Here is a 56950-nt window from a genome sequence, read left to right on the forward strand (position 1 = left end):
GCCGACCTCGAAGGCGACGGGCAGAGCGGGCATATGTGTGGGTTACCTTTCAGGCGGAAAGCCGTTTTCCGCCGCCCAGCAGCATATACCCGTCTGCCCGCGCCCCGGTGCCGGAGCCCGAAGGATCAGGACTGTTCAGGACCTGCCGAACTCGATGATGCCCCGGATGTTGGTTCCCGCCCGCATATCCGCGTAGGCCTCGTTAATCTCATCCAGGGTGTAGCGCCTGGTGATCAATTCCTCGAGCTTCAGCCTGCCGGCCTGGTAGAGGCGCAGCAGCATCGGCATGGCTTCGCGGGGGGAGGCCATGCCGTACAGCGCGCCCTGGATCCGCTTCTGGTACATGGCGAGGGTGAAGGCGTTCACACCCGGTATGCCGTCGTCGGTGTCCTTGCCGACGCCGGTCACGACGACGGTGCCGCCTTTACGGATGGCGCCGTAGGCCCGGCCGATGTCTTCTCCTCCCACGATGCCCATGCAGAGGATGGCTGAGTCGGCGCCCTGACCGTTGGTGATTTCCTTGACGAAGGCATCAGCCTCGTCGAAATCGGCGAAAACCTCGGTGGCGCCGAAAGCCGGGGCGAGCTCCTTCTTGCGGGGCGAGGGGTCCACCACCACCACATGGGCTGCCCCGGAGACCGCAGCCCCCTGCACCGCATTCATCCCCACACCCCCGGCACCGATCACCATGACGACATCGGCCGGACGCACCTGGGCGGCGTTCGTGGCGGATCCGAAGCCGGTGGCCACCCCGCACGCAACCAGGCAGGCGACGTCGAGGGGGACTTCCGGATCTATCCGGACCACGGACACCTGGTCGAAGACCTGCCACTGGGAGAAGGTGCCCAGCGTACTGGCCGTACCCACGTCGGTTCCGTCAGCGTGCATCCGGAAGCCTCCGGACGGCTGCACCCCTTCCAGGATGATCGCCCCGTAATCGCAGAGGTTCTGCATTCCCACTGCACACCACCGGCATTTGCCGCATCCGGGGATAAAGGAAGTGACAATGTGGTCGCCTTCCTGCAGGTCATGCACCTCGGCGCCCACGCGGCGCACGATCCCTGCACCCTCGTGGCCGCCGACCATCGGTGTCATGCCGATCTGGATGTCGCCGGTCACGAAGTGGTCGTCGGAGTGGCACAGGCCGGTGGCGATCATCTCCACCAGGACCTCGGTGGGGCCCGGCTCGTCGAGCTCAAGCTCCTGCACGGTCCATTTCCCGGGAGCGTCCCACAGTACTGCTGCACGTGTCTTCATTGCTGTCCTCCACACGTCGTTGTGTGCAGCCGCAGGGTCTCCGGTTCAGGGCCGGACAGCAGCCGCACCCGGAGGCTACCCAACCGTCCCGTGAAGCGCAGCGGGTGGTTTTGCGCGCCGGACAGGTGGTGGGAGGACAGGAGCAGGAAGGACTCCGGTGCGGGAACCCGTCAGGCGTGCCCGGCGGACTGCATCTGCCGCAGTTCCTTCTTCAGCTCCCCCACCTCGTCACGGATTCGGGCGGCAACCTCGAACTGCAGCTCGGCGGCCGCGGCGTGCATCTGCTCGGTCATCTGCGCAATCAGCGCGGTCAGGTCCTCCGCCGGCGCCGCGGCCAGCCCGTCCTTCCGGACACCCTTTCCCTTGCCCTTGGCGCCCTTGCCCTTCTTCGCGGCTTCCTCGAGCAGCGCCTTGGTGTCGGCGTCCTCGCGGGCCAGCTGGTCGGTGATGTCGGCGATCTTCTTCCGCAGCGGCTGCGGATCGACCCCGTGTTCCTTGTTGTAGGCCACTTGGATTTCCCGACGGCGGTTCGTCTCGTCGATGGCGTGCGCCATCGAGTCGGTGATCCGGTCGGCGTACATGTGCACCTGGCCGGAGACGTTGCGCGCCGCGCGGCCGATGGTCTGGATCAGGGAGGTCGAGGAGCGCAGGAAGCCCTCCTTGTCAGCGTCGAGGATGCTCACCAGCGACACCTCGGGCAGGTCCAGGCCCTCGCGGAGCAGGTTGATGCCCACCAGCACGTCGAACGTGCCCATGCGCAGCTCGCGCAGCAGTTCCACGCGGCGCAGGGTGTCGACGTCGGAGTGCAGGTACTCGACCTTCACCCCGTGCTCCAGGAGGTAGCCCGTCAGGTCCTCCGCCATCCGCTTGGTCAGGGTGGTGACCAGTACCCGTTCGTCCCGCTCGACGCGGGTGCGGATCTCGCCCAGCAGGTCGTCGATCTGGCCCTTGCTGGGCTTGACGACGACCTCCGGGTCCACCAGCCCGGTGGGCCGGATGATCTGCTGAACCACGCCGTCGGACTTGCTCAGCTCGTACTTGCCCGGGGTGGCGGAGAGGTACACGGTCTGGCCGATGCGCTCCAGGAACTCGTCCCACTTCAGCGGCCGGTTGTCCATCGCCGACGGCAGGCGGAAGCCATGCTCCACCAGGGTGCGCTTGCGGGACATGTCACCTTCGTACATCGCGCCGATCTGCGGGATGGTCACGTGTGACTCGTCGACCACCAGCAGGAAGTCGTCCGGGAAGTAATCGAGGAGGCAGTGCGGGGCGGTGCCCGGGCCGCGGCCGTCAATGAAGCGCGAGTAGTTCTCGATGCCGTTGCAGAAGCCCATCTGCTGCATCATCTCGAGGTCGTAGGTGGTGCGCATCCGCAGCCGCTGCGCCTCGACCAGCTTGTTCTGCGACTCCAGCTCGGCGAGCCGCTGCTGCAGCTCGTCCTCGATGGCACGGATGGCGCGGTTCATCCGCTCCGGGCCCGCGACGTAGTGTGAGGCGGGGAAGACGTACATCTCCTCTTCCTCGCGGATGATCTCGCCGGTCAGCGGGTGCAGGGTGTGGATCGACTCGATCTCGTCACCAAAGAACTCCACCCGGATAGCGAGCTCCTCGTACATCGGGATGATCTCCACGGTGTCGCCGCGGACCCGGAAGGTCCCGCGGTGGAAGTCCATGTCGTTCCGGGTGTACTGCATGGCCACGAACTGGCGCAGCAGGTCGTCGCGGTTCATTTCCTGGCCGCGGCGCAGGGTCACCATCGCCTTAATGTATTCCTCGGGGGTGCCGAGGCCGTAGATGCAGGAGACGGTGGCGACGACGAGCACGTCGCGGCGGGTGAGCAGGGCGTTGGTCGCGGAGTGGCGCAGCCGCTCCACCTCCTCGTTGATGGAGGAGTCCTTCTCGATGTAGGTGTCCGTCTGCGGGACGTACGCTTCGGGCTGGTAGTAGTCGTAGTAGGAGACGAAGTACTCGACGGCGTTGTTGGGCAGCAGCTCGCGGAACTCGTTGGCCAGCTGCGCGGCGAGGGTCTTGTTCTGCACGAGCACCAGGGTGGGCCGCTGCACCTGTTCCACCAGCCAGGCCGTCGTCGCCGACTTGCCGGTACCGGTGGCACCCATCAGCACGACGTCCTTCTCCCCCGCCTGGATCCGTTCACTCAGCTCACGGATCGCCGTCGGCTGGTCGCCGGCGGGGCTGTACTCACTGATCACCTCGAAGGGCGCCACAACACGGTTGATGTCCTGCGCAAGACTCATGGTTCAACGCTACTCCGGGATGCGGACGCCCACTGTCCGTATTGCTCACGGCGGAACTGTGCGGCCCGGCGCTGCCTGGCGGTGCGGGAAGGCGCCGGACGGACCCGCTCGCGCGTTTCAGGCGCCGGAGCGCATCCGTTCCTCGTTCAGCGGCACCAGGCGCGTGTGCCACAGCTCGCGGACGGCGGCCACCAGTTCATCCGGGGTGCCGGTGTTCTCCAGCACGACGTCGGCCACCTCCGCCCGTTGCTCGGCTGTTGCCTGGGCGGCGATCCGGGCGCGCGCGGCGTCCAAGTCCATGCCCCGGTCATGGACCATGCGCATCAGCCGGACCGCCTCGGGAGCCTCGATCACCAGCACGAAGTCGAAGCTGCCCGCCTGCCCGGTCTCCACCAGCAGCGGAATGTCCTGCACGAGGATCCCGTCCGCGGGAACCTGGGCGGCGAGCTCCGCGGCGCGGGCCCGAACCAGCGGATGGATGATGCCGTTCAGCACCCCGCGGCGCTCATCGCTGCCGAAGACGACGGCGGCCAGGGCGGGCCGGTCCAGGCTGCCGTCTTTGGCCAGCACCTCCGGGCCGAACGCGTCAACGACGGCGGCGAGGCCCTCGGTGCCGGGGGCCACCACCTCCCGGGCCAGGGCGTCGGCGTCGATCAACACCGCCCCGCAGTCGACGAGGGTCCGGGCAACCAGGGATTTGCCGGCCGCGATGCCGCCGGTGAGACCTACCTTCAACATGGGCACCAGCCTACGTGTAAGGCGTCCGTGAGTCGTTTGGTGAGTCGTCCGTGAGTCGTCCGTGAGTCGTCCGTGAGTCGTCCGTGAGTCGTCCGTGAGTCGTCCGTGAGTCGTTGGGCTGCCCCCGGCAACTAGACTGGCAGGGTGAGTGACATCGACGCGGCGGCGGGGCGCTACAGCACCGTTGCCGGCGAACACCGCAGCGAACTCGAGATCAAGCGCTCACGCTTCATCACCGTCCTGCGCCGCACCGAAAACGAAGAGGACGCGCGCGCCCTGGTCGCGGAGCTGCGCCGGGAGTTCCACGATGCCCGCCACCACTGCAGTGCGTTCGTCCTGGGGCCCGACCGCGGCGTTCAGCGTTCCAACGACGACGGCGAGCCGTCCGGAACCGCAGGCGTGCCGATGCTCGAGGCCCTCATCAAACGCGAGACCTTCGACGGCGCCGCCGACCTCAGCGACGTCACCGCCGTCACGGTGCGGTACTTCGGCGGCATCCTGCTCGGCGCCGGCGGGCTGGTCCGCGCCTACTCGGAATCCGTCTTCTCGGCCCTGGAGAGTGCACCCCTGATCCGGCGGCAGCGCATGCGGCTGTTCGCCGTCCCGGCGGAACACGCCGCTGCCGGCCGGCTGGAGAACGATCTGCGGGCCGCCGGTTATGCGGTTCCCCGCACCGAGTACGGGTCGGCCGGGGCGACCATCGTCGTCGCGCTGCCGGACGTACCGGGAGCCGCCGGCTCCTTCCAGGACCGGCTCGCCGCCCTGACCGCCGGCGGAGCCGAAGCCGAACCGCTGACCATCGAATGGATCGACCTGTGAGCTCTGCGCCCTCCTTCCCCTTCGAGTCGCTGCGCCGGGCCCCTGACGTGGAGGCGGAGAACCTGCAGGCCTTCGACGCCGCCGACCGGCTGCTCCTGGACACCGCCGCAGACCGGCTGTCCCGCCGCGCCACGGCGGCGGAGGCGGACGGCGGCAGCGGCGTCGTCGTCATCGGCGACGGCTACGGAGCGCTCACCCTCGGTGCCGCCACCCACGGGCTGCGCGGACTGCGGGTGCACCAGGATCCGCTGTCCGGCGCACTCGCCCTGGACCGCAACGCCGCAGCCCTGCAGCTGGCGGACACCTATGCCCACCACACGCTTGGCCCGGACCTGGTGTCGGGCGCCCGGCTGGTGCTGCTGCGGCTGCCCCGTTCCCTGGACGCGCTCGAGGAAATCGCCGAGCTGGTTGCCGCCCACGCCGCCCCCGACGTCACGATCTACGCCGGCGGCCGCCTCAAGCACATGACCACCGCAATGAACTCCGTGCTGCTACGCCACTTCGGGACTGTTTCCGCCGGCCTGGCCCGCCAGAAGTCGAGGGTCCTCACCGTCAGCGGTCCGCTGCCGGGCGACCGGCGCCCCGCCACCCGCTTTCCCCTCGCGGAGGCGCACGACGTCGGCCTCGCGGCGCCGCTGCAGCTGCGTGCCCGCGGTGCGGCGTTCGGCGGTGCGGGCCTGGACATCGGCACCCGCTTCCTGCTGCCCTTCCTGCTCCAGGCACGCTCCGCGGACCAGGCGGTGGACCTCGGCTGCGGCAACGGCGCGATCGCCGCGTACCTCGCCCTGACGCGCCCCGGGATACGGGTCCTTGCCTCGGACCAGTCGGAGGCCGCGGTGTCCTCGACGCAGCTGACGCTTCAGGCCAACGGGGTCGCTGACCGGGCCGTGGTCCGCCGCGCGGACGCGCTCGCCTGGCTGCCCGACGCCTCGCAGGACCTGGTGGTCCTCAACCCGCCGTTCCACATCGGGGCCAGCGTCCACGCGGGAATCGCCCTGAAGCTGTTCGCCGACGTCGGGCGCGTGCTGCGGCCCGGCGGCGAACTCTGGGCGGTATGGAACAGCCACCTGGCCTACAAGCCGGCCCTGAACCGGCTGGTCGGGCCCACCCGCCAGGAGGCACGCAACCCCAAGTTCACGGTCACGGTCAGCACCCGACGGTAGACGCGACGGACTCCACCCGCGACGTCCGGCCAGGGCCTAACGGCTTCCCAGGCCGGGCCGCGCGACGGCACGAGATCCGAATCGGCACACGAGAGAGCGCTCTCTTGACAGTGAGCAGTGTCACACCTAGGCTCTCTGCAAGATCAGAGAGCGCTCTCTCGCCCCTGCGGTTCCTTTGTACGGGCTGGCTCCCTGTCGACACCAACAGCTCCAGTCCCTTCCAGGACCGGCCAGGCACGCGCCCGGCCCGGCCGGCGTCGGGAAACCCCTCGGCTAGACCCACACACAAAGGAGTGACCGTGAAGAAGTTCCGAAACCCGGCAGCGGCAGTGGCAGGCGCCGCCGCCATTGCCCTGCTCGCCGTCGGCTGCGGCGGCGGCGACAGCGAAGCCGGCACCGCCGACAACCCCATTGAACTGACCGTGACGACCTTCGGCACGTTCGGCTACGACGAGCTCTACGACGAGTACGAAGAGGCCAACCCCGGCATCACGATCAAGGACAGCAACATCGACACCGGCGGCAACGCACGGACCGACCTGTTCACGAAACTGGCCGCAGGCTCCGGTGTCAGCGACGTCGTCGCCATCGAAGAAGGCTGGCTGGGAGCCATCATGGAGGTCTCGGACAAGTTCGTTGACCTGAACGACTACGGTGCCGCCGATCTCAAGGACAACTGGCTCGAGTGGAAGTTCGACCAGGGCACCGACCCCGAGGGCCGCGTCATCGGCTACGGCACCGACATCGGCCCGCAGGGCCTGTGCTTCAACGGAAAGCTCTTCGAAGCCGCCGGGCTGCCCAGCGACCGCGAAGCCGTAGCCGAGCTGTTCGGCGGCGACGACGCCACCTGGGAGCGTTACTTCGAGGTGGGCAACCAGTACCGCGAAGCCACCGGGAAGCCGTTCTTCGACCAGGCGGGCTTCGTCTGGAACTCCATGGTGAACCAGATGGATGAGGGCTACTACACCAAGGACGGCGAGCTCAACATCGAGGGCAACGAAGACATGACTGCCCGCTTCGAGCAGCTTGCCGGCGCCATCGACGACGGCCTGTCCTCGAACCAGAAGGAATGGGACTGGGCCAACGGCCAGGCCTTCCTGGACGGCTCCTTCGCCACCATGGTCTGCCCCGGCTGGATGCTGGGCAACATTCAGGGCAAGGTGGAGTCCGCCGGCGGCGGCACCGACAGCGGCTGGGACTTCGCCGACGTCTTCCCGGGCGGAGCCTCCAACTGGGGCGGAGCCTTCCTGTCCGTCCCCGAAACCTCCGAGCACAAGGAGGAAGCCGCGAAACTGGCAGCCTGGCTGACCGCCCCCGAGCAGCAGATCAAGCAGTCGGCCGCGGCAGGCAACTTCCCCAGCACCCTCGAGGCGCAGGAACAGCTCGCCAGCGAAGCGACGCCCAACGAATGGTTCAACGGGGCCCCCAGCGGAGCAATCCTCGCCACCCGGGCCGAGGGCGTCGAGGCCCAGTTCAAGGGCCCGGAAGACTCGGTGATCCAGGAGGATGTCTTCGGCCCGGCCATTGACGACCTCGAGACCGGCTCGGCTGACGCAGACCAGGCCTGGTCCAAGGCCCTCAAGCTCCTCGACGACCTGGTGATCAACAACTAACGGCACCGGCTGCGGGGGCCTTCGGCCACGGCTGAAGGCCCCCGCGCGGAGCAGAAGAGTCTGCCATGACCACAACACTGAACCGAACCGTTCCACGGCCGCCGGTCAAGCAGGTGCCGACCTTCCGGCAGCGGCTGTCCCGGTGGGACATGAAAGCGTCTCCCTACCTCTACATCTCCCCCTTCTTCCTGCTGTTTGCGGTGACGGGACTGTTTCCGCTCCTCTACACCTTCTGGGTGTCGCTGCACGACTGGCACCTGCTCAAGGGACAGGGCGAGTTCGTCGGCCTCCGGAACTTCACCGAGGTCCTGGCCGATAGCTACTTCTGGAACTCCCTGTTCAACACCTTTTCGATCTTCCTGCTCTCAGCCATTCCCCAGCTGATCGTCGCCGTTTTCCTCGCCGCGATCCTGGACCAGCACCTGCGGGCCAAGACGTTCTGGCGGATGTCGGTGCTGCTGCCCTACGTGGTGACGCCGGTGGCCGTAGCCCTGATCTTCACGAACATGTTCAACGAGCAGAACGGGCTGATCAACAATCTCCTGGACAACTTCGGCATGGAGCCCGTCCGCTGGCTGAACGACACCTTTGCCAGCCACTTCGCCATTGCCACCATGGTCAACTGGCGCTGGACCGGCTACAACGCCCTGATCCTGCTCGCGGCGATGCAGGCCGTGCCCCGTGACCTGTACGAGTCCGCGGCCCTCGACGGGGCCGGCTCCTTCCGGCGCTTCTTCAGCATCACGCTGCCCAGCATTCGGCCCACGATGATCTTCGTGGTCATCACGTCCACCATCGGCGGGCTGCAGATCTTCGCCGAGCCGCGCCTGTTCGACCCCGCCAACGCAGGCGGCACGCAGGGCCAGTTCATGACCACCGTCCTCTTCCTCTGGGAGATGGGCTTCCAGCGGTCGAACTTCGGCAAGGCTTCCGCGGTGGCATGGCTGCTGTTCCTGATCATCATCCTGGTGGGGATCGTGAACTTCCTGATTTCCAAGAAGATCGCCACCTCCGATTCCAGGAAACCCCGTCCCGCAAGGAGCCCACGATGACTGTCCTGCAAAAGGCCCGGGCCGTCCCCGGCACCGGAGTCGGCTCAGGATCGGGCAAGCCGGCCCGCGAGCGGCGCAGGAGCCGTTCGTTCGGGTCCGCCCGCCGGCCGGGCTTCCTGACCTACGGGATCCTGCTGGCCTTCCTGTTCGGTTCGGCATATCCCCTGTGGTGGTCCACCGTCATCGCCAGCCGTTCCAACGCCGCGCTGGGCTCCGACTGGCCGCCCCTGTGGCCCGGCGGCAACTTCTGGAACAACGCCGCCGAGGTCTTCGACTCGGTGCCGTTCTGGAAGGCGCTGGCCAACAGCCTGATCATCTCCGGCACCGTCACGCTCTCCGTGGTCATCTTCTCCACGCTGGCCGGCTACGCCTTCGCGAAGCTGCGCTTCAAGGGCAACGGCGTGCTGATGGTCGCGGTGATCGCCACCATGGCCATCCCCACCCAGCTGGGCATCATCCCGCTGTTCATGGTCATGCAGAAACTCGGCTGGACCGGCGAGCTCGGCGCGGTTATCGTGCCCGGCCTTGTCACGGCCTTCGGGGTCTTCTTCATGCGGCAGTACCTGGTGGACGTCATTCCCGATGAGCTGATCGAATCCGCCCGAATGGACGGCGCCACCATGTTCGGCACCTTCCGCCACGTCGCGCTGCCCGCGGCCCGGCCGGCCATGGCCATCCTGGGCCTGTTCACGTTCATGACCGCGTGGACGGACTTCATGTGGCCGCTGCTGGTCCTGCCGAACAACCCGACCCTCCAGGTGGCGCTCAGCCAGCTGCAGTCATCGCACTATGTGGACTTCTCCATCGTGCTGGCCGGCGCGGTGCTGGCCACCATCCCCCTGCTCGTGCTCTTCGTGCTGGCAGGCAAACAACTTATATCCGGAATCATGCAGGGAGCAGTGAAGGGCTAATGACGAACAACACCCCCGAGACCAGGAACTTCCCGGCAGGCTTCATCTGGGGATCCGCCACCGCGGCCGCCCAGGTCGAAGGCGCCGCCTGGGAGGACGGCAAGGAGGACTCCGTCTGGGACGCCTTCGCCCGCACTCCCGGCAACATCATGAACGGCGATACCCTGGCGACCGCGGCGGACCACTACCACCGCATGCCCCAGGACGTGGCCCTCATGAAGGAACTGGGCCTTGACTCCTACCGCTTCTCCACCAGCTGGGCCCGCGTCCGCCCCGGCGGCGGCCCGGTCAACCGCAAGGGGCTGGACTTCTACTCCCGGCTCGTCGACGAACTGCTCGACGCCGGGATCCTCCCCTGGCTGACCCTGTACCACTGGGACCTGCCCCAGGCCGTGGAGGAAGCCGGCGGCTGGGCCAGCCGCGACACCGCGTACCGGTACGTCGAATACGCCCAGGACGTCCACGCCGTGCTGGGCGACCGGGTCCGGCACTGGACCACCTTCAACGAGCCGTTCTGCTCGTCGCTGCTGGGCTACGGTTCAGGCGTCCACGCCCCGGGACGGCAGGAGCCCCGCGCAGCCATCGCCGCCGTGCACCACCAGCACCTGGCCCACGGCATGGCAGTCACCGAACTGCGCGCCCTCGGCGCCGAGCAGCTCGGCATCACCCTGAACCTGAGCAACTCCATTCCGCGCGATCCCGAGGATCCGGTGGATCTGGAGGCGGCCCGCCTCTTCGACTCGCTGCAGAACCGGATCTTCCTCGATCCGATCCTGCGCGGCGCCTACCCGGAGGACACCCTGCGCGATCTTGAACCATTCGGCCTGCACGAGGTCATCCAGCCGGGCGACATGCAGCTCATCGGCGCGCCCATCGACTTCCTGGGCGTCAACCACTACCACGACGACCAGATCAGCGGCCATCCGGACACCAGCGGCGCCGATGGGCACGGCGGCGGCTCCGGCCGTCCGACGGCGTCGCCCTGGATCGGCGCCGAGCACATCACCTTCCCGAGCCGCGGCCTGCCCAGGACGGCAATGGACTGGGAAGTGAACCCGGACGGGCTGCGCAGACTCCTGGTCCGGCTCGGCGAGGAGTACCCGTCGCTGCCCCCGCTGTACGTGACGGAAAACGGGGCGGCCTATGAGGACGCGGTGAGCGAAGACGGGGCGGTGCATGATCCGGAACGCACCGCCTACATCCTCGACCATATCGATGCGGTGGGACGGGCCATTGAGGCAGGAGCCGACGTCCGCGGCTACTTCGTCTGGTCCCTGCTGGACAACTTCGAATGGTCCTGGGGCTACAGCCGGCGGTTCGGCGTCGTGCACGTGGACTATGAGACGCAGGTCCGCACCGTCAAGGACAGCGGGCTGGCCTACAGCCGGCTCGCTGCCGCCGTCCGCAGCGGCACCGCCGGGGACACCGACAGCGAGGGGCGCGAAGCCGCCCCCGCGCCGGTCGGCTGAGTGAAACTACACTGGATGCCGGGATACCCCGTGGGCCGGCACCGACACCCAACGCGACATGGAGGCCACAATGGCTGCTGACACCGGCCAGGCGCGGCCGGCCCCCACACTGGAGATGGTGGCCGCCCTGGCCGGCGTGTCACGGGCCACCGTCTCCCGCGTGGTCAACGGCTCCCCATCCGTGGCGCCGGAGCTTGTCCGTACGGTCCAGCAGGCGGTCAAGACGCTGAACTATGTGCCGAACCGGGCGGCGCGGACGCTCGCCAGCCGCCGGACCTATACGGTGACGCTGCTGGTGCCGGAGTCCACGTCGAAGGTCTTCGCCGACCCCTTCTTCGCCACTGTGGTGGAAGGGGTCGCGAAGTACCTCAACACCACCGACTACATGCTGAACATGGTCACCTCCTCGGAGGCGAACCCGGAGAAGACCCGGCGCTACCTGATGGGCGGCAACGTCGACGGGGTGCTGGTGGTCTCCCACCACAGCGGGGACCATTCGTGGGAGCACCTGAACGACTCGCTGCCGATCGTCTTTGCCGGACGCCCGCTCGTCAACCACCGGGACAGCTGCTACGTGGAGGTCGACAACGAGGAGGGTGCACAGGCCGCCACCCGGCGGCTGGTCGAAACGGGACGGCAGGCCGTTGCCACGATCGCCGGGCCGCAGGACATGCCGCCCGGCGTCGACCGGCTGGCCGGGTGGCAGACGGTCCTGCGGGATGCGGGGCTCGACGACGCCCTGGTCGAGTACGGCGACTTCACCGTGGCCTCAGGGGCGGCTGCGATGCGCCGGCTGCTGGCCCGCGGGAAACCGCTGGACGGCCTGTTCGCCGCGAATGATCAGATGGCCGCCGGAGCGCTGGAGGTCATCCAGGAACACGGGCTGCGCGTTCCCGAGGACATCGCGGTGGTCGGGTTCGACGACGACTACTTCGCCACGAGCGTGACGCCGGCCCTGACCACCGTCCACCACCCGATCTCCACCCTGGGCGAGAAAATGGCGGAGGTCCTGGTCGACCTCATCGAGGGCCGGCCGGCCCAGCGCATCACCCGGCTGCCGATCTCCCTCGTCGTGCGGGAATCCGCCTAGCCCGAGGGCCCAAGCCGCGTGGGACGTCCCGGAACACCGGGGCGTCCCACGCTCCACTTAACGGTCAGGCGGTCCTGGGCGGCTGGCCGCAGGCAGCTTCAGGAAGCCGCCTGCGAAACAGTCACAACAGCATCAACGCGCGGACGCTGACGCCCAGCCAGAGCACCGTCCAGCCGTACACGAGGACGCACAGGGCCCAGACCGCCGGGCGGGCCCGCCGCAGTGCAAGTGCAGGCCCCGCGACCATCCAGCCCGCCGCCAGGGCCGCCAGGGGGCCCGCGAAGGAAAATCGGACATAGTCCATGACGGCGGAGTAGTCCTCATTGGGGTTGCTCAGCGCCGCGCTGAAGCCCAGGTAGGCCGCGCAGCCCCAGTTCAGGGACAGCACCGCGAACCACACGAGGTGCGCTGCGACCAGGTTCCACAGCAGGGCGCCGCGCAGGCGGCGGGGCTCCCTGCCCGGACGCTGCTGGCCGGGTGGCGGGGCGGCCCAGGCCCAGGGGCCCCCGGGCGGCACGGGGTAGGGGCGGAAAGGAGGGCCCGGGTATGCAGCGGGGCCGCCGGCCGGCGGGACGGAGTAAGGCCCGGCCGAGGGCCCCGGAGAAGCTGCGCCGCCGAACCCGGTCCGCTGCGCCGATGCCTGCTGCCCCGGTTCCCTTGGGTACTGCGGCTCCCCCACTGTGTCCCCCTGACCCTGGTTGTACGTTCCCCGGGAGTCTACCGGCGGCAAAGGCACCCGGGGCCCCGGTTACGCGGGACATGACAAAGGCGGGCCCCCACCGAAGTGGGGACCCGCCTTGGCTTCCGGCCGGGGCCGGAGAAGGAAACCTAGTTTCCGGTCAGCTTCTCGCGCAGAGCAGCCAGGGCCTCGTCGGAGGCCAGGGTGCCGGCGTTCGACTCGGAGACGGGCTCGGAGGAGTAGCTGGTGCCACCCTCGACAGCGTCAGCAGCGCCGCCCATGTCCTCGGACGCGTGCTGTGCGACCTGCTTCTTGTGAGCCTCCCAGCGGGCCTGGGCGTCAGCGTACTGCTGCTCCCAAGCGGCACGCTGTGCCTCGTAGCCTTCGAGCCACTCGTTGGACTCCGGATCGAAGCCCTCCGGGTACTTGTAGTTGCCGGCCTCGTCGTACTCCGCGGCCATGCCGTACAGAGCCGGATCGAACTCGGTGCCCTCGGGATCGACGCCCTCGTTCGCCTGCTTCAGCGACAGGGAGATCCGGCGACGCTCGAGGTCGATGTCGATGACCTTGACGAACAGCTCGTCGCCCACGGAGACAACCTGCTCGGCCAGCTCCACGTGGCGGACGGCCAGCTCGGAGATGTGCACCAGGCCCTCGATGCCGTCTTCGACGCGCACGAACGCACCGAACGGAACGAGCTTGGTGACCTTGCCCGGAACAACCTGGCCCAGGGCGTGGGTGCGGGCGAAGGTCTGCCAGGGATCTTCCTGGGTGGCCTTCAGGGACAGGGAGACACGCTCGCGGTCCAGGTCGACTTCCAGGACCTCGACGGTGACTTCCTGGCCAACCTCGACGACCTCGGAGGGGTGGTCGATGTGCTTCCAGGACAGCTCGGAGACGTGCACGAGGCCGTCGACGCCGCCCAGGTCCACGAAGGCACCGAAGTTGACGATCGAGGAGACGACGCCCGGACGGACCTGGCCCTTCTCGAGCTTGTTGAGGAACGTGGAGCGGACCTCGGACTGGGTCTGCTCGAGCCAGGCACGGCGGGACAGCACAACGTTGTTGCGGTTCTTGTCCAGCTCGATGATCTTGGCTTCGATCTGCTGGCCGATGTACGGAGCCAGGTCACGCACACGACGCATCTCCACCAGGGATGCCGGCAGGAAGCCGCGCAGCCCGATGTCGAGGATGAGGCCACCCTTGACAACCTCGATGACGGTGCCGGTGACGACGCCGTCCTCTTCCTTGATCTTCTCGATGTCGCCCCAGGCACGCTCGTACTGCGCGCGCTTCTTGGAGAGGATCAGGCGGCCTTCCTTGTCCTCCTTGGTGAGCACCAGGGCCTCGACCTGATCGCCGACGGAAACAACTTCGCCGGGATCAACGTCGTGCTTGATGGAAAGCTCGCGGGAGGGGATGACACCTTCGGTCTTGTAACCGATGTCGAGCAGGACTTCGTCGCGGTCAACCTTGACGACAGTACCCTCGACGAGATCGCCGTCGTTGAAGTACTTGATGGTCGCGTCAATGGCGGCGAGGAAGTCTTCGGCAGATCCGATGTCGTTGATGGCGACCTGCGGGGTGCCGGACTTCTCGGTGGTGGTGATGGTCATGTAGTTGGGACTCCGATGTGGAAGTTATGAATATTTTCCGGATGAACATCCACCGCCGCCGCACGGCAGCGGACTGCCTTTGAAGCGCCAGGACGATGTGTGCTTGTCCGGAAGATGGACAGGATTGGAACTGACATGCGCCTAATAAAGCGCCCGTTCAGTCTAGCCGCAGCCTCCAACTCAGGTCAAAGGCGGCGGGCAAAGGACTACCCGGGCACCGGGACTGCGCCCCGATACGCTCCCGCTCCGACTAGAAGTGCGTGCTGCAGTACGGCGCCGGGCCGGCACTGAACAGGGTGTCCAGCATGTCCAGGGCGTCCGCCCCGGCCCGGATGCCGCCGGCGCAGGCCAGGGTGCGGGCACTGACCGCACCGAGGTACAGGGAGCCGAGCGCCGAAACGTCCAGCGCGGCCCGCGGAACGTCAGCCCGGTCCCCGTCGGCGACCGGGCTGACGGCTGCGGTGCCGCCGCGCACCTCGAGGAGCCAGCTGCCGGCGGCGTGGTCCAGGGGATCGGAGACGTCCAGGACCACCGCGCCGTCACCGAAATACCCCCGGGCCTGAAGCGCGCTCCGGGCATCCAGCACACGCAGCCAGAGCACATCGTCGACGCCCGTCACCCGGTAGCGGCGCCGGTTCGTGAGCATCCACGGCAGCGGGTCCTCCACCGGCGCCACGCCGAACGTCACCCGCTCGACGAGGTCCACGGCGCCGAGGTAGCGCCACAGCTCCCGGTAGGCCTCGTCGCCGGCCGCCACCAGGTCGATCACCTTCACGGTGTGCGGCTCGGTCTGCCAGCCGAGCGACTTGTAGGCGGCGTACCCGTCGGGAACACCGTCACTGTCGTAGCGGATCACGCCGCGCACGCCCTTGTCCGGCTCGGTGCTTTCCTGGCCCCAGGCACCGGAGGCGCGCAGCGCGTAGCTGTGCTGCCGGCCCAGGGCACCGAAGGTCCGCTGCAGGTGGGCCCGGAAGATCCCGGGCGCCAGGGCCTGCAGCTTGCCGGCGTCGGCCACCGCCACGGTGCCCGCCGCGGGGGCCCCGAAGTCCAGGCCCCCGCGGGTGTCGACCTGGATCTCCGCCGTGGAGGTCGCCGCCCCGAAGCCGAAGCGGCCGTAGATGGTGGCTTCCGACGCGGTCAGCGCGGCCAGAGGCAGGCCCGCGGCCTTGGCCGCTGCCAGGTCCGTGGTGATCATCCGGCGCAGGATGCCGCGGCGGCGATGGGTGGGCCGCACGGTCACCGCCGTCACCAGATGCGCGGGCAGCAGCGTTCCGCCGACGTTCAGGTCATTCACCATCGAGGCATAGGTGCCCACCGGAACGGCCGGATCCCACGCGTGCTCGGGAGCGGCGTCGTCGTAGACCGCAGTCAGGGTCCGCCCGTCGCGCTGATAGGCCCGGATCAGCTCCGGCAGCCGTGACTCTTCGGTGCGCTCCTCATGGAAGCCGAAGTCGACGGCGTCGAACCAGTTCCGGGTACGCTCATCGGCCGCCTGCCCGGCGTCGTCCAGGCCAGGCGCGAACGAAACGAGCCGCAGTGCGCCGCCCCCGCCGTCCGGATCCGTGGTGCTCTCCCCCATGTTCCGCTTCCTCTCGGTTCAGGCGCCGATCCGGTTAGTGCCCGGCCTCGTGCCAGCTGATGCCCGCGCCGACCGAGACGTCCAGCGGCACGGACAGGTCGGCCGCTCCGGCCATCTGTTCGCGCACCAGGGCTTCAACAGTCTCGCGCTCACCGGCCGCCACTTCGAGCACCAGTTCATCGTGCACCTGGAGCAGCATGCGGGACTTCAGGCCCTGCGCGCGCAGCTCGGTGTCCACGCCCAGCATGGCACGCTTGATGATGTCCGCGGCGGAACCCTGGATGGGCGCGTTCAGCGCGGCGCGTTCAGCCATCTCCCGCAGCTGCCGGTTGTCGCTGGACAGGTCCGGCAGGTAGCGGCGGCGTCCTTCGATGGTGGAGGTGAAACCGTCCTTGCGGGCCTGCTCGACGACGCCGCGCAGGTAGTCCCGCACCGCGCCGAAGCGGGTGAAGTAGTCCCGCATGAGGGTCCGGGCCTCGTCCACCGGGATGCCCAGCTGCTTCGACAGGCCGAAGGAGCTCAGCCCGTAGACCAGGCCGTAGGACATCGCCTTGACCTTGGACCGCATGGCGCTGGTGACTTCCTCCGGCGCCACGTTGAAGATGTGCGAGCCCACGAAGCGGTGCAGGTCCTCGCCGTTGCGGAACGCCTCGATCAGGCCCTCATCCCCGGAGAGGTGGGCCATGATCCGCATTTCGATCTGCGAGTAATCCGCGGTGAGCAGCTGCTCGTAGCCCTCGCCGACGACGAAGACCTCGCGGATCCGCCGGCCTTCCTCGGAGCGGATGGGAATGTTCTGCAGGTTGGGGTTCACGGAGGACAGCCGGCCGGTGGCGGCGATGGTCTGCGTGTACGTGGTGTGGATCCGCCCGTCGTCGGCGACCGACTTGTGCAGGCCCTCCACCGTGGAGCGCAGCTTCGAGGCGTCGCGGAAAGCCAGCAGCTGCTCCAGGAACGGGTGGCCCGTCTTGACGATCAGGTCCGCCAGGGCGTCGGCGTCGGTGGAGTAGCCGGTCTTGATCTTCTTGGTCTTGGGCAGGCCCAGCTCGTCGAACAGGACGGCCTGCAGCTGCTTGGGCGAGCCGAGGTTGATCTCCTTGCCGATGATCCGGAACGCCTCGGAGCTGGCATTGCTGATCGTCGCGCTGAAGTCATCGAGCAGCCGCTCCAGCTTGTCGCGGGAGACGGCGATGCCGGCCATCTCCATGTCACCGAGCACCCGGGCCAGCGGCAGCTCGAGGCCGCCCAGCAGCTGGTTGGCGCCACGCTGGAGCAGCTGGCCGCCGAAGTGGTCGCTGAGCTGGAGGGCGGCATAGCCGTTCAGGACGGCCGCCGAGGCTGCCGCCTCATCCTCTGCTTCATCTCCGAGGGGAAGCGCGAGCTGGTTGTCCGCCTCGGGAGCCGCACCCAGGGCCACCTTCAGGTGGTGCTGGGCCAGGCCGGCCAGGTCGTAGCTGCGCCGGTCGGGCTGGATGAGGTAGCCGGAGATCATGGTGTCGTCGACCACGCCGGCCAGCCGCAGGCCTCGGGCCGCCAGCGCCTTGTAGGCGGCCTTGAAGTCGTGCACGACCTTCGGCGCGTCAAGGTCCTCAAGCCACGCGGCGAGGACCTTCTCGGCGTCGGCGTCGAGACGGGTCAACGGCACGAGGGCCGAAGCCTCGTCGGTCACCAGGGCCAACGCCACGGTGTCGGCCGCGGCGCCGGTTCCCTCGACGATCAGCTGGAGGGCCGTCTTGGCCTGGTTTGTGGAGTTGATCCAGGCGGTGAGCTCGGCAGCCCCGGTGATCACCTGGTGGGCCGGCGGTTCGAAGCCCGGCTGCTGCGCCTGCTCCTCCTCGCCGTACATGTCGAAAAGGCGCTTGCGGAGCGCGTTGAACTGCAGTGCGTCGAAAAGCTCCTCGACGGCGTCGCGGTCGGGGCGGCGTGCGGTCATGGCATCGAGGTCGACCGGAAGGTCGACGTCGCGCAGCAGGTGGTTAAGCCGCCGGTTGCGCTTGACGCCCTCGATATTGGCCCGCAGCGAGTCGCCGACCTTGCCCTTGATGCTGTCGAGGTTCTCGATGATGCCTTCGAGCCCGCCGTAGATCTTGATCCATTTGGCGGCGGTCTTGGGCCCGACGCCGGGAACGCCGGGCAGGTTGTCGGCCGTCTCGCCGACGAGCGCAGCCAGGTCCGAATACTGGTGCGGCGGCACCAGGTACTTGGCCTCAACGGCGGCGGCGTCCATCCGGGGCAGGTCGGAGACGCCCTTCTTCGGGTAGAAGACGGTCACCCGGTCATTGACCAGCTGGAAGGCGTCGCGGTCTCCGGACACCACCATGACGTCCCAGTCCTTGGCTGCGGCCTGCTCGGCGAGGGTCGCCAGGATGTCGTCGGCCTCGAAGCCGTCGACGGTGAGCGTGGGAATGTTCATGGCTTCGAGGACCTTGATGATCAGGTCCACCTGACCGTGGAACTCCTCAGGCGTCTTGTTCCGGCCGGCCTTGTACTCGGTGTATTCCTCGGAGCGGAACGTGGGGGTGTCCAGGTCGAACGCCACGGCGAGGTGGGTGGGCTGCTCCTGCTTGACCAGGTTGATCAGCATGGACGTGAAGCCGTAGACGGCGTTGGTGTGCTGGCCGGTGTCGGTGGAGAAGTTCTCGGCGGGAAGGGCGTAGAAGGCCCGGAACGCCATGGAATGCCCGTCGATGACGAGCAGGCGGTTCCGTCCGCCGTCGGACACCGTCCCCAGGGCCTGGGCGGACTTGATGCTGCTGTCCGGAACGGTTTCTGCGGCCGGTTTGGTTGTTTCACTCACAACTGCAAGCCTAGTGGCCATGAAGGACATTTTCACGCCGGCCGATGAGGCCTCCGGCACGCCCGAGAACCCGTATGTGAGCCAGCTGACGGAGGCAGGGGTTCCCCCCGAGCTGCACGCCGGGCTGGCGGCCCACGGCGTGGGCAACCTGGTGGAGCGGATGGGCATCCGCTTCCTGGAGATGTCGCCGCAGCGGCTCGTGGCCACCATGCCGGTGGAGGGCAACGAGCAGGTTGCCGGCATCCTGCACGGCGGCGCGCACCTGGTGCTCGCCGAGACCCTGGGGTCCTTCGGCGCCGGCCTGCACGCCGGCCCGGGCCGCCACGCCGTCGGAATCGAGATCAGCGCCACCCACCACCGCTCGGTGTCCTCAGGGCTGGTGACGGGAACGGCGACGGCGCTGCACCTGGGCCGCACGCTGACCACCCACGAGGTGGTCATGACCGATGAGCAGGGCCGGCGGCTGTCCACCGCCCGGATCACCAACATGCTGCGCGAAAACCGGTAGGGCCCGGGGCGCAAACCGCACCGGAATAGACCGGGGCCCCTGCGTGGTTGCGGCTTTCGTACCCACGACGGCCGCGCACATCGGCGTGCCGTCTGAAAGGAAGGCCCTGCATGAACCTGTTCTCCCCCCTCACCGTCGGCTCCGTGGAGCTGTCCAACCGGCTGGTAATGGCCCCGCTGACCCGGATGCGCAGCGGCCGCGACGGCGTCCCCGGGCCCATGGTGGCCGAGCACTACCGCCAGCGCGCATCCCTCGGCCTGATCATCAGCGAGGGAACGTACCCGAGCTTCGCCGGCCAGGCCTTCACCGGCCAGCCCGGCCTGGTGACGGAAGAGCAGGTGGCCGGCTGGCGGAACGTCACGGACGCCGTGCACGCAGCCGGCGGGCGGATCTACGCCCAGGTGATGCACTCCGGCCGGGTCACGCACCCGGGCATCAACGGGGGGCGCGAAGTGCTGGCGCCCAGCGCCGTCGCCATCAACGGCCTGACCCACACCTATGAGGGCAAGCAGCCCTATCCGGTGCCGCGGGCCCTGGCCGCCGACGAAATCCCGCAGATTATCACGGAGTTCGTGGCCGCCTGCCGCAATGCGGTGGAGGCCGGGTTCGACGGCGTCGAGCTGCACGGTGCCAACGGCTACCTGCTGCACGAATTCCTCTCCCCCGCCGCCAACCTGCGCACGGACGGCTACGGAGGCTCGCCGGAGAACCGGGCGCGCTTCGTGATCGAGCTCTACCGGGCCGTCGCGGAGGAGATCGGCGCTGAGCGGACAGGCCTGCGCATCTCCCCCGAGCACAATGTCCAGGACGCCCTGGAAACCGATCCGGAGGACCTGCTGGCCACCTACGGCACCCTGGTGGACGCCATCACGCCGCTGAAGCCCGCCTACCTGAGCATCCTGCACAGCGACCCCGCCGGGCCCCTGGTCCAGGAACTGCGCCGCCGCTTTGACGGCCCGGTCCTGCTGAACTCGGGCTTCGGCGTCGAGACCACCCGGGACGAGGCCCTCGGGATGATGGACCAGGGCCTGTGCGACGCGGTCGTCGTCGGCCGGCCGGCGCTCGCGAACCCCGACCTGGTGCGACGCTGGCGCGATGACCTGCCGCTGAACGCCCCGGACCGGAGCACCTTCTATGCCTTCGGCCCGGAGGGCTACACCGACTACCCCGAGTACGCCGCCGGGCGGAACTGACACCGCCGGACGCACCGGGAACCTGTGACAGAAGGCGGGGGACCTGCTCCATGACGGAGAAGGTCCCCTGCCTTTTGTCCTGCCCCCGCCTGCCGGGCCTCAGCCGTGCAGCGCGGGAACGATGAGGTAGATCCCGGCCAGCACCGCCGCCCCCGACACGGCGAAGCAGGCGTAGGAGCCGGCCCGGGCCAGGGCGAGGGTGCGCTGCGGCGTCGCCGGGTCTTCGGGATCAGTGGCCACCGCGCTCAGCCGTACCCCCAGGGAAAACAGGCCGACGACGGTCAGCGAGGCCAGCAGCGTCGCGACGGCGACGATCAGGAAAGACAGCCAGTCGATGTTCACTTTTCGTCAGCCTCCGTGGTTGCCCGGGCGCTGCCCGAAGCCCGTCCTGCGCCGTCGGCGGCCGGCACGGCTCCAACGGCCTGATCTGTTTCCGCGGCCGCTGCGGCGTGTGCCCTGGCGGCCTTGCTGCGCCCGCGGCGCCGGCGCTTGATCTTCACGACGTCCCCGGCGGCGTCGATGTCGCTGATCGCGTTATCGGAGCCGACGCGGCTGCGGCGGGAGTACAGGAAGATGCCGAGCATGATTCCGCCGCCGACAACTGCGTCAATGGCAACGCCGACCACCCCCAGCGAAGCGGCAACCGCCGCCGCCGCGGCACCGATCGCCGCAGCTGCCGGAAGCGTCAGCAGCCAGCCGCCGGCGATCCTGCGGGCGGTGCCCCACCGCACCGTTGCTCCCTTGCGGCCGAGGCCCGAGCCGATCACCGAGCCGCTGGCCACCTGCGTGGTGGACAGCGCGAAGCCCAGGTGGGACGAGGCCAGGATGGCGGCCGCGGTGCTGGTTTCGGCGGAGAAGCCCTGCGCCGGCTTCACCTCGGTCAGGCCGGAGCCCATGGTGCGGATGATGCGCCAGCCCCCGGCGTAGGTTCCCGCGGCGATGGCGATCGCGCAGGCCGCGACGACCCAGGTGACAGGCCCGCTGCCGGACGCCTGGAACCCGCCGGCGATCAGTACCAGGGTGATGACGCCCATGGTCTTCTGCGCGTCGTTGGTGCCGTGCGCCAGGGCCACCAGCGAGGAGGAGAAGACCTGCGCGTGCCGGAAGCCGCCGCGGCGGCGGGGCAGCTTCGCGCCGTCCGGATCCGACCGCCGGGTGACGGCGTAGGCCAGCTTGGTACACAGATACGCTGCGGTTCCGGCGATCACCGGGGCGAGCAGGGCGGGCAGGATCACCTTGGACATCAGCACCGAATAGTCCACGGCCCCGAACCCGGCGCCCACCACGGCCGCGCCGATCAGGCCGCCGAACAGGGCATGGGAGGAGCTGCTGGGCAGGCCCAGCAGCCAGGTCAGCAGATTCCAGATGATCGCCCCGAGCAGCCCGGCGAAGATCATCACCGGCGTGATCTGGATGCCTCCTTCGCCTTCCCGGATCAGACCGCCGGAGATCGTCTTGGCCACTTCCGTGGACAGGAAGGCGCCCACCAGGTTGAGCACCGCCGCGAGGGCGACGGCGGTCTTCGGCTTGATCGCACCCGTGGCGATCGGAGTGGCCATGGCATTGGCGGTGTCGTGGAAGCCGTTGGTGAAGTCAAAGAGCAGCGCCAACGCGATCACGAGCGCGACCATGAGGGTGAGGTCCACCGGTTACCTAACTCAAGAAGGATACGATTCCGCGGGCATGGGCCGGCCCAGGCGCTCTGGAGGGCTCATGCGCCGCCGCGCTCCGGGGCCGGGCCCCGGCGGGCGGGACAGGGCGGCGGAAGAGACCTGGCAGCGGGGCTGCAGGCGGCTCGGCGCAGTCGAAATCCTATGCCCTGGGCCTTCATCGGCCAAAGCGGGGACCGCCCGCCCCGCCCCGGGAAGACCTAGATCTGCAGCCCCGTCTGCGGTGTTTCGGCTCCGAACTCCACGTCGATCACGGGATCGGATGTGGGCAAGACCACCCGCCGGGTGTGCGTGGTCGCTCCGTCCGGCTCCACCACAGCCAGGATGTAGGTTCCGGGACGGGGCAGCGGCAGTTCGTAGCGGCCCGCTCGGTCCGAGCGGGCCGCGGCGGTGACGGCCTCGGTGGGGCGGCCGAGCACCACCAGGCAGTCCGCCAGCGGCCGGCCGGCGTGGGCCACCGTTCCGCTGAGCATCAGCCGCCGCTGGAAACGGATGTCGCGTTCCGTATCGCTGCCGGGAACCGTGACGACCTCGGACACGGGCCGCCAGCCGTGCTGGCCGGCCACGAACAGGTAACGCCCCTCCCCCGGCAGGACGACGGCATACCGCCCGCCGTCGTCGGCGCGGTCCCAGTCCACCTGCGTACCGTCCATGGACAGGACGGAGACGGTGCCGCCGGAAACGGAGGTTCCATCGGACGCGCGCAGGACGCCGGTGACCATGACCTCCTGTTTTCCGGCTGCCGGGGCGGCGGGCACAGCGTGCAGCTCCGGGTGGGTTGCCTCCCGCCGGGCCGGCGCGGGCACCAGGCAGGAGATCCCGGTGGCCGCCAGCGCGGCCGCCCCGGCCAGGAGGAAGATCAGCCGGAAGGCGTCGACGCCGGGGAAAACGTCGCCGTCGATTCGTACCGTGAGCGCCGCCAGCACGGTGGCGACGGTGGCGCTGCAGGTGGAGGTGCCGACCGACCGCAAAAGCGTGTTCACGCCGTTGGCGGCCGCCGTATCGGTCAGGGGCACGTTGGACATGATCAGCGTCGGCATGGCGGACATCGCGATGGCCGTGCCGACGGAGACGACGACGGCGCCGGTGATGATGCCCGGCACGGAGTGCAGCAGCACAACCCGGGAGAGATAGCCCGCGGCCATCACCGCGCAGCCCACCACCAGCGTCAGGCGCGCCCCGTGCCGGTTGGTGATCCGTGCCGACAGCGGGGCGGCGGCGACCATCGCCAGGCCCGATGGGATCATCGTCAGCCCCGCCGCCAGCACGCTCAGCCCGAACCCGTACCCCGTCTCCGGCGACAGCTGCAGCTGCTGGGTGGTCACCAGCATGTTCGCGTACATGGAGAATCCGACGAGGATCGTGGCGGCATTGGTGAGCAGCACCGGCCGCCGGGCCGAGGTCCGCAGATCCACCAGGGGCTCGCCGATGCGCAGCTCCAGCGGAAACCACAGCGCCAGCAGGACGGCCGCCGCGGTGAACAGCCCCAGGATCGGCCCGCTCCCCCATCCCCAGACCCCGCCCTTCGTGATGGCCAGCAACAGGGCCGTCATGGCAGCTGACAGCAGCACCGCTCCGGTCCAGTCGAACCGTCCCGGGGTGCGGACCCGGGACTCCGGCACACAGAAGAAGACCGCAGCCACCAGCACCGCGGCGATGGTCGCCACGACCCAGAACGTGGCCTCCCAGCCCAGCCGCTCATAGATGAGCCCGGCCATCGGCAGCCCCAGGGCGCTGCCGATGCCGAAGCTCGCGCTCATCAGGGAGACGGCGGCGGCAATCCGGCGCTGCGGCAGGGCGTCGCGCAGGATGCTGATGCCCACCGGGATCACCGCTCCGGCGAAGCCCTGCAGGGTCCTCCCGGCGAGCACCCATTCGAAGGTGCCTCCGAGCGCTGCGGCGTATCCTCCGGCCACCATCGCCGCCATGCTGATGAGCAGCATGCGCTTCTTGCCGAACATGTCGGCCAGCTTGGACACGATCGGTGTGGCCACCGCGGCGCTGAGCAGCGTCAGGGTCACCAGCCAGGACACGTCATCGCTGCTGACGCCGAAGACCCGCGGGTACTCCGGCAGCAGCGGCACCACGGCCGTCTTTTCCAGCGACACCACGATGCCGCCGCAGGCGAGGACCGCGGTCACCAGCCAGGCGGGACTGCCGGCCCCGCGCCCCGGAGAGCCCGATCGGCCCGTTCCGCCGTCCCGGCCGACGCCCGACGGCGGGCTGCCGCCTCGGGCGCTCCCGGACCCGGTGCCCTGCGTCATGCGCGCCTCCCGGCGTCGAAGGTCAGCTCCTGGTGATCGGCACCTTCCGCCCGGTGTCCCCGGTCGGGGGCAGCGGTACCCGGACCTCCAGGACACCGTCGCGGTAGGAGGCGGCGACGTCGTCCGCTGACGCGCCCTGCGGCAGCCGGATCTCGCGGGTCATGGAGCCGTACCGGAATTCGGACCGGTAGCCCTCCCTGCCCCGGCGGCTGCTCTCCTCCCGGCGCTCGGCATGGATGCGCAGCACGCCGTCCGCCACGGTGACGTCCAGATCCGTTTCCGGATCAATGTCCGGCAGGTCGGCCCGGACAACGAGCGCCTGTCCGTCCCTGTACTCCTCGATGGGAAAGGCGGAAGCGACGTCCCAGTCCCCCTCGAAGAAGCGCCGCACGGGCTCCGGAAGCTCGAAGCGGTCGCGCCGTGAAAGTCCAGCCATGGGTTCCTCCTGGGTATGCGGAAGCGGTGCCTTTGCCGGCGGGGCCGGAGCCGGTATTGCCGTTCAGGCTACGCCCGCGCGCGGGCGGACCTCAACGGGTCCGGCACCGGCGGCGCCCACGTCCCCCGCAGGTTGCCGGGGTGGGACGGAGGCCGCCCGTACCGTCTCACGGCGCCCGCCTCCGGAACCGTTGCGTTGTCTGGTATTGGCCTTTCGGCCGCGCGTATAGTCGGCACTGCGCGCTGCCCTTGGGGAATCTAGGACCGCCGCCGCGCACCGCGGCGAGGTGTCAGTTGGGGACACTGAACTGGAGGTCAAAGACCATGCCGCAAGCCGGAGAATCCCAGAACGGCCAGAGGGACTTCCTCACCGTCAACCCCGTCTTCGCCCGTCCGGGCGAGGAAACCGTCGCACCGAAGTTTTCACTGCGGGACGGGCAGATGCTGCCCGAAACCGCCTATCAGATCGTCCATGACGAGACCATGCTGGACGGCAACGCCCGGCTGAACCTCGCCACGTTCGTCAGCACCTGGATGGACGACCACGCCGACCGGCTGTACTCCGAAACCTACGACAAGAACATGATCGACAAGGATGAGTACCCGCAGACCGCCGCCATTGAGCAGTACTGCTGGAAGATCCTCGCCGATCTCTGGCACTCCCCTGACCCGCAGGGCACGATCGGCACCTCGACGGTCGGCTCCTCCGAGGCCTGCATGCTGGGCGGCCTGGCCTTCAAGCGGCTCTGGCAGCACAAGCGCCGTTCCGAAGGGAAGTCCACCGAGAAGCCGAACCTCGTCATGAGTTCGGCGGTGCAGGTGTGCTGGGAGAAGTTCTGCAACTACTTCGACATCGAGCCCCGGCTGGTGCCCATCAGCGAGGAGCACAAGTGCCTCGACGGGCACGGGCTGGAGAACTACGTCGACGAGAACACCATCGGCGTCGTCGCGATCATGGGCGTGACCTACACCGGCATGTATGAGCCCGTGCAGCAGATCGCCGCGAAGCTCGACGAGATCCAGGCCTCGACGGGGCTGGACATTCCCATCCACGTGGACGGCGCTTCCGGAGGGATGATCGCGCCGTTCCTGCAGCCGGACCTCACCTGGGACTTCCAGCTCGAACGGGTGCACTCAATCAGCACCTCGGGGCACAAATACGGGCTCGTCTATCCGGGCCTCGGCTGGGTGGTTTGGCGGGAGCGGCAGTGGCTGCCCGAGGACCTGATCTTCTACGTCAGCTACCTCGGCGGCGACATGCCGACCTTCGCCCTCAACTTCTCCCGGCCCGGCGCCCAGGTGGTGCTGCAGTTCTACCTGTTCCTGCGGCTGGGCCGTGACGGCTACCGCCAGGTGCAGCAGACCTCACAGGACGTGGCGCTGTTCCTCTCGCACGGAATCGCGGAGATCGGTCCCTTCGAACTGTGGAACGACGGCTCCGACATTCCCGTCTTCGCCTGGCGGCTGAAGCAGGGCCACACCGACAAGTGGACGCTCTACGACCTCGCGGAACGGCTGCGGTCCAAGGGCTGGCTCGTGCCCGCCTATCCGATGCCGGATGACCTCTCCAACCTCACGGTCGAGCGGATCGTGGTGCGCAATGGACTCAGCATGGACCTGGCCTCCAGCCTGCTGGAGGACATCCGCACCGAAACCGCATACCTGGAGAACCTCTCGGCGCCCATGCCCACGGAAGCGGCCCACCCCGGCTTCCACCACTAAACCCTGGAGGTGAGTGGAATGAGCGATTCCACTGCATCGACTGACCGGCAGGCACGGGCCAAACGAACGGCGACCATCTCGATCGGCGCGCTCGCCGTGATGAACATCGTCGCCATCGTCTCCCTGCGCGGCCTGCCGGCAGAAGCCGAATACGGGCTGAGTTCCATCTTCTACTACGTCCTGGCCGCGGTCGTGTTCCTGATTCCGGTGTCCATCGTCGCGGCGGAGCTGGCGACGGGATGGCCCGAAACGGGCGGCGTGTTCCGATGGGTCGGTGAGGCGTTCGGCGCCCGCTGGGCGTTCCTCGCCATGTTCATGCTCTTCATCGAGGTGTCCATCTGGTTTCCGACCGTGCTGACCTTCGGCGCAGTGTCACTTGCCTATACCGGAACGAACCAAAACCTCGATGCGCAGCTCTCCGGCAACAAGGCCTTCGTCCTGGCCGTGGTCCTGGTGGTCTACTGGTTGGCCACCTTCATTGCCTTCCGCGGCGCGGGCGCCTTTTCCCGGGTCGCCAAGTGGGGCGGCATCGTGGGCACGCTGATTCCGGCCGCGATCCTGATCGTGCTCGGCTTCGCCTATCTGTTCTCCGGAAACCGGCTGCAGATCCAGACCGGATGGAACGAGCTGATACCGGACTTCAGCAATTTCTCCAACGTGGTGCTGGCAGCCAGCATCTTCCTGTTCTACGCAGGCATGGAAATGAACGCCATCCATGTGAAGGACGTGAAGAACCCCACCCGCAGCTACCCGCTGGCGGTGCTCATCGCCGCCGCTGGAACGGTCGTGATCTTCGTCCTCGGCACGCTGGCCATCGCCTTCGTGGTGCCGCAGGCCGACATTAACCTCACGCAGAGCCTCCTGACGAGCTACAACGACATGTTCGAGTGGGCGGGCATCGGCTGGGCCGGGCCCATCATCGCCGCGATGCTCCTGCTCGGCGTGCTGGCCGGCGTGGTGACCTGGGTGGCCGGTCCGTCCAGCGGCCTTCTCGCCGTCGCCAAGGCGGGGTATCTGCCCCGGTTCTGGCAACACACCAACCAGCACGGCATGGGCACGCACATCCTGCTCTTCCAGGCACTGCTCGTGACCGCCTTGGGCGTGGTGTACGTGGTGCTGCCCTCGGTCCAGGCGGCCTATCAGATCCTCAGCCAGCTGACCGTCATCCTCTACCTGATCATGTATCTGCTGATGTTCGCCGCGGCGATCTATCTCCGGTACAGCCAGCCGCACCGGCCCCGGCCCTACAAGGTGCCGGGCGGCGACGTCGGCATGTGGATCGTGGGCGGCGTCGGTTTCCTGGGTTCGCTGATGGCCTTCGCCTTCAGCTTCATACCGCCGGACCAGATCGCGGTCGGCTCCCCGGAGCTGTACGTCGGCATCCTGGTCGGCGCCGCCGTGGTCATGGTGGCCCTGGCCTTCGTGATCTATGCCTTCCGCAAGCCGCACTGGCGGGACCCGGACAGCGAGTTCGTGCCGTTCACCTGGCAGCTGGAGGGCAAGCACCCGGGCACCGTGAACGACTCCTCGGTGCCCACCAGCACCCTCTCCGATGAGTTCCTCAGCGGAGAACGATCCCGTACCGGCGCGAAGGCCCCGTCCGGCACCGACGACGCGCCCCGGCCGGTATCCGACAGCGGCGGACGGACCCCGGAGGCGTCGGGCGGGCGGCAGCGGCCGCGGCTGCGGCGCCGGCCCGGGCCGGCGGCAGGCGGGAGTTCAGCGACATGAAGCCATCCAGAGAGGCCATCGAAAATGCCGTCCGGACGGCCCATGCGGACCACGTGAACGACACCGCCGGAGCCAACGCCAGCTACATTCCGTATCTGGCCTCCGTTGACCCTGCATTGTTCGGGGTGGCGGTGGTGACGGTCGACGGCGATGTGTACGAGGCCGGAGACACCCGGTTCGAGTTCGCGCTGGAGTCCATTTCCAAGGTGTTTTCCATGGCGCGCTGCATGGAGGACGTGGGGCTGCAGTCCTTCCACGACAAGATCGGCGCCGACCCGACCGGCGAGCCGTTCAACTCGGTCATCGCGCTGACGCTGCATGAAGGCAAACCGCAGTCGCCGCTGGTCAACGCCGGCGCGATGGCGACGGTGTCACTGATCCAGGCGGATTCCCCCGGCGACCGCTGGCAGAAGATCCTGCAGACCCAGAGCGACTTCGCGGGCCGGCAGATCTCGCTGAGCGACGCCGTGAACGACTCGGAACAGTCGACCAACTTCCACAACCGCGCGATCGCCTGGCTCATGTACTCGGCCGGAACGATGTACTCAGATCCGATGGAGGCCTGCGAGGTGTACACGCGGCAGTGCTCCACGCTGGTCACGGCCGTGGACCTGGCGACCATGGGGGCGACCATCGCGGCACGGGGAACCAACCCGGTGACCGGAAAGAAGGTCATCTCGGATCCGTCGTTCGTGCCGCCCATGCTCGCCGAAATGACGATGGAGGGCCTGTACACCGCCTCGGGCGACTGGGCCTACAAAGTGGGCCTGCCGGGCAAGTCCGGCGTGGGCGGCGGCGTGCTCGCCGTCATGCCGGGAGTCCTCGCCATAGCAGGCTTCTCCCCTCCGCTGGATCCGGCAGGCAACAGCGTGCGGGGCCGGCACGCCGTCGCCCAGGTGGCGGCCGCGTTGAAGCTGAACCTGTACAACGCCAGCGACTACGCGTCCTGATCCTGAGGGGTGGATGCGGACGGGTGCCCTGCGGGGCGGGGGCGTCCCCGCGCCGCAGGGCCTTCCCCTGTCCGGCGCCGGTTCGCCCGGCTGCGCAAAATAGTCCAGGCTGCGCTGGTCAGCCAGGCTGCGCAGCGGGGGGCCGGATGCCGTAGTCGGCGCTGATCTTTGCGGCCGCCTCACGCAGCCGGGGCAGCACCACGGTCTCGACGGCCTCGGTGCCCCGGTGCCGGTGGAGGGAGACATTTGCGGCAGCCACCACCCGGCTGCCGAGCCGCACCGGAACGGCGACGCCGCTCAGGCCCTCCTCCAGTTCCGCCCGGACCACGGACCAGCCCTGCCTGCGGACGACGTCGAGCTCGCTGCGCAGCTGCTCCGCCGACGCCACGGTGCGGGCGGTGTACGGGCGGATGTCGCTGCGGGCGAGCCGGTCCTGCAGGTCCGCGGGCTCAAGGCCGGCCAGCAGCACCCGCCCCATGGACGTGGCCCAGGCCGGGAAGGAGGTGCCGACATTCACCGAGACATTCACCAGCCGCGGTGAAATCACCCGGGCGACGTACACGATCCGGGTGTCGTCGAGGACGCACAGGGACGTCGTTTCCATCAGGTCCGAGGCCAGGGCACGCAGGTGCGGTTCGGCCACCGCCGGCAGGGTCAGGCCGGAGAGGAAGGACGAACCGATGCTCAGCGAGCGGGGAGCCAGTTCGTACCGGCCCTCATGCAGGCGCACGTAGCCCAGCTCCGCCAGCGTCATCAGGAACCGGCGTGCCGCGGCCCGGCTGAGGTCCGCGGCCGCAGCAACATCGCTGACGCTCAGCCGCGGGGACTCGGCAGTGAAGGCGTCCAGCACGGCGAACGTCTTTTCGACGCTCTTGACGTACCAGCTCCGTTGGTCCCCGGCCATGCACTCCCCCTGCTGCTTCCCGGAACCGGCGCGGCCCCCTCGAAGGCGATGTTACCGAACCGGGCCTGCAGCGGCCTGCCGGACACCCGAGCGCCGGTACTGGGAGGCCAGCCGAACGGCCGCGTTGGGCGCGCCGTACCCCTCGTAGGAGGGGCGGCGTTCGACCACCTCGAAGAAGAGGTTCCCCACGGTCGAGGTGTAAAAGTGCAGGAACTCGCCCTCGGCGTCGCGGTCGTACAGCAGGTTGAGTTCCTGCAGGGTCCGCAGCAGCGCGGGATCGAGGTCGAACCGGGCGGCGAGGTCTTCGTAGTAGTTCGCCGGAATGGGCAGGAACTCCAGGCCGCGCTCGACGGCGGTGCGGGCCACCGCCACGATGTCGGTGCAGCCGAAGGCGACATGCTGCGGGTATCCGGAGCCGTCGCCGGCGCCGTCGAAGACCGGCGGGGCGATGTTCAGGGCCAGGCGGACTGCTCCGCTGCGGCTGCGCATCACCTGGCTGCGCACCAGCCCCATGGGGCTGGGCACCTCCTCGCTGGGGCGCGGGGCCAGCGACAGGGTGGACTCATAGAACAGGACGGCCTCGTCGAAGTGCTGCCAGGGCTGCGAAAGGTTCACGTGGTCGATGCCGGTGATCGTCCCCGGCGCCGTCTCCGGGGCGGAGGGGCCGAACTCCCGGGCCCAGGCCGGCTCGCCCGCCGTTGCCGGGCACAGGAAGATCTCGGTTCCGTCCGGCGCGGAAAAGGCCTGCAGCACCTGCTCGCCGGCCTGGCTGCGGCGCGGAACGGGAGTCGCCTGCAGCTGCAGCGCCCGGGAGGCCGCCGCCACGGCGTCGGCAACGTCCAGCCCGAGTGCCGAGAGCCCGGCCTCGCGGTCCGGCTGCCGTCCGGTGCTGATCACCACGCGGGCCTGGTTCTGGGTCATCAGCTCCGCCGGCTTGCTGCGGTGGCGGCCCCGGGAGGTGAAGCCCAGCTGGTACAGCAGGGTGCGGATGGGCTCCGGGTCACCGGAAGTGACCTCGGCGAAGCTCACGGCGTGCGGTTCCTCGACGCCCGGCAGCGTGGCCAGGCTCATCCGGCCCGCGCCGGCACCGCCGTCGCTGCCGGCGAGGTGCAGGGAGGTCCGTTCCGAAAGCCAGATCAGCGAACGCATCGCGTCGACCGCGGTGCGGTCGACGGCGGCCTGCCGGAAGACGTCGTTGAACACCTCCAGGGAGACCGGCCCGTCATAGCCGCTGCGGACCAGGTGGCCCATGAACCCGGCCAGGTCGAAGGCCCCTTCACCCGGGAAGACACGGTAATGCCGGCTCCAGGAGAGCACGTCCAGGGACAGCTCCGGGGCATCGGCCAGCTGGACGAAGAAGATCTTCGCGGCGGGAATCCGCTCGATTGCCGCCGGGTCCCAGCCGCGGGACAGGATGTGGAAGCTGTCCAGGCAGGTGCCCACATTGGGGTGGTCCGCGAGCTCGACGATGCGCCAGGCATGCTCGAAGTCGTCGACGAAACGCCCCCAGGCCAGCGCCTCGTAGGCCAGACGGATCCCGTATCCGGCTGCCAGCTCACCGAGGCGGCGCAGCTGGGCGGCGGCCACGGCGTCGTCGTCAATGGTTGCCGTGGCCACGTTGCTGCACACCAGCAGGGTGTCGATGCCCAGCCGGTTCATGAGCGCGAACTTGGCTTCCGCACGGCGCAGGTTGCCCGCGAGGAGCTGCTCGTCCACGCCCTCGAAGTCCCGGAAGGGCTGGTACAGGTCCAGGCTCAGGCCAAGCCCGGCGGCCAGGTCCCGGATCTCCTCCGGGCTGAGGGGGCAAACCAGCAGGTCCTGCTCGAAGATCTCCACTCCGTCAAAGCCCGCGGCGGCGCAGGCGTGCAGCTTCTCTTCGAGGGTGCCGCTGAGGCAGACCGTGGCAATGGAGGTGCGCATCGTTTCGCTTTCCGTTCCGGGCCTAGAGCCCGCGGTCAATCATGTCGAGGAAGTGGGCGCGCATCCGGGCGGCGTCGGGGCGGATGCCGGTGATGAGCTCGAAGGCGTCCACTGCCTGGCCCACCGCCATGTGGCCGCCGTCGAGGACGCGGCAGCCGAGGGCATCGGCCGCCTCGATCAGCTGGGTACGGACCGGGCGGTAGATCACGTCAGCCACCCAGAGCTCCGGGCGCAGCAGGGCGGGATCCACCGGCATTCCCGGATGCGAATGCATTCCCACCGGCGTCGCCTGGACGAAACCGTCGGCGGAGGCCAGGGCCGCGGGGAGGTCCTCGGGCCGCACCGCCCGGACCACTGCGTCGGGGAACAGCCCGGCCAGCGCGGCGGCACGTTCCCGGACCCGGTCGTAGTCGAGGTCCGTCAGGGACAGCGTGCCCGCACCGGCCTTGAGCAGCGCGTAGGCCACCGCGGCGCCGGCCCCGCCGGCCCCGAGCTGGACCACCTGGTCCAGGGGCGCGCCCGGAAGGCCGGTGGACAGGGCCGTTCCGAACCCGGAGTGGTCGGTGTTGTGCCCGACAAAGCGGCCGTCGCGGATCAGGACCGTGTTGACGGCACCCAGGGCCGCGGCGTCGTCGGAGACCTCGTCCAGGTGCTCCAGGACCAGCTGCTTGCACGGATGGGTCACGTTGAAGGCATTGAAGCCCAGGTCCCGCCCGCAGCGCAGCAGGTCGCCGACGTCGATGCCGGCCCGGCCCGACACCGTGAGGTCCACGGGCCGGTACAGATAGTGCAGGCCCTGCTCGGCGGCCTCGCGCTCGTGCATGGGCGGGGTGAGCGAGGCGGTGATTCCCTCGCCGATCAGTCCGACGAGCCAGGACTCGGTGGTGGTGCTCACGGTTCTCCTTCCAGGCCCGGTGGCGGGCACCGCCCACGCTACCGGGTGTTCACAAACTGCACAATTGTGCGCTTTACGCACACCGCTGTTGCGGGCGTCACATGGCGCGGGATACATTGTGTCCTGTTCGCATGAAGCACTTCTGTGCGTATTTCGCACAGAACCCCTACTGGAGGCCCCCATGAGCGCACCGGCACACGCCGGCTCGGCCACCGCCAAGACCCCCAAGAAGGCCGCTGCGGCGAGCTTCATGGGCAGCGCGGTCGAGTACTACGACTTCTTTATCTTCGGCACCGCCGCGGCGCTGATCTTCCCGCGCGTCTTCTTCCCCGACGCCGACGCCCAGGCCAGCATCATGTCGTTGGCCACCTTCGGGTTTGCCTACATCGCCCGGCCCGTGGGCGCCGTCATCCTCGGCCACTTCGGGGACCGGGTGGGCCGGCAGAAGATCCTCATGTTCACCCTCATCCTGATGGGTGCCTCCACCTTCCTGATCGGCTGCCTGCCGACCTTCGACACCATCGGCTGGTGGGCTCCCGCCCTGCTGGTGCTCTGCCGCCTGGCCCAGGGCCTTTCCGCCGCCGGCGAGCAGGCCGGTGCCAGCTCCATGACGCTGGAGCACGCTCCGGACGGCCGCCGCGCCTTCTTCACGTCCTGGACCCTGACCGGCACCCAGGGCGGCCAAATCCTCGCCGCACTCATCTTCATCCCCGTCATGGCCCTGCCGGACGAGATCAAGTACGGCATCGGCTGGCGGATTCCGTTCTGGCTGAGCGCCGTCGTCGTCGTCGTCACGTTCTTCATCCGCCGCACCCTGGAGGAGACCCCCACCTTCCAGGAGGCCAAGGCGAAGAACGAGATCGCCAAGCTGCCGGTGGGCGTCCTGCTCAAGCACCACTGGCGCGACGTGCTGCGCGTGATCTGCTGCGCGTTCATTGCGGCGGTCTCCACCGTGTACGGCACCCTGGCCATCAAGTACGGCGAATCCGTCGGCGGCGTGGACGCCGCCATCACGCTCTGGCTGGTGGTCGCCGGCAACATCGCGGCGCTGTTCACCCAGCCGCTGTTCGGCCTTGCCGCGGACCGGTTCGGCCGCAAGCCGGTGTTCATCTACGGCGCCGTCGCCAGCGCCGTCGTGATGCCCTTCTACCTGCGGTCCATGGAATCGGGGAACTCCCTGCTGCAGTTCACCCTCTCCGTGGTGGTCTTCGGCTGCGGGTACGCCGCCGCCAACGCCGTCTGGCCCTCCTTCTACGCGGAGATGTTCAGCGCGAAGGTCCGCTTCTCCGGCCTGGCCATCGGCACCCAGCTCGGCTTCCTCATGGCAGGGTTCGCCCCGTCGATCGTCGCGGCCCTCGGCGGCCTGGAGCCCGGCGGCTGGGTCACCATCAGCTGGTTCACGGCCACCATCTGCCTGATCGCCTCGGTCTCGGCCCTCACTGCCCGGGAAAGCTTCCGCACGCCCACGGCGGAACTCGGCCTGCGCTGATCCGGTCCACCGACAGCGGGCCCGGCCGGCAGCGATGCCGACCGGGCCCGCTCTGTCTGCGGGTCAGCCGCGCCCGCGCGCGGCCCGGCGCGTGCTCCAGGCCAGGTAACCGCCCAGCGCGCCGGTCGACGCCAGGCCCGCGGTCATCAGCGGCGCCTGCCAGCTCTTCCAGCGGTCGACGTCGCCCAGCGTGAGCTCGCCGATGCCGCGGATGAACGCGGCCGCAAAAATGGCCGCCACCATCCGGTTTCCCACCTTTTCCAGCCGTTCCACGAGCGGAGCCAGTTCTGAGGCCCGCAGATGCACCTCGAGGCCTTCAATGTCGAGGGTGTTGACCAGCCGGCGGATCTGGTCCGGCAGCTCGGTGCCCAGCTCCAGGGCTTCCATGCCCGCCCGGGCAAGGCGCTTGGCGTATCCGGCGGGAAACAGGTGGCCGGCGGCCATCCGGCGGGCATAGGGCGCCAGCGTCTGTCCCAGGCTGAAACCCGGATCGAGCACCTCCCCCATTCCCTCGGTCATTACCAACATCTTCAGCAGCAGCGCCATTTCCCGCGGCAGCTGGAGGTGGTGGCGGCGCAGGATGCCCAGTGCCTGGGTGATCAACCTGCCGATCTGGACATGTGCGAGGTCCCGGCCCTGATACAGGCGGATGAAGGGGCCCAGGTCGGTGACCAGCCGGGCGCGGTCCACCCTCGTGGGTGAGACCGACACCCGCATCAGGGCCGTGGCCATGCGTTCCGGGTCCCGGCGGATGACCGCAACGAACAGAGCAGACAGCTGTTCGCGCAGCCGTTCGTCGACCTTGCCCACCATTCCGAAGTCGATCAGGCCGATCGTGCCGTCCGGCTCGATGAAGAGGTTGCCCGGGTGCGGATCCGCGTGGAAGAACCCATCCTCGAACACCATTTTGACCTCCGCACCGGCGGCGCGCTCTGCCAGCGCCCGGCGGTCGACACCTGCGGCGTCGAGCGCGGCCGTATCCGTGACCTTCAGCCCGCCCAGGCGCTGCAGGGTCAGGACCCGGGAGGTGGTGGCGTCCCAGTACACCTTCGGAATCCGGATGCCCGGGTCATCGGCGAAGTTCCGCGCGAACTGCTCAGCGTTCTTTCCCTCCTCCAGGTAGTCCAGCTCCCGGCGCAGGGTGTCCGCGAACTCGTCGGCAATGCCCGCAAGGTCGTAGTCGGACGCGGCTTCCCAGTGGCGGTCCAGGGTGTGGGCGAGGTTCCTGAGGATCTCCAGGTCCTCATCAACCTGTTCCACCACCCCCGGCCGGCGCACCTTGACCACCACGTCGGTGCCGTCGGCGAGCGTCGCGGCGTGGGCCTGGCCGATGGACGCGCTGGCCAGGGGCGCATGCTCGAAGGAGGTGAACATGCCCTCCCACTGATGTCCCAGCTCGTTCACCAGCACCTCGCGGACGTGGCTCCACGGCACGGGCGGCGCGGCGTCCTGCAGCTTCGCCAGTTCGTCGCGATAGGCGGGGGGCAGCAGGTCGGGCCGGGTCGAGAGCAGCTGGCCCAGCTTCACGAAGGTCGGGCCGAGCTCCTCCAGGGCCGCCCTGACATATTCGGGGCTGGTCTTCGGCCGCATGCCCTCGGCCTTGGGCGCCACCCGGGCCAGGAACGGAAGCCGGTCCTGGACCCCGGACGCGGACACCAGCCAGCCCAGCCCGTTCCGGGACAGGATTTCCCCGATCTGGCGGTACCGGTCCAGCTGGTTTCGGATCATTGCCTGTCCTGTCCTGTCCTATCCATGTGCCTGGGCCTCCCGGCTCCGGGGGCGCGCCCCCAGCCTAGCGGCGACCTGCGGCTTCCGAACAGGATCTCAGCCGACGGCGGGGCGGAACGCCGCCGGAGTGTGCGTGGAGGGCAGGCGGTCGCGGTCGTAGGTGATGTCGGTGTAGCCGTGGGGCGTGGGGTTTCCGGACTCATCCAGGCTGACGAAGACAATCCGGTCGATGGTCAGGATGCTGCTCCGGGTGACCATGTTGCGCACCTCGGCCCGCATGGTGAGCGAGGTCCGCCCGAAGCGGGTGGCGCGCAGGCCCATCTCGATCAGGTCGCCCTGCTCGGCGGAACTGACGAAGTTGATCTCGGACATGAACTTTGTCACGACCCGTCCGTTACCCATCTGCAGGATCGCGTAAATGGTGGCTTCCTCGTCGATCCATCGGAGCAGGCTTCCACCGAACAGGGTTCCGTTCGCGTTCAGGTCTTCGGGGCGTACCCATTTGCGGGTGTGGAAATTGATGCTCTCTGGCTCCATATGTCCAGCGTAGCTGTGGTAATTCGGCCGCTTGGGTCCAATGTGAGGCAGCTCCACATGCCCTGCGCCCAACGTCTCCCGGCGGCCCGTCGTCCCTTGTGGGATGCCTCCCACAGGCCCTTCGGCGACCTCCGTCACGCCCCCTGACCCACGTAGCCGCAGCAGAAAAATACGCACCCCACCCGTAACGGCGCACCCCTTAGGCGCCCGGAAGCAGGACTCCGCCCGTAGGTCCTACGTATGCCCTGTCGTTCCCCTGTTCCTAGCCTCTTCTCGATTATCCGGTCCGGCGTTTCCCGGCCTGCTGCATCGGCCGAGCGGCCGGTGTGCGGGCCGTCGGGAAGGGCGCCGGGCGTACACGCTCCAGCCAATGAAGACAGGGAACTACCATGGCTCTTCCCGATCTGCACAGCCGCCCCTCACTCGGCGACACCGGTTCCCCCGCAGCGGGCCTGGCCGGCTCCGCCGGGTCCGACGCCGCCTTCGACTATGACGTGGCAATCGTCGGACTCGGCTACGTCGGACTTCCGACGGCGCTTGCCTTCCGGGAGGCGGGCTACCGGGTGCTCGGCCACGACGTCAGCAGCCGCCGGCTCGAGGTGATCCGGAGCGAAGCCGCGGATCTGCTTCCCGACGACCGCGCACGGCTCTCCCGTGCCCTCCACGATCCGGCCTTTGCCCTTACCGCGGAACCGGCGGACATCCGGCAGGCCGCTGCGGTGATCATCGCAGTGCCCACCCCCGTTGACGAACACCTGGTCCCGGACCTGGGCATCCTGCGCAGCGCCTGCCGGACCGTGGTCACGCAGGCCGTGCCGGGGCAGCTGCTGATGCTGACCTCGACCACCTACGCCGGCAGCACCAGGGAACTCCTCGCCGTCCCGCTGGCCGAGCGCGGCCTTATCGCGGGAACGGACGTCCATGTGGCGTTCAGCCCGGAACGGATCAACCCGGGCGTCGCCGACTTCTCCCAGGAGGACGTGCCGCGGGTGGTCGGCGGCATCACGGCCGCGTGCAGCGAGCGCGCCCGCTCCCTGCTTGCCAAGTACGTTCCCCGAGTCCACGTGGTTCCCTCGCCCGAGGCCGCGGAAATGACCAAGCTCCTGGAGAACACGTTCCGGGCGGTGAACATTGCCCTGGCCAACGAGTTCTCCGATATCTGCACCCTGCTGGGCATCCCCGTCATGGACGTCATCGACGCCGCCGACACCAAGCCCTTCGGCTTCATGCGCTTTACCCCCGGGCCGGGGGTGGGCGGACACTGCATTCCGTGCGACCCCCACTACCTGCTCTGGCAGCTGAAGCGCAGCCGCGTCTCGGCCCCGGTCATTGAGCAGGCGATGCAGGGCATCGCCGGACGGCCCGGGCGCGTGGTGGACAGGATCCGTGCCCTGCTCTCAGACCGGGGACTGGGCCTGGCCGGTTCCAAGGTGCTCGTGGCCGGGGTGGCCTACAAGCCCAACGTGGAAGACGTCCGCGAGTCGCCGGCGCTGGAAATCATCGCCGCCCTGCGCGCCGCGGGCGCCGTCGTCGGCTACATCGACCCGCTGGTGCCCACGCTGCGCAGCCACGGGCTGCCGCTGGACACGATCACCGCCCCCGCGGAGTTCCAGGCCGACGTCGCACTGCTCCACACGCGCCACCCCGGGGTGCCGCTCGAATGGCTGGACCAGGTCCCCCTGGTCCTCGATGCCACCTACCAGCTCCGCGGGCACGACACCGCGGTGCCCCTCTGAGTCCGGAACCCTTCCCGGCCGACGGCAGCCCCGCCGGCCCCAGCCAACGAAAGAGAAGCGCATTCCCATGAAGACAGTCATTACCGGCGGCGCCGGCTTTATCGGCAGCCACCTGGCCGAGCACCTGATCGCGGCAGGCGACGAGGTCACTGTCCTTGACGACCTCTCCACCGGCTCGCTTGCCAACCTCGCCGGCGTCATGGACCACCCCAACCTGCGCTTCGTGCGCGGCAGCATCCTGGACCGGGAACTGGTCAGCGCGGTCATCAACGGCAGCGACCGGGTGTTCCATCTGGCCGCAGCCGTGGGAGTGCGCCTGATCGTGGACCACCCCCTGGAAAGCCTGCGCACCAACATCCACGGCACGGAAGCCGTCCTCGACGCCTGCCTTGCCGCCGGGGCGGTCCTGCTGCTCGCCTCAACCAGCGAGATCTACGGGAAGAACACTTCCGACGCCCTCGACGAAGAGGCCGATCGGATCCTTGGCTCGCCGCTGAAGTCACGCTGGACCTATGCCGCCGCAAAGGGCATCGACGAAGCCTTCGCGCACGCCTACTGGAAGCAGTTCGGGCTGAAGGTGGCCATCGTCCGCCTGTTCAACACCGTCGGGCCCCGCCAGACCGGCCGCTACGGGATGGTGGTGCCCAACCTGGTCGGGCAGGCCCTGCGCGGAGAGCCGCTCACCGTCTTCGGCGACGGCACCCAGACCCGATGCTTCTCCTACGTCTCAGATGTGGTGCCGGCCCTGGTCAGGATCGCCGAGCACCCCGATGCCCTCGGCAACGCCTACAACCTCGGCGGGAACCGGGAGGTTTCCATCCTCGAGCTGGCCCGACGCATCGTCGAGCTGCTCGGCAGCCGCAGCACCATCACGCTGGTGCCGTACGAGCAGGCTTACGCGGAGGGCTACGAGGATATGCGCCGCAGGGTTCCGGACAACACCCGTTCCCGGGAACTGGTCGGGTTCGCACCTGCCACCACCCTCGACGAGATCATCCTCGCGGTGGCCGCAGGTGTTGAGACCGCGACACCGGCGAGCGCCCCGGCCGCCCGGTAACCACGACCAGCACAGAAGGACCACTCATGAGCCCGGACATCCCGAACTCCCCGGATGCCCCTCCCCGACAGCACAAGCGTTCCATGCAGCTCCTGGCCCTGGCGGTGGTCCTGGCGCTGCCGGCCGCGTTCCTGGCCTGGGGCTCATTCCTCCTCGCTCCCCTGGGCCTGGGCCCCGGCATCCCCGAGGGCCAGACCGTCAGCGACGACCTCGACCGGGTGCAGGCCGAGGCCAGGCTGGCAGCGGAAAAGGCCGCCGCCGACGACGCCCGCCGGGAGCGGGCCGCCGCCGTCGCGCTCCCCGTGCCCGCCTATGACCCGAATGAGTCGTTCACCGTGGCGCCGGGACAGACCGTGGTGAGCCTGTCCTTCGACGATGGACTGGCCGGTGCAGCGAGGATGGCGGACATCCTCGGGGCGGCACGGATGCAGGGAACCTTCTACGTCAATTCCGGCCTGCTGGACCTGCCCGGCTATCTCACCCTCCGCCAGGCGAAGGAGATGGCCGCCGACGGACATGAAATCGGCGGACACACCTTCTCCCACAAGGAGCTGGTGGGGCTGGACCAGGCGGAGGCCGCCCGGGAAATCTGCCAGGACCGGCAGAACCTCCTGACGTACGGGTTCACCCCGACGAACTTCGCCTACCCGTTCGCCTCCGGCAACGAGGGGGTTGAACAGCAGGTGGCCGCGTGCGGATACAACAGCGCCCGGGCCCTGGGTGATACGGCCAGCGAAGGCTGCGTCAGCTGTCCACCGGCGGAGAGCCTGGTCCCCGCCGAACCGTACGTCCTGAAGGCACCGGCCCAGGTGGAGGCGGACTGGACCCTCGCCGACCTCCAGCAGCAGGTCCTGCAGGCTCCCCCGGGTACCTGGACCATCCTGACCTTCCACGGCCTCTGTCCCATTGAGTGCGACAACATCAGCATCGAGGAGGACCTGTTCCGCGAATTTGTGTCCTGGCTTGCGGCACGCACCGCCGACGGCGCCGTGGTCGTGAAGCCGGTGCAGGACGTCATCGGCGGGCCGCTGAAGGAGGCCTCCGCCGCGCCGGTTCCTGCCCCGCTCGCTCCGGGCGTGAACGGGGTGCGCAACGCGGATCTCGAACAGTGGTCCGACGACCTGCCTGTCTGCTGGCAGCAGGGCGGTTTCGGCGACAACGACCGCACCTACGGCATCACTGAAGGCATGGAAGGGAGCCTCGCAATGGAAGTGAAGGTAAGCGGCTACCGGGACGGCGACGCCAAGTTCGTCACCCGCCAGGACCTGGGCGAGTGCGCCGTGTCGGTCCTGCCCGGTCAGCGCTATTCAGTACGCGCCTGGTACAAGTCCGACGCCCGCGCACAGTTCAGCCTGTACTACCGCGACGTGGAGGGGCGCTGGCAGTACTGGACCGCCAGTTCCCTGCTGCCGTCCAGCAGCACTTTCCGCCAGGGCAGCTGGACCACCCCTCCGGTACCGGAGGGCGCGACCGCGCTGAGTTTCGGCCTGGGCCTGGTCAGCGAGGGAACCCTGGTCAGCGATGACTACTCCCTGTTCGACGCCGACGGCGCACCCGCTGCGGCAGCCGGCGCTGAAGAGCCGGACGCTGCCGGGCAGGACCATGGCGGATAGGCGCCGCAGTGGTGCATTTCTGCTCCCGGCGGTGCTGCTGCTGGGCGGCTGCTCGATGACGGAGCAGATGCAGCCGCTGGACGGAGAGTCGGACTATCCATGGCATACCGACATCGTTGCGACGACGTTCTGGGTCGGAGAAATCCACGACCCCGACGCCGTCGACGGCAGCCAGGTGCAGTCCGCGTATGACAGCTGGTGGCAGGAGAGCTACGGCGGATGCGACGGCGTCGTCCAGGCGGACGGCACCTGCGCCACGGAGCCCCGGACCGCCGCCAACCGGTACATGCCGACAAGCATGACCCCGCTGGAGAATCCTTTCTACCTCGACCTGCCCTTCGACGACATCAACAACCCCGCCGCGTTCGCGATGCGGAAAGACCTGGTCCCCTGGGCCGGGGACCCTGGCTACGCCGGCCGGGAAGCCGATCGGACCTTCAGCTACATGAAGAACCGCTGGGTTCGGCTCCGCATGGACGGAAGGGTCTGCTACGGGCAGATCCAGGACGCCGGGCCGGTCATCTACGACGACGCGGCCTACGTTTTCGGCGACGACGACGAGCGGCCGGCCAACACCGAATACAACGGCGCCGGCCTGGATGTCTCCCCCGCCCTGAACGGGTGCCTCGGCTTCCGGGAGCTCAACGGAGCCTCGGACCGCGTCGACTGGCAGTTCGTCGAGGAGGACAACGTCCCCGACGGACCGTGGACGGACATTGTCACCACCAGGCAGGTGCAGCAGGGTCCTCCGCTTGAATCACCCGCCCCCGACCCCACCAACGATTGAAGGACATTACATGGAGCCATGGACGCTGTTGCTGATCATTCTGCTGGTCCTGGGCATCAGCACCCCGCTGTGGAGCGTGGTGGGCTTCCTCCGGGTCGTCGGTGAATGGCAGAACAAGACCAACCCGCGCCAGCGGGCCGCGCGGCGGGAGTCCATCCTGCGCCCCGAGCAGGTGGCCGTGGTGATTGCGGCACGCAACGAGGAGCTGGTCCTGGCGGACACCGTGCGCAGCGCGGCCGTGCAGGTGCCGCGGAGCAACATCCACGTGGTGTCCGACGGTTCAACGGACGGCACCGCCGACGTCGCCCGCAGCGAGGGGGTCAACGTCCTGGAGCTGTCCCCGAACCGGGGGAAGGCGGGCGCGCTCGCGGCCGGCATCGACCACTTCGGGCTGGATACCCGCTACGAGGTGGTCATGCTGCTCGACGCCGACACGCGGCTGGCAGGCAACTACCTGCGCACCGGGCTGCCCCTGTTCAACGACCCCGAGGTGGTCGCTGTGGCGGGCCGTGCCCGTACCCTGGCCGATCCGGGCCGGCAGCGCCTGGTGGCCCGGATCCTGCTGGCCTACCGGGAACGTCTGTACACCGTCGTCCAGCTGCTGATGAAGTACGGGCAGGCCTCACGGCCGGCGAACGTGGTCAGCATCGTCCCGGGGTTCGCCAGCATGTACCGTGCCAGGGTGCTGCCGCAGATCGACATGACGGCGCCGGGACTGCTCATCGAGGACTTCAACATGACGTTCGAGGTGCATGCCAAGCAGCTGGGGCGCATCGAGTTCCATCCCTCCGCCGCCAACGCGTTCACCCAGGACCCGAACACCATCCCGGACTACACACGGCAGGTGCGTCGGTGGAGCCTGGGCTTTTGGCAGACGGTGCGTCGTCACGGCCTGCACCGGGGCCGGTTCTGGATGGCCCTGCTGCTGCACATTGTGGAGCTGATCGCCTCATCCCTGCTCCTGGTGCTGACGCTGCCCCTGGCGGTCCTGTCGATGGCCACGGGGAGTTCCTTCCTGCGTCCCGAACATCTGCTGCTGGGAGTGCTCCTGCCGGACTTCCTGCTGACCGTCATTACCGCCATGGTCCTTCGGCGGCCGGGCGTGCTCCTGCTCGGGCTGGCCTTTCCCCTGGTGCGGGTGGTGGACGGCTGCATCTGCCTGGTCACCGTCTGGCAGGCCTGGACGAGCCGGACCAGCGGCACCTGGACCAGCCCGTCGCGGCGACCGCAGGAGTCCGGAACCGGCGGCGGCGTGCAGATGGCAGCGGCCCGGACGGAGGGCTAGCGCCCGGCCGCCGGCAGACGGCGCCGGAGGCCGTCCGCTGGCGCCGGCCCGCACACCGGCCCTAGAAGTTGATCATGTGGCCGGTGAGGCCGTGGAATGCCTCCTGCAGCGCCTCGCTCAGGGTCGGGTGGGTGTGGACGTTCCGGGCGAGCTCGGCGGCGGTCAGGTCCCACTTCTGTGCCAGGGTGAGCTCGGGCAGCAGTTCGGAAACGTCCGGGCCGATGAGGTGGCCGCCAAGCAGTTCGCCGTATTTCGCGCTTGCGACCAGCTTCACGAAGCCGACGGGCTCTCCCAGACCATGGGCCTTCCCGTTGGCGGTGAAGGGGAACATGCTGACGACCACGTCGTGGCCCTCGTCCCTCGCCTGCTGCTCGGTGAGGCCGAAACTGGCCACCTGCGGCTGGCAGAAGGTGGCCCGCGGCATCATGCGGTAGTCGCCGAGCGGCATCGTTTCGGCCTTGCCGATGGTCTCCGCCGCCACGACGCCCTGGGCCTCGGCAACGTGGGCGAGCTGCAGCTTGCCGGTGACGTCGCCGATGGCAAAGATGTGCGGGACGTTGGTCCGCATGTACTCGTCAATCGCGATCGCCCCGCGGTCGGTGACTTCAACTCCGGTCTTCTCGAGTCCGTAGCCCTCGACGCGGGGGGCGAATCCGACGGAGAGCAGCACCCGGTCCGCCTCCACCATTCCTTCGCCGCCGTCCTTGCCGGTGTACCTGACGGTTACGGAGCTGCCGTTGTCGGTGATGGAGTCCACCTTGGTGGACGTAAGGATCGGGATGCCGAGCTTCTTGTACTGCTTGGCGAGCTCCTTGGAGACGTCGGCGTCCTCATTGGGCAGGGCCCGGTCCAGGAACTCGATGATCGTCACCTCAACGCCGTAGCTGCGCAGCACGTAGCCGAACTCCATGCCGATGGCGCCGGCGCCCACAATCACTATCGACCCGGGCAGGTCGCGGTCGAGGATCTGGTCTTCGTACGTGACCACGTTTTTGCTCAGTTCGACCCCGGGCAGGAGCTTGACCACCGCACCCACGGCGATGATGGCGTTGTCGAACGTGATCCGTTCGGTGCCCCCGGAAGAGAGCGCGACGTCGAGTGAATGGTCGTCCACGAAGGTGCCCCGGCCGTCGAACTCGGTGATGCCGTTCTTCTTCATCAGGAAGTGCACCCCCTTGACCCGGCCGTCGGCCACCTGCCGGCTGCGGTCGTAGGCCGCGCCGAAGTCGAAGGACACGTCGCCGGAGATGCCGAACGTATCCGCCTGCCGGGTGAAGAGCTGGGCGAGTTCGGCGTTGCGGAGCAGCGCCTTGGACGGGATGCAGCCGACATTCAGGCACACCCCTCCCCAGAATTTCTCCTCCACCACGGCCACGCTCAGGCCCAGCTGGGCGGCACGGATCGCAGCTACGTAACCGCCGGGACCGGCGCCAAGGACGACGACGTCGAAATGTGCGCTCATGCTGTCTGCTGTCTCCTTCATCGGTGGTTCATCGGTGGTTCATAAGCCTGCTTAAGAGTCTCACGGCCGCCCGCAGGACTCCATGATTTCTTTTCCGCCCGGCCCGACGGGCGGCGGTGCCGCCCCGCCTCAGATCCAGCCCCGGTAGCCTTCCCACGCCCTGCGCCGCTCGGGAAAGGGATCTGACTCGATCCGGTCGGTCTTGTCGAAGATCCGGGTGTGCCGGAGCACCGCATCGAACCGGGGCCAGCCCGGGCCGGGGTGTCCGTGCCGGGCCAGGTGCAGCAGGCTGCCCTGGAACCGGCGGGACAGTTCCCTCAGCTCTGCGGCGCCGCCCAGGAGCGTCAGGGCCCGGGTGGCGGGCTCGCCGGTTTCGCCGAACATGACCGGGACGTCGAAGGCATGGGTTGCCCCGAAGCCCAGCCGGTTCATCAGCGGCGTCGCGTAGTCGTAGCGGTAGGACCAGGTCGGCGCGATCCGGGAATGGCCCTCCGCCACCATCTGGCTCGGATACCAGAACACAAGGTCGCCGCTGATCTGCACCGACCGGGGCCGGCTCGGGTAGCCGGGATAGGCAGCTGCGATGCGGTCCCGTGCGCCCGGATCGGTGGCTGCGAACATGCGCTCCAGGCGGTCAGGCGTCGACGGGAGAATGTCATCGACCTTCGCAAACAGGGCACCCTCATTGGCCATCGTGCCGATGACGAACGGAACCGGGGCGGCGTCGCCGTCCCGGAAGGTGTCGATCGGGTGCCGCGGCAGGAAATCGCCGTCGACGACCGGGGAGACGCTCAGCGTCCCGGGGTACCGTGCCGGCCCGATCTTGGTGGTCAGCCGGGTCGTCGCGTCGACAAGTTTCCGGGCGGGCAGGTCCGTAAGGGCTCCGGCGGCGTCGGTTTCATCGATGCCCAGGATCTGCAGCAGGTCACGCGCCCAGGCGGCATGCATATCGGGATAGTAGGCGCCGGACGGCGCCGGGCTCTGGGCGAAGGCGCGGTGGAACAGGCCCCGCGCGGCGGGGATGCACATGAGGGCGGTGACCGATATGCCGCCGGCGGATTCGCCGAAGACGGTGACGTTTCCCGGGTCTCCGCCGAAGGCGGCGATGTTCGCCTGCACCCATTCGAGGGCCGCCACCTGGTCGCGCAGGCCGAGGTTCGTGTCAAAGGGACGCGCGGGCGTCGACCAGTCCGTGAAGTCCATGAACCCCAGCGCGCCGATGCGGTAGTTCATCGCGACGTAGACGACGTCGCCGGTCCTGACCAGGTTGGCCCCGCGGTAGGTGCGGACGGCCGCCGAGCCGGAGCTGAACGCTCCGCCGTAGAAGTAGACCAGAACCGGCAGGGCATGCCCCGGAGGCTCCAGGGGCGCCGACACGTTGATCGTCAGGCAGTCCTCGGCCATGGGCTGCCGCCGTCGGGATCCGGTCAGCGCCAGTCCCCTGCTCTGCGGAGGCACCGCCCCGAAACGGTCCGCATCGCGGACGCCGGCCCATGGCACCGGCGGCCGGGGTGCCCGAAGCCGCAGCTCTCCCACCGGCGGGGCCGCGTAGGGAATGCCCCGCCATGTCCGCACGCCCCCGTCGATGATCCCGCGGACGGCGCCGTCGGCGGTCTCCGCCACGAGCGAGGAGAGATCGACGGACATGGTGGCCTCGCTTCCGTTGGCGCGCCGTGCCGGGCCGGGGATCCACGGTCAGCGGACGCCCGTCCACCATAGGACCCGGAAGGGCTGCCCGGTAAGGATCCGGCCCAGATAACGGCCGCGGGCATCCGGATCGGCCGCGCAGGGCCCGCTCCGGAGCAGCCGCTGCCGGAAGCCGTGGTCAGCCGGCGGCTGCTCCGACCAGGGTCAGCCGCGGAGACGGTGCGGCCACCTGTCCGCGGACCTGCCGCAGGTGCAGTGCTACTTCCTTGGCGCACAGCAGCGCCACAGCCGCCACGTTCAGGGCCACCTTCGCGCCGGTCGACCAATCAGTCAGCACGCACAGCATCCACACGGTTCCCAGCACCGCGAGGTCCAGCCTCCGCAGCGCCTTCACCGGACGGGCCCATTCGTACGGACGCGCCCGGGTTCCGCTCCGGGTTCGCACATCTGTTCAGGCACGCTGGAACTCCCTTCCCCCTGATCCGGACGCTCCCCTGCACCCGTCCGTCACGTTTACCACAGCAGTTACCTCAAGGGTTATCGGCAGGGCGTCCCGTTACGTAAGGAAAACGAAAGTGAAGGGCAGGATCGGCTCAAGATCAGCGCATTGCGCCCGTGTCGGAAGGACAGGACGGGGAGTTGATGGTCTCGTCCGGAGGCAGGAACGGCCACGGCGCCGGCGGACTGTCCGGAGCGGTCTGACGGGGCCGCTCCGGGGAACTCACTCCCCGAGCGTGAGGGCGTGCCAGGCCTGCCGCTGCAGCCGCCGCGGGTCCATCTCCAGTCCCCCGCGCACATCGAAGATGCGCGTGCGGCGCTCCCGGGAGCTGTAGCGGGGCCACATGGGGCCCGGGTCACCGGTTCGGACGAAACGCAGCAGCGCCCCCTGGAAGGACACGGCGACGTTGCGGGCGGAGGCGCGTCCGCCGCCGGAGGTCAGGAACCTGCCCAGCCCGGAGTCATAGGTGTCGAAGAAGGCGGGCAGCTCGCTGCCGTGCGTGGCCCCGAACCCGAGCAGCCGCAGCAGGCGCGGCGCAAAGTCGAAGCGGTACATCCAGGTTCCGGCCCGGGCGGAGTGGGCCTCGGCAAGTTCCAGGCTCGGGTGCCAGAACACGGCATCCGCCCCCAGCGCGACCGTGGCCGGACCGGCCGGGTAGCCCGGATAGGCGGTGAGCAGCCGCTCCCGGGCGGCCGGGGCGGCGGCGCCGAGCATCTTTTCGATGCGTGGGACGGACGTGGGAAGGATGTCGTGCAGCTTGTCGAACAGGGTGCCCTCCGCGGCCATGGTCCCGAGGACCAGGGGAACCGGATGCTGGCGGCCGGCGCGGAAGGCCGAGACCGGGTCCTCCGGCAGCCAGCTGCCGTCCACCACCGGAGCAGCAGCGAGTGTTCCAGGATCCTCGTCCGGCACGATGTCGTCGGACAGTTTCGCGGTTGCTGAGACAAGCGGCTCCCAGGGAAGCTCCTCCAGGGCCCGGCATGCCGCTCCGACGTCCCCGGGGGCGACGTCCAGCAGCGCCAGGAGCCGGTCGGCGCGCCACCTGGCCTGGACCTCGTCAAGCGCGGCCGCCGGTGCGGAGCTGAGGGCGAAGCCTCGGTGGAACAGGCCGGCCGCGGCGGGGACGCACATGAGCGTGGTGATGCTGACGCCGCCGGCCGATTCCCCGGCGAGGGTGACGTTGTCCGGGTCCCCGCCGAAGGCGGCGATGTTCCGCTGGATCCATTGCAGGGCGGCGACCTGGTCCTTGAGCCCCACGTTGGCGTCATACGGCCGCTCAGCAGTGCCGAGGTGCCGGAAGTCGAAGAACCCCAGGGCCCCCAGCCGGTAGTTGAGGGTCACGAAGACCACGTCGCCCCGACGGACAAGCGCGTCGCCCCGGTAGCCCGGCACGGAGCCGGCGCCTGCGGTGAAGGCACCTCCGTAGAGCCATACCACCACAGGCAGCCCGACCGGCGTTTCCGGCCTGTCCTGTGCGCTGACGTTCAGGGTGAGGCAGTCTTCGCTGACCGGGGTCCGGCGTCCCGCGCCGAGGTGCACCGATACGCGGCGCTGCGGGGGCACCGGACCGTCGGCCGTCGCGTCGCGGACCTGGCTCCAGGGCTGCGCCGGCTGCGGGTCCCGAAGCCGCAGCGGGCCGACCGGGGGCTGGGCGTAGGGAATTCCACGCCAGGAGCGCACGCCGTCGGCCGCGCTGCCGCGCACCGGTCCCTCCGCGGTGTGGACTACCAGGCTTTCGGTGGCGGGCGTCATGGTCACGGTGTCTCCTCCCGGGCGGCGGGCTGCCGCGGCAGCGATCATAGCCGCCGCCCGGCGGCGCCGCTACGGCGTCGGTGCTTCGCCTTCCTCCCAGCGGCGGATCAGGGCGAGCATCTCCTCGCGCCGTCCGGGCTCGGCGAAGGATCCCCGGAACGAGTTGGCGGCAAGGGCGGCGATGTCTGCCCGGGTGAGTGCGAACTCCTCGACCAGGCAGCGGAAGTTCTCGTCGATGTATCCGCCGAAGTACGCGGGGTCATCCGAATTCACCGAGACGTTCAGGCCCAGTCGCAGCATTTCGGGAATCGGGTGCTCTTCGAGGGAGGCGACGCCCCGCAGCCTGACGTTCGAGAGCGGGCAGACGGTGAGCGGAACCTGTTCGGCCACGAGGCGCCGGACGAGGGCGTCGTCCTCAAGGCAGCGGATCCCGTGATCCACCCGGTCCACGCGCAGCAGGTCCAGGGCCTGGCTGACGTAGCCGCACGGCCCCTCCTCCCCGGCGTGGGCCACCAGCCGCAGTCCGGCATCGCGTGCGCGGTCGTAGAGGGCCACGAACTTTTCCGGCGGATTGTCCACTTCCGCCGAATCGAGCCCGATGGCATCAATGGGGGCGCTCATGGCCAGCAGCTCCTCCAGGACTTCCAGCGCCTCCTGGACCGGGTGGTCCCGGAGGAACGCGGCGATCAGGACGGTGGAGATGCCGTAATCCTGCTCGGACCGGGCCAGCACATCCGCCACCCCGCCGATGCTGGTGGCCAGGTCCACTCCGCGGTGCAGGTGCGCCTGCGGGTCCACCATGATCTCGGCGTGCCGGACGCCGGCCTGCCGGGCCCGCTCCAGATAGGCGCGCGTCATCTCGGCGAAGTCCTCCCTGCGCTGCAGCACCGCCATGTTGGCGTAGTAAAGGTCCAGGAAGTGCTGCAGGTCTTCGAACCGGTACTGCTCCCGCAGTTCCTCGAGCCCGGCCCAGGGAAGGTCGACGCCGTTGCGCGCCGCCAGTTCCATGATCAGCTCCGGTTCGAGGGTGCCCTCGATGTGCAGGTGCAGTTCTGCCAGGGGCGGCAGGTTCACGATGGGGGCTCCTTCAGCAAGGGACCGGCGTCGGCCGCCGGCCGTCGGTCGGCTCTGAATCCACCATATCGGCGTGCCGCGGCGGGAGCCCTAGTGTGGTGCCATGAACCACATCGGCACCTCCGGCTTCAGCTACCCCCACTGGCGCAACGTGCTCTACCCCCGCGGGCTGCCGTCGGGCCGCTGGCTGGAGCACTACGCACAGGAATTCGACACGGTGGAGCTGAACGGAAGCTTCTACCGCTGGCCCCGCGAGGAAAACTTCGCCGCGTACCGGGACCGTGTCCCCGGCCGGTTCCGTCTGACGGTCAAGGCTCCGCGCGGACTGACCCACGCCCGGAAGCTCCAGCGCGCCGACGAGTGGATTGAACGGATCGGCCGGTGCTGGCAGGTGCTCGGGGACCGGGCCGGGATCCTGCTGCTGCAGCTGCCGCCGGACCTGGAGCGGGACGACGCCCTGCTGGATGATTTCCTGTCCCGGCTGCCGCAGGAACTGCGGGCCGCCGTCGAGTTCCGCCATTCCTCCTGGCAGCAGGAGGATTCCTTCCAGGTGCTGCGGCGCCACGGCGCCGCGTACTGCATCATGAGCGGCGCCGGGCTGCCCGAGATTCCGGCCCTCACCGCGGACTTCGCCTATGTCCGGCTGCACGGCCCGGACCCGGACCGGCTGTACGTCGGCTCCTACTCCGACCGGCAGCTGGCCGCCTGGGCGGAGCGGATCCGCGGCTGGAACGACGCCGGGGTGCCGGCCTGGGTGTACTTCAACAACGACGCCGGCGGCGCGGCTGTCGAGGACGCGCGCCGGCTTCGGAGGCTGCTGGCCTGAAGTGGACCGGTCAGCGGTGGCTGAACCCGGGGCTGCGCTTGTCGATGAAGGCCGCCATCCCCTCTTTTTGGTCCTCGAAGGCGAACAGCGAGTGGAAGATCCGCCGTTCGAACCGCACGCCCTGCTCCAGGGTGGTGTCGAAGGCGGCGTTGACCGCCTCCTTCGCCAGCATCGTTACGGGCTTGGAGTAACCGGCGATCTGTTCCGCGGCCGCCAGTGCCTCCTCCAGCAGCTCCGCCGCGGGAACCACCCGGGAGACCAGGCCGCACCGTTCCGCTTCCTCGGCGCCGATGGTCCGTCCCGTCAGGATCAGGTCCATGGCCTTTGACTTGCCGACGGCGCGGGTGAGCCGCTGCGAGCCGCCCATTCCGGGAATGACGCCGAGGCGGATTTCCGGCTGGCCGAACTTCGCGGTGTCCGCAGCGATGATGAAGTCGCACAGCAACGCGAGTTCGCAGCCGCCGCCCAGGGCGTGCCCGGCGACGGCGGCGATGACCGGGGTTCGGACCCGGGCCAGCGCGTCCCATCCGGCGAACCAGTCGGCCTGGTACATGTCGATGTAGCTCCGCGCCGACATCTCCTTGATGTCGGCGCCCGCGGCGAAGGCGCGGTCGGACCCGGTGATGACGATCGCGCCGATGTCCGAGCTGCCGTCGAGGTCTGCCGCGGCGGCGACGACCTCCTGCATGGTGCCCAGGTTCAGGGCGTTCAGCGCCTTGGGCCGGTTCAGCGTGATCACGCCGACGCGTCCGCGGCGGTCGACAAGTATGTTCTCGTACTGGCTCATGCGTGTCCGTTCTCTGCGGGGGCGGCGAACAGGTCGCCGTGCGGTGCGGGGGCAAAATAGGCTTCGACGTCGGCGTCGGGAACCTGTCCGGGATCGGCGGGAGACCATTGCGGACGCCGGTCCTTGTCGATGACCTGGGCGCGCACGCCCTCGGCGAAGTCGGGGGTGCGCAGCGCGTGAAGCGACACCCGGTACTCCTGCGACAACGCCGCCTCAAGGTCGGGCAGGCGGCGGGCCCGCCGCAGGGCGGCCAGCGTCACTTTCAGCGCCGTGGGCGACCTGGCGCCCAGCTCCGCTGCCGCGGCGGCGGCTTCGGGTTCCGGACGGGAGCGGAGGCGGGCCAGGATTTCCTCGACGGTGTCCGCGCTGAAGCAGGCATCGATCCAGGCCCGCTGTGCGGCGAGGGGAGCTTCGGGCACGGGCCGTGCGGCCTCGGCGAGGACCGTGCCCGGATCCGTTTCCTCGAGATCACGGGCGAGCTGCGGCAGATCATCGGCGGCAACGCAGACATCGGCGAGGCCCAGGAGCATGGCGTCTTCCGGGCCGAACTGCCCGCCGGTCAGCGCCGCGTAGGTGCCCAGCTCCCCCGGCGCACCCGCGAGCAGCCAGGTGCCGCCGACGTCGGGCACGAAACCGATGCCGGTTTCCGGCATGCCGACCCGGCTGCGCCCGGTGACGATCCGGTGCCCGACGTGCGCGGAGACTCCGACCCCGCCGCCGAGGACGATGCCGTCCATGAACGCGGTGATTGGTTTCGGATAACGGGCCAGCCGGGCATTGAGCAGATACTCATCACGCCAGAAGGCGGCCGACGCCGTTCCCTCGGCCCGGTCGCGGTAGAGCGCCACGATGTCGCCGCCGGCGCACAGGCCCCGTTCGCCGGCGCCGCTGATCAGGACGGACGCGACGGCGTCGTCGTCGGCCCACTCATCCAATGCCCGGGCGATGCGCAGCACCATGCCGTGGGTGAGTGCATTCAGGGCGCGGGGCCGGTTCAGGAGGATATGCCCCAGCCGTCCGCGCACCTCGGTGAGCACCTGGCCGTTGTCCTGGGCCTCCTGCCCGGGTGCCTGCTGCACGTTCCCCCCGTTGGTCGTCGCAATGAGCTGCGGCCCGTTCCGGCCACGAATGTGCCGCCGGACACACTGCCGCCGGCTCCACTAAACCACGGGCCGCCGGGGGCGGTCCAATGACGCGCGCCGACGCCCGGGGGTGTTCCGATGAGCGTCCGTCGGGGGCCCGACCCCGGCCGGGGGGCCCCGGGCATGGACAGCGGCGGTGCGGCGGGCACACCGTAGAGGTCAGTGCCGGACAGAGTGGAACCGGGCAGGCCGTGGCCGCACCGGGCGGGACCGCCCGGCCCGGCCGGACAAGGAGGGAGGGCGGATGCCGGATAAGGCGGAGACCGCGACGGCGCTGCGCGAAGGCGCCCATGCAGCACGGACCCCCGGAGACGCGCCGGCCGGCACCGCGGGCCCCTCCGCCGCGTCCGGCCGCACCGCCGTCGAGCCTGCTCCTGCCGGGCCCGGCATCCGCGGCACTGCGCGGAAGGCGGCTGCCGCCAGGGACGCCGCCCTGGGCCCCGTCGACTGGGCCCGCCCGCCGGACGGCTCCCGCCGGCTCGCGTTCGAGGTTCCCAGCGGCCACCTCGCGGCACTCGAGCTGGGGCCGGACGACGGCGTTCCGGTGGTTCTGGTGCCGGGAGTCATGGGGTCCAAGGAGGACTTCACCCTGATGCTGCCCCTACTGGCAGCTGCCGGTTACCGGGCGCTGTCCTTCGACATGGCCGGTCAGTATGAGTCGGCGGCGGCGGGCCCGGAGCAGTTGGACCCGCCGGAAAGGCGGTACGACCTGAGCCTGTTCGTGGGTGACCTGCTGGCCGTCCTGGAGCGGACCGGACCGGCGCACGTCACCGGATACTCCTTTGCCGGCGTGGTGGCACAGGCCGCTCTGGTCCTGCGGCCGGACCTGTTCCGGAGCCTGACGCTGCTGAGCTGCCCGCCGGTACCCGGGCAGAGCCTGGCCAGGGTCCGGTGGATCGGCTGGCTCAGCCCGCTGGTCGGCCGGCGGCTCAGCGCCGCCCTCATCGTGTGGGGCGTCCGGCGAAACTTCGTGCCGGCACCGCCGGACCGGCTGGCCTTCGTCGAGCGGCGGTTTGCCCGGACGAGGCGCAGCTCCATTGCCGACATCGTGGGGTTGATGAAGGCTGTGCCCGACCTCCGCGGCGCCCTCCGGAATGTTCCTGTGCCCCTGTTCGTGGCCGTGGGCGGAAGCGATATCTGGCCGCTGGCGCTGCACCGCAGGTTCGCCCGCTCCATCGGCGCGCGGCTGGGTATCTACCGCACCGGGCACAGCCCCTGCGAGAACTCTCCCCATCTGCTCTCGCTGGACCTGCTCCGCCTGTTCACTGCGTCGGCTTCCTGAGGACAGGACAGCCGAACGGCCGGCCTACGCGCCGGGCCGCCGATGGCGGGCGGGCACTGCATGCGGGAGCCGACGACGGCGATGGATCCGCTCCCGCCGCCGGGCCAGCGGCGGCTGCCGGCCGAAGTCGAGCCGGAACGTCGCATATGCCATGGCCAGGCGGCGGCGCAGTCCCGCCCAGCTCTGCAGGGGACGCGCTGAGACGCCGACGCGCAGGTCCGGATCCCAGCAGACCTCCATGTCCGGCTCGATCAGGTAGGAGATGTGCAGGTCGTCGTGCACCCGCGGGTCGGTCCGTACGACGCGTCCGCTGATCCGCCTCCAGGCTTCGGCACGGATGGCGAAGTTGGATCCGAAGAGCGGCGGGTGGCCCAGCAGCAGCCCCACCACGCGGTGGTAGCCGCCGATGTAGACGGTGCGGCCGGCCAGGGCCGCCAGGGGCCCGCCGCCGTAGAACTCGCCCGGTCCGGTGACGGCGGCCAGTCCCGGGTCGGCGTCGAAGAGGCGTTCCAGCTGCTCAAGCCACCGGCGCGGCGGAACCGAGTCCGCATCAAGCCGGGCCAGCAGGTCTCCGGAGGCAGCATCCAGGCCGGCTGCGGTGGCGGCGGTGACGCCGGGAACCGGGTGCAGCAGGCGCCGCACCCCGGTATCGGCACAGACCTGCGCCGTGGCGTCGGTGCTGGCATTGTCCACGACAAGCACCTCGTCCGCCGGCCGGGTCTGGACGGCGAGGGCCGCCAGGCAGGCGCTGAGGAAGGCCGCATCGTTCCGGGAAGGGATGACCACTGAGATGGCTGCCATGATCCCCCGACTCTAGCTTCGGCCGCGCGTCCGCGCAGGGCCTCAGGCACGGAACGCCGCCGGGGACCGGAAACCCGGGCCCGACGGCGTCCCGCCCGGTACCTAGGCCCGGCCGCTGCGGTTGCGGCCGGCCAGGGATTCGGCGACGCCGATCAGCAGCACGGCGCAGATCACCGCGATGATGAACCCGAGGATGTTCAGCTCGAAGATGTCTCCGGTGCCCAGGAACGACGCGATACTGCCGCCGATGACGGAGCCGGCCAGGCCGAGCAGCAGGGTGGCGACGATGCCCAGGTTCTGCTTGCCGGGCTTGAACAGGCGGGCCAGGGCGCCGATCACGAGGCCGGCGACGATGAATCCGATCATGTTGTGCTCCTTTTCCAGTGGTTGGCGCCCTCCCCCGGCAGGCGGCGTTGCTCCTGCCAGCCTATGCCGGGTCGGGCCGGCGCGCCCGGCTTGGCTGCACCCGCGGCGGCTCGCCGGGCATTTTGGGATAGTCCGGCGGGAAGGGCTCCTCGCCCAGCCCGTTGGCCAGGTCCCGTTCCCACCACTGCAGCAGGGTGTCGATCCGGCCCGGGGACCGGCTGAACTGCGCCCACGGGTCGCCGACGGAGCGAAGCCGTTCCGGAACGGTGCGGACCGTGAACTGTGCCGGCTGCACGTGTTCAAGTTCCTCCCAGGCCAGGGGGCAGGACACGGGGGCGTGCGGCAGGGCGCGGGGGCTGTAGGCTCCGGCCATGGTGCGGTCGCGGTTGGCCTGGTTGAAGTCCACGAACACCCGTTCCCCCCGCTCCTCCTTCCACCAGGCGGTGGTCACCCGGCCCGGCATCCGCCGTTCAAGTTCACGGGCGGCGGCGATCACCGCGTGCCGGACGTCGAGGAACTCCCACTGCGGTTCGATCGGCGCGAACACGTGCAGGCCGCGGTTCCCGGAGGTCTTGATCCAGGCCTGCAGCCCGGCCTCGGCCAGGACCTTCCGCAGTTCAAGGGCGGCGGGCACCGCGTCGTCGAACCCGGTGCCCGGCTGCGGATCCAGGTCGATCCGAAGCTGGTCCGGGTTGTCCGTGTTTCCGGCGCGCGACGGCCAGGGATGGAACACCACGGTGTTCATCTGCACCGCCCACACGGCAGCAGCCGGCTCGGTCAGAACCACCTGCGGATGCGAGCGCGCGCTGGGATAGACCACGGTGACGGCCTGGACATACTCCGGGGCGCCGCGGGGCGGGTTCTTGGAGAAGAACATCTCGCCGTCGATGTCGCCGGGAAACCGCTGCAGCGACACCGGCCTGTCGCCGTTCGCGGCGAGGAAGGCGCCGCTGACCTCCATCACGTAGCGCGCCAGGTCCAGCTTGGTGAGCCCGACGGCAGGGAACACGACGCGCCCGGGACTGGAGATGCGGACCTCGCGGTCTCCTGCGGGTCCGGGAACGGTCAGGGTGGTGGCTTCGCGCGGCATGCGTCCACGCTACTGCACCGATGTGGTGCCGGTCACCGCCGTCGGGCGGGCGGGCCGGAGCCCGCGCCGGAGCGGAGTAGATTGCTGGTAGGCGGCTGCGGCCAGGCTCCGGCCCGCCCGGTGTTGCCGCGGCGCCGGCACCACCCGTTCCTGCCGACGGGCAGGCTGGCAAGGAAAGGCTGATCCGCGTGGGCGCACCGTGCACCTGCATTTGTTCTCCCCGGCCGCTGACCGGGCGGCTGGAACCGGCCGTCTACGATCCGTTCTGCCCCGAACGCCGGCACCGGATATGCGCCTGCACCCTTCGGGAGCCCACCTACCGGCTGCGCTGACGGCGCAGACCAGGGCCTGCCCCTGCCCTCCGCGCGGCCCGGTCCCTAGACTGGCGGTACGCACCGCCCCGGCGGTTCCGGCGTCGTTCTCCCGAAGAGGAGCGAAAGGACCGGCGGCAGATGAGGAACCCGTACCGCCCGGCCTGGTGGACCAACGCGGTGGTCTACCAGATCTATACCCGCAGCTTCGCGGACACCACCGACGACGGCGTGGGTGACGTTCCGGGAATCATCGCGCACCTGGACCACCTCAGCGACCTGGGCGTGGATGTCCTCTGGCTCTCGCCCATCCATCAGTCTCCGCAGATGGACAACGGCTACGACATCAGCAACTACCGCCGGATCGACTCCCGGTTCGGAACCGAGGAGGAGTACGAGGAACTGCTGAGGCAGGTCCATCGCCGGGGCATGAAGCTGATCATGGACCT

Annotated in this window: 48 protein-coding genes (2 of these 48 only partly in view); 21 read left to right on the forward strand and 27 right to left on the reverse strand. The window is 69.2% G+C overall.

Features of this window, described 5'->3' with window-relative positions:
* The 4 genes from AC5RUW_RS06350 to coaE form a co-directional block, all read right to left on the reverse strand.
* Window positions 1–33, reverse strand: partial view of a TerC family protein gene (locus AC5RUW_RS06350; protein ID WP_494159898.1) — the start only. 1200 nt of this gene lie to the left of the window's left edge; the window shows 33 of its 1233 coding nt (coding positions 1–33); the start codon lies at window positions 31–33; its stop codon lies off the left edge, out of view.
* 102 nt (window positions 34–135) lie between these two features.
* Window positions 136–1257, reverse strand: a complete 1122-nt coding sequence (locus tag AC5RUW_RS06355) for an NDMA-dependent alcohol dehydrogenase (RefSeq protein ID WP_494159899.1) — start codon at window positions 1255–1257, stop codon at window positions 136–138.
* A gap of 170 nt (window positions 1258–1427) precedes the next feature.
* Window positions 1428–3512: an excinuclease ABC subunit UvrB gene (gene uvrB, locus AC5RUW_RS06360; protein ID WP_494159900.1), complete on the reverse strand. Its 2085-nt coding sequence runs from the start codon at window positions 3510–3512 to the stop codon at window positions 1428–1430.
* Window positions 3513–3629: 117 nt separating this feature from the next.
* Window positions 3630–4250, reverse strand: a complete 621-nt coding sequence (gene coaE, locus AC5RUW_RS06365) for a dephospho-CoA kinase (RefSeq protein ID WP_494159901.1) — start codon at window positions 4248–4250, stop codon at window positions 3630–3632.
* A gap of 144 nt (window positions 4251–4394) precedes the next feature.
* Here coaE and AC5RUW_RS06370 point away from each other — a divergent pair, with 144 nt between their 5' ends.
* The 7 genes from AC5RUW_RS06370 (at window position 4395) to AC5RUW_RS06400 (ending at window position 12367) form a co-directional block, all read left to right on the forward strand.
* On the forward strand, window positions 4395–5069 hold the full coding sequence (locus AC5RUW_RS06370; RefSeq protein ID WP_494159902.1) for an IMPACT family protein: 675 nt from the start codon (window positions 4395–4397) through the stop codon (window positions 5067–5069).
* Complete coding sequence (locus AC5RUW_RS06375; protein WP_494159903.1) at window positions 5054–6232, forward strand: class I SAM-dependent methyltransferase; 1179 nt, start codon at window positions 5054–5056, stop codon at window positions 6230–6232. Before AC5RUW_RS06370 ends, AC5RUW_RS06375 begins: the two co-directional genes overlap by 16 nt.
* 293 nt (window positions 6233–6525) lie before the next feature.
* Entirely contained in the window at window positions 6526–7845 is a 1320-nt protein-coding gene (locus AC5RUW_RS06380) for an ABC transporter substrate-binding protein (RefSeq protein ID WP_494159904.1), read from the forward strand.
* A gap of 65 nt (window positions 7846–7910) precedes the next feature.
* Window positions 7911–8897: a carbohydrate ABC transporter permease gene (locus tag AC5RUW_RS06385; RefSeq protein ID WP_494159905.1), complete on the forward strand. Its 987-nt coding sequence runs from the start codon at window positions 7911–7913 to the stop codon at window positions 8895–8897.
* Window positions 8894–9808 (forward strand): carbohydrate ABC transporter permease, encoded by a 915-nt coding sequence (locus AC5RUW_RS06390; RefSeq protein ID WP_494159906.1) that lies wholly within the window; start codon window positions 8894–8896, stop codon window positions 9806–9808. Before AC5RUW_RS06385 ends, AC5RUW_RS06390 begins: the two co-directional genes overlap by 4 nt.
* On the forward strand, window positions 9808–11277 hold the full coding sequence (locus AC5RUW_RS06395; protein WP_494159907.1) for a GH1 family beta-glucosidase: 1470 nt from the start codon (window positions 9808–9810) through the stop codon (window positions 11275–11277). The genes AC5RUW_RS06390 and AC5RUW_RS06395 overlap by 1 nt, the downstream gene beginning before the upstream one ends.
* 70 nt (window positions 11278–11347) lie before the next feature.
* Window positions 11348–12367: a LacI family DNA-binding transcriptional regulator gene (locus AC5RUW_RS06400; protein ID WP_494159908.1), complete on the forward strand. Its 1020-nt coding sequence runs from the start codon at window positions 11348–11350 to the stop codon at window positions 12365–12367.
* Between the two features lie 121 nt (window positions 12368–12488).
* Here AC5RUW_RS06400 and AC5RUW_RS06405 read toward each other — a convergent pair whose 3' ends face one another.
* From AC5RUW_RS06405 to polA, 4 genes are all read right to left on the reverse strand, one after another.
* A complete protein-coding gene (locus AC5RUW_RS06405; RefSeq protein ID WP_494159909.1) occupies window positions 12489–12884 on the reverse strand; it encodes a hypothetical protein in 396 nt (131 codons plus the stop codon).
* Between the two features lie 311 nt (window positions 12885–13195).
* The gene (rpsA, locus tag AC5RUW_RS06410) at window positions 13196–14662 is read right to left on the reverse strand and encodes a 30S ribosomal protein S1 (RefSeq protein WP_494006932.1); all 1467 of its coding nucleotides are present in this window, start codon (window positions 14660–14662) and stop codon (window positions 13196–13198) included.
* A 250-nt stretch (window positions 14663–14912) separates the two neighbouring features.
* Entirely contained in the window at window positions 14913–16241 is a 1329-nt protein-coding gene (locus AC5RUW_RS06415) for a GNAT family N-acetyltransferase (protein ID WP_494159910.1), read from the reverse strand.
* Between the two features lie 34 nt (window positions 16242–16275).
* Window positions 16276–19059, reverse strand: coding sequence for a DNA polymerase I (gene polA, locus AC5RUW_RS06420; RefSeq protein WP_494159911.1), 2784 nt, complete (start codon window positions 19057–19059; stop codon window positions 16276–16278).
* On the opposite strand from polA, the gene AC5RUW_RS06425 reads away from it, so the two are divergent.
* Together AC5RUW_RS06425 and AC5RUW_RS06430 are read left to right on the forward strand one after the other, a co-directional pair.
* Window positions 19058–19546, forward strand: coding sequence for a hotdog fold thioesterase (locus tag AC5RUW_RS06425; protein WP_494159912.1), 489 nt, complete (start codon window positions 19058–19060; stop codon window positions 19544–19546). The genes polA and AC5RUW_RS06425 overlap by 2 nt on opposite strands.
* Before the next feature lie 110 nt (window positions 19547–19656).
* Window positions 19657–20739 (forward strand): alkene reductase, encoded by a 1083-nt coding sequence (locus AC5RUW_RS06430; RefSeq protein ID WP_494159913.1) that lies wholly within the window; start codon window positions 19657–19659, stop codon window positions 20737–20739.
* 99 nt (window positions 20740–20838) lie between these two features.
* On the opposite strand, the gene AC5RUW_RS06435 is transcribed toward AC5RUW_RS06430, so the two are convergent.
* From AC5RUW_RS06435 to AC5RUW_RS06450, 4 genes are all read right to left on the reverse strand, one after another.
* Window positions 20839–21081 carry a hypothetical protein gene (locus AC5RUW_RS06435; RefSeq protein WP_494159914.1) on the reverse strand — a complete coding sequence of 81 codons (243 nt, stop codon included), beginning with the start codon at window positions 21079–21081 and terminating at the stop codon, window positions 20839–20841.
* Entirely contained in the window at window positions 21078–22385 is a 1308-nt protein-coding gene (locus AC5RUW_RS06440) for an inorganic phosphate transporter (protein WP_494159915.1), read from the reverse strand. The genes AC5RUW_RS06435 and AC5RUW_RS06440 overlap by 4 nt, the downstream gene beginning before the upstream one ends.
* A 224-nt stretch (window positions 22386–22609) precedes the next feature.
* Entirely contained in the window at window positions 22610–24673 is a 2064-nt protein-coding gene (locus tag AC5RUW_RS06445) for an MFS transporter (RefSeq protein ID WP_494159916.1), read from the reverse strand.
* 22 nt (window positions 24674–24695) lie between these two features.
* On the reverse strand, window positions 24696–25109 hold the full coding sequence (locus AC5RUW_RS06450; protein ID WP_494159917.1) for an Hsp20/alpha crystallin family protein: 414 nt from the start codon (window positions 25107–25109) through the stop codon (window positions 24696–24698).
* Window positions 25110–25432: 323 nt separating this feature from the next.
* Here AC5RUW_RS06450 and gad point away from each other — a divergent pair, with 323 nt between their 5' ends.
* From gad to glsA, 3 genes are read left to right on the forward strand one after another with little or no spacing between them, the layout of a single operon-like run.
* Complete coding sequence (gad, locus tag AC5RUW_RS06455; protein WP_494159918.1) at window positions 25433–26830, forward strand: glutamate decarboxylase; 1398 nt, start codon at window positions 25433–25435, stop codon at window positions 26828–26830.
* An 18-nt stretch (window positions 26831–26848) separates the two neighbouring features.
* Entirely contained in the window at window positions 26849–28561 is a 1713-nt protein-coding gene (gadC, locus tag AC5RUW_RS06460; protein WP_494159919.1) for a glutamine/gamma-aminobutyrate antiporter GadC, read from the forward strand.
* Window positions 28558–29511, forward strand: coding sequence for a glutaminase A (gene glsA, locus AC5RUW_RS06465; protein ID WP_494159920.1), 954 nt, complete (start codon window positions 28558–28560; stop codon window positions 29509–29511). Before gadC ends, glsA begins: the two co-directional genes overlap by 4 nt.
* Window positions 29512–29629: 118 nt before the next feature.
* Here the strand turns inward: glsA and AC5RUW_RS06470 are convergent, their stop codons facing one another.
* From AC5RUW_RS06470 to AC5RUW_RS06480, 3 genes are read right to left on the reverse strand one after another with little or no spacing between them, the layout of a single operon-like run.
* Window positions 29630–30415, reverse strand: a complete 786-nt coding sequence (locus AC5RUW_RS06470) for an IclR family transcriptional regulator domain-containing protein (RefSeq protein ID WP_494159921.1) — start codon at window positions 30413–30415, stop codon at window positions 29630–29632.
* Between the two features lie 51 nt (window positions 30416–30466).
* The gene (locus AC5RUW_RS06475; protein ID WP_494159922.1) at window positions 30467–32335 is read right to left on the reverse strand and encodes a bifunctional sugar phosphate isomerase/epimerase/4-hydroxyphenylpyruvate dioxygenase family protein; all 1869 of its coding nucleotides are present in this window, start codon (window positions 32333–32335) and stop codon (window positions 30467–30469) included.
* Between the two features lie 22 nt (window positions 32336–32357).
* Window positions 32358–33230 (reverse strand): shikimate dehydrogenase, encoded by an 873-nt coding sequence (locus AC5RUW_RS06480; RefSeq protein WP_494159923.1) that lies wholly within the window; start codon window positions 33228–33230, stop codon window positions 32358–32360.
* 181 nt (window positions 33231–33411) lie between these two features.
* Here AC5RUW_RS06480 and AC5RUW_RS06485 point away from each other — a divergent pair, with 181 nt between their 5' ends.
* On the forward strand, window positions 33412–34719 hold the full coding sequence (locus tag AC5RUW_RS06485) for an MFS transporter (RefSeq protein ID WP_494159924.1): 1308 nt from the start codon (window positions 33412–33414) through the stop codon (window positions 34717–34719).
* 63 nt (window positions 34720–34782) lie between these two features.
* Here the strand turns inward: AC5RUW_RS06485 and AC5RUW_RS06490 are convergent, their stop codons facing one another.
* Both AC5RUW_RS06490 and AC5RUW_RS06495 read right to left on the reverse strand, forming a co-directional pair.
* Complete coding sequence (locus AC5RUW_RS06490) at window positions 34783–36447, reverse strand: ABC1 kinase family protein (protein ID WP_494159925.1); 1665 nt, start codon at window positions 36445–36447, stop codon at window positions 34783–34785.
* 96 nt (window positions 36448–36543) lie between these two features.
* Window positions 36544–36984, reverse strand: coding sequence for an acyl-CoA thioesterase (locus tag AC5RUW_RS06495; RefSeq protein ID WP_494006915.1), 441 nt, complete (start codon window positions 36982–36984; stop codon window positions 36544–36546).
* A gap of 389 nt (window positions 36985–37373) precedes the next feature.
* Between AC5RUW_RS06495 and AC5RUW_RS06500 the strand changes: the two genes are divergently transcribed.
* The 5 genes from AC5RUW_RS06500 (at window position 37374) to AC5RUW_RS06520 (ending at window position 43462) form a co-directional block, all read left to right on the forward strand.
* The gene (locus AC5RUW_RS06500) at window positions 37374–38720 is read left to right on the forward strand and encodes a nucleotide sugar dehydrogenase (protein WP_494159926.1); all 1347 of its coding nucleotides are present in this window, start codon (window positions 37374–37376) and stop codon (window positions 38718–38720) included.
* Window positions 38721–38787: 67 nt separating this feature from the next.
* On the forward strand, window positions 38788–39777 hold the full coding sequence (locus AC5RUW_RS06505; protein WP_494159927.1) for a dTDP-glucose 4,6-dehydratase: 990 nt from the start codon (window positions 38788–38790) through the stop codon (window positions 39775–39777).
* A gap of 26 nt (window positions 39778–39803) precedes the next feature.
* On the forward strand, window positions 39804–41390 hold the full coding sequence (locus tag AC5RUW_RS06510) for a polysaccharide deacetylase family protein (RefSeq protein ID WP_494159928.1): 1587 nt from the start codon (window positions 39804–39806) through the stop codon (window positions 41388–41390).
* Window positions 41380–42177 (forward strand): hypothetical protein, encoded by a 798-nt coding sequence (locus AC5RUW_RS06515; RefSeq protein WP_494159929.1) that lies wholly within the window; start codon window positions 41380–41382, stop codon window positions 42175–42177. The genes AC5RUW_RS06510 and AC5RUW_RS06515 overlap by 11 nt, the downstream gene beginning before the upstream one ends.
* Before the next feature lie 10 nt (window positions 42178–42187).
* Window positions 42188–43462 carry a glycosyltransferase family 2 protein gene (locus AC5RUW_RS06520; protein WP_494159930.1) on the forward strand — a complete coding sequence of 425 codons (1275 nt, stop codon included), beginning with the start codon at window positions 42188–42190 and terminating at the stop codon, window positions 43460–43462.
* 61 nt (window positions 43463–43523) lie between these two features.
* Here the strand turns inward: AC5RUW_RS06520 and lpdA are convergent, their stop codons facing one another.
* From lpdA to AC5RUW_RS06545, 5 genes are all read right to left on the reverse strand, one after another.
* Window positions 43524–44924, reverse strand: a complete 1401-nt coding sequence (gene lpdA / locus AC5RUW_RS06525; RefSeq protein ID WP_494159931.1) for a dihydrolipoyl dehydrogenase — start codon at window positions 44922–44924, stop codon at window positions 43524–43526.
* A gap of 129 nt (window positions 44925–45053) precedes the next feature.
* Entirely contained in the window at window positions 45054–46571 is a 1518-nt protein-coding gene (locus AC5RUW_RS06530; RefSeq protein WP_494159932.1) for a carboxylesterase/lipase family protein, read from the reverse strand.
* Window positions 46572–46749: 178 nt separating this feature from the next.
* On the reverse strand, window positions 46750–46965 hold the full coding sequence (locus AC5RUW_RS06535; protein WP_494159933.1) for a hypothetical protein: 216 nt from the start codon (window positions 46963–46965) through the stop codon (window positions 46750–46752).
* Between the two features lie 327 nt (window positions 46966–47292).
* The gene (locus AC5RUW_RS06540) at window positions 47293–48822 is read right to left on the reverse strand and encodes a carboxylesterase/lipase family protein (RefSeq protein ID WP_494160206.1); all 1530 of its coding nucleotides are present in this window, start codon (window positions 48820–48822) and stop codon (window positions 47293–47295) included.
* A gap of 69 nt (window positions 48823–48891) precedes the next feature.
* Window positions 48892–49896, reverse strand: a complete 1005-nt coding sequence (locus AC5RUW_RS06545; RefSeq protein WP_494159934.1) for an adenosine deaminase — start codon at window positions 49894–49896, stop codon at window positions 48892–48894.
* Between the two features lie 103 nt (window positions 49897–49999).
* On the opposite strand from AC5RUW_RS06545, the gene AC5RUW_RS06550 reads away from it, so the two are divergent.
* The gene (locus AC5RUW_RS06550) at window positions 50000–50722 is read left to right on the forward strand and encodes a DUF72 domain-containing protein (RefSeq protein WP_494159935.1); all 723 of its coding nucleotides are present in this window, start codon (window positions 50000–50002) and stop codon (window positions 50720–50722) included.
* Between the two features lie 10 nt (window positions 50723–50732).
* Here AC5RUW_RS06550 and AC5RUW_RS06555 read toward each other — a convergent pair whose 3' ends face one another.
* Together AC5RUW_RS06555 and AC5RUW_RS06560 are read right to left on the reverse strand one after the other, a co-directional pair.
* Entirely contained in the window at window positions 50733–51509 is a 777-nt protein-coding gene (locus AC5RUW_RS06555; protein WP_494159936.1) for an enoyl-CoA hydratase, read from the reverse strand.
* The gene (locus AC5RUW_RS06560; protein ID WP_494159937.1) at window positions 51506–52588 is read right to left on the reverse strand and encodes an enoyl-CoA hydratase/isomerase family protein; all 1083 of its coding nucleotides are present in this window, start codon (window positions 52586–52588) and stop codon (window positions 51506–51508) included. Before AC5RUW_RS06560 ends, AC5RUW_RS06555 begins: the two co-directional genes overlap by 4 nt.
* A 307-nt stretch (window positions 52589–52895) precedes the next feature.
* Here AC5RUW_RS06560 and AC5RUW_RS06565 point away from each other — a divergent pair, with 307 nt between their 5' ends.
* Window positions 52896–53933: an alpha/beta fold hydrolase gene (locus tag AC5RUW_RS06565; protein WP_494159938.1), complete on the forward strand. Its 1038-nt coding sequence runs from the start codon at window positions 52896–52898 to the stop codon at window positions 53931–53933.
* A gap of 24 nt (window positions 53934–53957) precedes the next feature.
* On the opposite strand, the gene AC5RUW_RS06570 is transcribed toward AC5RUW_RS06565, so the two are convergent.
* From AC5RUW_RS06570 to ligD, 3 genes are all read right to left on the reverse strand, one after another.
* Complete coding sequence (locus tag AC5RUW_RS06570; RefSeq protein ID WP_494159939.1) at window positions 53958–54734, reverse strand: glycosyltransferase family 2 protein; 777 nt, start codon at window positions 54732–54734, stop codon at window positions 53958–53960.
* Window positions 54735–54836: 102 nt separating this feature from the next.
* Entirely contained in the window at window positions 54837–55100 is a 264-nt protein-coding gene (locus tag AC5RUW_RS06575; RefSeq protein ID WP_494006901.1) for a GlsB/YeaQ/YmgE family stress response membrane protein, read from the reverse strand.
* A 61-nt stretch (window positions 55101–55161) separates the two neighbouring features.
* Entirely contained in the window at window positions 55162–56190 is a 1029-nt protein-coding gene (gene ligD, locus AC5RUW_RS06580) for a non-homologous end-joining DNA ligase (RefSeq protein ID WP_494159940.1), read from the reverse strand.
* Between the two features lie 452 nt (window positions 56191–56642).
* Between ligD and AC5RUW_RS06585 the strand changes: the two genes are divergently transcribed.
* Window positions 56643–56950 carry the 5' portion of a glycoside hydrolase family 13 protein gene (locus AC5RUW_RS06585; protein WP_494159941.1) on the forward strand. Its footprint extends 1462 nt past the window's final position, so only the first 308 of its 1770 coding nucleotides appear in the window; it begins with the start codon at window positions 56643–56645; its stop codon lies beyond the right edge, outside the window.

The organism is Arthrobacter sp. Y3222053 (assembly GCF_059092805.1).

What these genes read in the sequence shown, in the direction of transcription:
- AC5RUW_RS06355 (WP_494159899.1), bottom strand. Translation starts at nt 1,257, where the DNA reads ATGAAGACACGTGCAGCAGTACTGTGGGACGCTCCCGGGAAATGGACC.
- uvrB (WP_494159900.1), bottom strand. Translation starts at nt 3,512, where the DNA reads ATGAGTCTTGCGCAGGACATCAACCGTGTTGTGGCGCCCTTCGAGGTG.
- coaE (WP_494159901.1), bottom strand. Translation starts at nt 4,250, where the DNA reads ATGTTGAAGGTAGGTCTCACCGGCGGCATCGCGGCCGGCAAATCCCTG.
- AC5RUW_RS06375 (WP_494159903.1), top strand. Translation starts at nt 5,054, where the DNA reads ATGGATCGACCTGTGAGCTCTGCGCCCTCCTTCCCCTTCGAGTCGCTG.
- AC5RUW_RS06385 (WP_494159905.1), top strand. Translation starts at nt 7,911, where the DNA reads ATGACCACAACACTGAACCGAACCGTTCCACGGCCGCCGGTCAAGCAG.
- AC5RUW_RS06390 (WP_494159906.1), top strand. Translation starts at nt 8,894, where the DNA reads ATGACTGTCCTGCAAAAGGCCCGGGCCGTCCCCGGCACCGGAGTCGGC.
- AC5RUW_RS06395 (WP_494159907.1), top strand. Translation starts at nt 9,808, where the DNA reads ATGACGAACAACACCCCCGAGACCAGGAACTTCCCGGCAGGCTTCATC.
- AC5RUW_RS06400 (WP_494159908.1), top strand. Translation starts at nt 11,348, where the DNA reads ATGGCTGCTGACACCGGCCAGGCGCGGCCGGCCCCCACACTGGAGATG.
- rpsA (WP_494006932.1), bottom strand. Translation starts at nt 14,662, where the DNA reads ATGACCATCACCACCACCGAGAAGTCCGGCACCCCGCAGGTCGCCATC.
- AC5RUW_RS06415 (WP_494159910.1), bottom strand. Translation starts at nt 16,241, where the DNA reads ATGGGGGAGAGCACCACGGATCCGGACGGCGGGGGCGGCGCACTGCGG.
- AC5RUW_RS06425 (WP_494159912.1), top strand. Translation starts at nt 19,058, where the DNA reads ATGAAGGACATTTTCACGCCGGCCGATGAGGCCTCCGGCACGCCCGAG.
- polA (WP_494159911.1), bottom strand. Translation starts at nt 19,059, where the DNA reads ATGGCCACTAGGCTTGCAGTTGTGAGTGAAACAACCAAACCGGCCGCA.
- AC5RUW_RS06430 (WP_494159913.1), top strand. Translation starts at nt 19,657, where the DNA reads ATGAACCTGTTCTCCCCCCTCACCGTCGGCTCCGTGGAGCTGTCCAAC.
- AC5RUW_RS06445 (WP_494159916.1), bottom strand. Translation starts at nt 24,673, where the DNA reads ATGACGCAGGGCACCGGGTCCGGGAGCGCCCGAGGCGGCAGCCCGCCG.
- AC5RUW_RS06450 (WP_494159917.1), bottom strand. Translation starts at nt 25,109, where the DNA reads ATGGCTGGACTTTCACGGCGCGACCGCTTCGAGCTTCCGGAGCCCGTG.
- gad (WP_494159918.1), top strand. Translation starts at nt 25,433, where the DNA reads ATGCCGCAAGCCGGAGAATCCCAGAACGGCCAGAGGGACTTCCTCACC.
- gadC (WP_494159919.1), top strand. Translation starts at nt 26,849, where the DNA reads ATGAGCGATTCCACTGCATCGACTGACCGGCAGGCACGGGCCAAACGA.
- glsA (WP_494159920.1), top strand. Translation starts at nt 28,558, where the DNA reads ATGAAGCCATCCAGAGAGGCCATCGAAAATGCCGTCCGGACGGCCCAT.
- AC5RUW_RS06470 (WP_494159921.1), bottom strand. Translation starts at nt 30,415, where the DNA reads ATGGCCGGGGACCAACGGAGCTGGTACGTCAAGAGCGTCGAAAAGACG.
- AC5RUW_RS06475 (WP_494159922.1), bottom strand. Translation starts at nt 32,335, where the DNA reads ATGCGCACCTCCATTGCCACGGTCTGCCTCAGCGGCACCCTCGAAGAG.
- AC5RUW_RS06485 (WP_494159924.1), top strand. Translation starts at nt 33,412, where the DNA reads ATGAGCGCACCGGCACACGCCGGCTCGGCCACCGCCAAGACCCCCAAG.
- AC5RUW_RS06490 (WP_494159925.1), bottom strand. Translation starts at nt 36,447, where the DNA reads ATGATCCGAAACCAGCTGGACCGGTACCGCCAGATCGGGGAAATCCTG.
- AC5RUW_RS06495 (WP_494006915.1), bottom strand. Translation starts at nt 36,984, where the DNA reads ATGGAGCCAGAGAGCATCAATTTCCACACCCGCAAATGGGTACGCCCC.
- AC5RUW_RS06500 (WP_494159926.1), top strand. Translation starts at nt 37,374, where the DNA reads ATGGCTCTTCCCGATCTGCACAGCCGCCCCTCACTCGGCGACACCGGT.
- AC5RUW_RS06505 (WP_494159927.1), top strand. Translation starts at nt 38,788, where the DNA reads ATGAAGACAGTCATTACCGGCGGCGCCGGCTTTATCGGCAGCCACCTG.
- AC5RUW_RS06510 (WP_494159928.1), top strand. Translation starts at nt 39,804, where the DNA reads ATGAGCCCGGACATCCCGAACTCCCCGGATGCCCCTCCCCGACAGCAC.
- AC5RUW_RS06515 (WP_494159929.1), top strand. Translation starts at nt 41,380, where the DNA reads ATGGCGGATAGGCGCCGCAGTGGTGCATTTCTGCTCCCGGCGGTGCTG.
- AC5RUW_RS06520 (WP_494159930.1), top strand. Translation starts at nt 42,188, where the DNA reads ATGGAGCCATGGACGCTGTTGCTGATCATTCTGCTGGTCCTGGGCATC.
- lpdA (WP_494159931.1), bottom strand. Translation starts at nt 44,924, where the DNA reads ATGAGCGCACATTTCGACGTCGTCGTCCTTGGCGCCGGTCCCGGCGGT.
- AC5RUW_RS06530 (WP_494159932.1), bottom strand. Translation starts at nt 46,571, where the DNA reads ATGTCCGTCGATCTCTCCTCGCTCGTGGCGGAGACCGCCGACGGCGCC.
- AC5RUW_RS06540 (WP_494160206.1), bottom strand. Translation starts at nt 48,822, where the DNA reads ATGACGCCCGCCACCGAAAGCCTGGTAGTCCACACCGCGGAGGGACCG.
- AC5RUW_RS06550 (WP_494159935.1), top strand. Translation starts at nt 50,000, where the DNA reads ATGAACCACATCGGCACCTCCGGCTTCAGCTACCCCCACTGGCGCAAC.
- AC5RUW_RS06555 (WP_494159936.1), bottom strand. Translation starts at nt 51,509, where the DNA reads ATGAGCCAGTACGAGAACATACTTGTCGACCGCCGCGGACGCGTCGGC.
- AC5RUW_RS06565 (WP_494159938.1), top strand. Translation starts at nt 52,896, where the DNA reads ATGCCGGATAAGGCGGAGACCGCGACGGCGCTGCGCGAAGGCGCCCAT.
- AC5RUW_RS06570 (WP_494159939.1), bottom strand. Translation starts at nt 54,734, where the DNA reads ATGGCAGCCATCTCAGTGGTCATCCCTTCCCGGAACGATGCGGCCTTC.
- AC5RUW_RS06575 (WP_494006901.1), bottom strand. Translation starts at nt 55,100, where the DNA reads ATGATCGGATTCATCGTCGCCGGCCTCGTGATCGGCGCCCTGGCCCGC.
- ligD (WP_494159940.1), bottom strand. Translation starts at nt 56,190, where the DNA reads ATGCCGCGCGAAGCCACCACCCTGACCGTTCCCGGACCCGCAGGAGAC.